This window comes from Meridianimaribacter sp. CL38 (assembly GCF_004328055.1).
GTDB classification, from domain to species: Bacteria; Bacteroidota; Bacteroidia; order Flavobacteriales; family Flavobacteriaceae; genus Gaetbulibacter_B; species Gaetbulibacter_B jejuensis.
Genome location: NZ_QKWS01000005.1, coordinates 57672 through 115342 on the forward strand (window position 1 = coordinate 57672; position 57671 = coordinate 115342).

The window sequence follows — 57671 nt, forward strand, 5'->3', positions numbered from 1 at the left end:
AGAAAGTGCTTCTATTTTTTGCGTGTTGATATTTACTTTATAGTTAGAACGAATGGTGTCGTTATTAGGATTCCAACTGAAATAAATGTCTTTGCTATCGTCTGACCAACTAATATTTGTTGGCAAATAACCTACAAAGTCTTCGCCTTGCATAATCTGGTCAATAGTAAGAGGAGAATTGTTGTTGGTTTGTGCTGTAGAAAAGGAAGAAACAAATAGAATAATTAGGGCAGAGAAAACGTGTTTCATTGTATTTTTTTAAAGTAATTTATCTATTCACATTTTAGACTTAATTCGTCAATTCGAGTAAATTTCAGGATTGAAATGAGTGAAATTTGTATCGAGAATAAGAAATAGTTCTCGATACTATTTTTCGTTTCTCAAAATCACTCGAACTGACAACCTTGTCTTTTTTTAATAAAAAATGCACAATAGATAGTATTGTGTTAATTTTGCGTCTAATTTAAAGGTTTTCTTTAGAAGCAAGAAATAAGATGAAAAAAGATATTGAAATCCCAGAGGTGGAAGGTGTTTATATAGCAGTAGTAAACGAGTTTAATGATGTTTACAAAACCCAAGACTGGAATGCATATATTATTAATGATAAAGACCAAGACCTAGATGTGGTTTTAATTGTTACTAATGGATATTCTGACCAAAAAATAACATCTACATTTAGAAAAAAGATAGATAAGCTACCTGCAAAAAGCTATGCTAAAATTGAATTATTACAAGAGGAACTTTTTGCGCTTAACAATCAGTTTAAAGTTACTTTTTTTGAAGGCAATACTATGTTTGAAAAAACCTATGTGTTTAGAAAAAACACTATTAATGAACGTGCCTTACAAGCTATTCCGTTAATGAAAGTAAAAGGGGTTTTAAAAAAATAAGCCTCGTTTTAAACAAGGCTTATTTTAAAAGGTAATTATGCAGCTTTAATATGCTGATTAATGGTGTTTACCCAAGTATTGGAAAATTGAATTTCTCCATCTAGCATAAAACCATCTTCATTATCAAAAACGGTTAGTTTTTGATGTTCTTTATTAGAGAGATTAAAACAAATATCAATAGTACTTATTGATTGTGTTTTGCTTTTTTCTTCATTAATATAACAATAGTTAGCTTGTTTTAAGTCTACAATTGTTGTTTCGTTGTTTTTAACAAATAATACCTTTCGGTTTGTTTTATCAATACCAATGGTATTTGTATTTAAAGTTTCAAATTCATCAATTTGAATGTTGTGTTCTAACGCAATAGTTTTAAATGTTGCTATTGTTTGCTTTTGCTTCTTTTTTCTAGAAAAGTATATAAACGCATAAGGCATACAACATAATAGAGCTATTGCAACTCCTATTATAGTGCTGTTTGTATTCATTGTTATTTTAAAATAAGTGTGTAATAAATTACTGCTGCTTAGCTTTAAAAGCTGGCAGTGTTTAAATTTTTAAATGCAGTAAAATGTGTTTACCAATGCGTATGGAAAGGGAAAATAATATCAATAGCTCTAAAGGGAACTATGGTTTTATTATAGTGTTTAAACTGAACAGTACTTGTTAAGGCATGGTGTAAACTAAACGCCTTGTTTTGAATATATGTAGAGTTTTTAAACCCTAAAGGTGAAGGTCCAGTTCTTGAGTCTGAAAGAAAAACAACATTGGTTTCAATGCTGCTTGCTAAAAGTGCAGGTTTTGAAGGCGAAGTAACTGTTTCTTTTTCAGCTTTAGAAAAAAGCAATACCGAATCGGTTATAGTTTTTTCAGGGACAGCAGTCGATGAAAAACTATAACTAAATAAGGAGCAAGCTAATAAAAGAAAAGATACTAACTTTTTCATGGCACAAATGTAACTTAAAGAATTGAGGTGTAAAGATTAAATACGTTAATATTAATCTAATTTTTCAGTCAATTTTTTAAATACTTTTTTAGGATTTTTACCTTCATATAGTATTTCGTAAACCGAGTTTACAATAGGTAAACGTGTTTTCTTTTTATTTTTTTCGTTCAATAAATGTGCACTTTTTGTGGCATAGTAACCTTCGGCAACCATGTTCATTTCCATTTGAGCCGATTTTACAGTGTAGCCTTTACCAATCATGTTACCAAACATTCGGTTTCTAGAAAATGTAGAATATCCTGTAACCAACAAATCTCCTAAATAGGCAGAGTTGTTGATGTTGCGTTTCATTTTGTGCATTTTTTTAATAAAACGCTTCATTTCTCTTATGGCATTACTCATCAATACACTTTGGAAATTATCACCATAACCTAAACCATGTGCTATACCAGCAGCAATAGCGTAAATGTTTTTAAGCATTACAGCATATTCGGTACCAATAACGTCATCGCTAATTTTGGTTTGTATGTAATCGCTAGAGAGCTTATCAGCAATGTCCTGTGCTTTTTTACTATCAGCACAAGAAATGGTTAGGTACGATAATCGTTCTAAAGCGACTTCTTCTGCATGACAAGGACCAGCAATTACAGCAATGTTTTCAAAAGGAATATGGTAAATATCATGAAAATGTTCACCTACCAATAAACCAGATTCAGGAATAATACCTTTTACAGCCGAAACAATGGTTTTTTTAGTAATATCTACAGTGAGTTTTTCTAATTCAGAATGCATAAAAGCCGAAGGCACTACAAAAATAAGTACATCAGCATAATTAGCCATTTCATTAATGTCGTTGCTTAGCTTTAATTGGTTTATATCAAACTCAACCGAACTTAAATAACTTGGGTTGTGTTCTTCTTTAAGCAAATGCTCTTTTATGTAAACACTACGCATGTACCATCCAACTTCATCAAGGTTTTCGCATAGCATTTTTACAATAGCAGTGGCCCAACTTCCTGAACCAAAAACAGCATATTTTAAAGGGGTATTCATATAATTATTTTCAAATTCTATATTCAAAAATACACAAAATATAAGTCTTTAAGGTTGACATTGTATAAAGCACAACTAATTTTTGGCACGCGTTTTGAAACCTTAAAATTATTAACCCTAAAATTGTTGGATTATGAAGACTATAAAATTATTCTTAACACTTGCTTTTACAGCAACTTTATTGACGTCTTGTTACAGAGAAGAAGTTATTGTTGATAACTATAATAATACACCAACAATTTCATTACATCAATTATTGAGCTCGTATGAATTGTGGTATGTAGATATTAACCAAACTATAGGTTATGGTGAAACACCATTTTTACAAATAGCATTTACAGTGTCGTTTAGAAATGGAGTAATGTATGCTAACAACAACCTAGTTGGTTTTGGTAACCAAGGTAACGGTTTTGGAATTCCAGTAGCAGATTATGATGCTTATAACATGATATTGGATGTGTACCACGATATTGATGGTTACGAAACTTTTGATGTATACCAAATAGATAATAATACCATTGAGCTTTACAATCCGTTTAATGATACTTCATATTTTTTACATGGTTACCAACGTAGCACGTTTGATTATGACTATGTGTTTTATGATAATATCCACTATTTCCTTCAAGAGTATGAAGCTTGGGAAAAGACCTATACAAGTCAACAAGGAATGCTAAATGAGTTTGATAATGAAAATTATCTTCAGTTTTTAGCTGGTGGAAATGATTCAGAGTTTAGAAGTTCTCAAGACGTAAATGTCTCAAACCCAAACAATATTTATTGGGATTATACAGGTGTTTATGGAGTAGGAGACATTTCAAATAACATGTATCTAAAAACATTAACATTAGATTATGATTATTTTGACAATGAATACTTTGAATTAAGCGTTTTAAATGATGCAACTATAGAGCTGTACCATCCATCCTCTGGAACAATTTATGAATTTACAGGTAATGGATACATACAATTTATGAGAGAAGCAAATGCAGAAGGAAGAATGGTTAAACAAACCAATGAAGCGAAAAAACGTAAACAAAAAACAGATAAAAAAGAGAACCCAAGAGAAAATACAAGGAGCTAAATTTTGGTTGGTTATTTAGTTTCCATAGCGCTCAACTAGATAGTTCTAGTTGAGCGTTTTCTTTTGGATTTTTATGTGACTTTAAGGTGATATTGTGTGTCATATATATGAAGATTTGTTTACATTTTAATTACTAACATTAATTGGATTTAAAACATATTTTTTTAAACTTTACAAGAAACAATAACTATTAACACTTAAACATTATAATTATGGGTTTATTTTCATTCATTAAAAATGCTGGAGCAAAAGTTTTTGGCATAGGAAAAACAGATGCAGAAGAAGCTGCTGAAGCGGCAGAGGCAGCAGCTGAGGCAAAACTAAAAGCAGAAACTGCAGCAGCAGGCAAGCTAGAAGAAACAATTTCTGATTTGCAATTAAAAGTAGAGAATTTAAAAGTACATATTAACGACGATTTAGCTACCATTTCAGGTATGGCTTATGACCAAGCAACAAAAGAAAAAGTAGTATTAGTTGTAGGTAATACTGAAGGTATTGCAACTGTTGATGACCAAATGACTGTTGAGCATGTAGAGCCAGAAGCTCAGTTTCATACAGTTGTAAGTGGAGACACTTTAGGTAAAATTGCTAAAAAATTCTATGGAAATGCTATGAAGTATCCTGTGATTTTTGAAGCTAATAAACCAATGCTTAAAGATCCTGATTTAATTTACCCAGGACAAGTATTGCGTATTCCGCATTTAGACTAAGCATAATACTCATACATAAAAAAAGCCAACGCAATTACGTTGGCTTTTTTTATACAGTATATTAAAGTATTATTTCAAAAGCGTTGTTAGTGCTTCAACATCATAAGGTTTTGCTGTAATGGTTTTGTTTTTATCCAAAACAAAATACGAAGGTGTTGACCCAACACCATAGGCATTAGAAATTGGGTTGTCCCATTTTCCTAAACCAAGCACATGGATAAAATCAGGATAATTAGCAATTTGTTTTTGCCAGTTCGTATTCTCATCTTCTAAACCAACAGCAATGACTTTGTAATCAGGTTTTGAAGCCATTAATTGTTTTAACTTAGGAAGTTCTTCCAAGCAATGACCACAAGTGCTGCTCCAAAAAACAACAATGTAATGCTCTGCATTATTTAAATCGTGTAATGAAGTGGTTGTAGTTGTTCCATTTTTAGAAATAGCGATATCGAAATTATGCGCTTTTTTCCCTATTGAATTATTTTTGTAAACACTAATGTATTCAGCGAGTTGGTCATTGTGAGTTGCTTTTGCCAAATCAAAAAGGTACTTGTCAGTAATTGCATTGGCAACATCGTCATTTTGTAAGGTTGAAAAACGATGCCAAATCAGCTCCAATAACGATACTTTTACAGTAGCATCAACGCCATTCATATACGACATTAAAGTGTCAATATCTTTTAAATGGGTTTCGTTGCTAGTACTTGCCGACATACCAAAAACATAAGCCAAAACTCTATCAGTTAAAAAATCAGAACTTTGCAACAACACACTTTTAAAATCTACATGTTTTAAATAAGATGCTTTAAGGTTTGCAGAGTAAGTAGAGATGTCTTCATACTCTGTTGGTACGTAAGGCCTATTAGCAACAATAAATACATTTGCCATTGTCCCTTTTGAGGCATCTTCAAAAGCAGTTTGAGTGTCTTTTAAGGTTTTAAAAATATCTTTAAACGCTTTTTTGTCGGTACTTTCTTGAGTGTAAAAATTGCTAATTGTCATGTTTACCAATTCCATACTTTTGGTATAGGACGACCACAATTTATTTTCGTTTGAAGCTGTAAACTCTAAGCCTTTGTCATCACTATAGGTAAATGAAATATCTTCTTTTCCGTTGTAGATAAAGTCAAAATTATTTTCTTCAGGAGGTAAAGCATACACTATTTTATAGATTCCAGGACCAGTAGTAGAATCAAAAGAAATGCTGAAATCACCTTTTTCATCAAGTTCAGCTCTATCTATATAGTTTGAGCCTGTTGGTGTAGAATGGTATAAAAAGGCATAAGTATAATCTGTTACTGGTTGAAAGTTTCCTTCAATTTTATGTTGTGAAACCATTAAAAAAGGACATAAAACTGCAAGTATAAATAGTTTTTTCATGTGTTTTTAGTTTTCAAAATAAGTACCAATTATCAAGCCAAAATAGGCTTTAAAGCAGCTAAAGCTTGATGAACTGATTTTATATTATCAAATGTAAGCAATAATCGTAAACCATTTCTGGTTTGCTTTTCTTTCATCTTACAGGCTTTTGGGTGTGTTTGTGCAAATTGTAACACTTTGGTAAATCCGCTACTTTGATAAAAACCACTTTGTTGATCGTTAATAAAATAACCTACAAGTTTACCGTGTTTCATCACCACTTTTTCTAAACCAATTTTTGTCGCAATCCATTTTATACGAACACTGTTTATTAAGTCGATAACTTGGGTTGGTAACTCACCAAAACGGTCTATAATTTCTGATTCAAATTTATCTAACTCAGCTTCGGTTTTAATATCGTTTAACTTGGTGTACAGGTTTAAACGTTCGGCAATGTTATTGACATAATCATCAGGGAACAAGAGTTCAAAATCACTATCAATAGTAATGTCTTTTACATAGTCTCGTTCTTTACCTTCGTCTTTGTATAAATCTTTAAACTCGTTTTCTTTTAATTCATCAATAGCTTCGTTTAATATTTTTTGATAGGTGTCAAAACCTATATCATTTATAAAACCACTTTGTTCACCACCTAATAAATCTCCAGCTCCTCTAATTTCGAGGTCTTTCATGGCAATATTAAATCCACTCCCTAATTCGGTAAACTGCTCTAAGGCAGTAATACGTTTTCTAGCATCATTAGTCATAGCCGAATATTCTGGAGTAATAAAATAGCAAAATGCTTTTTTGTTGCTTCGTCCTACACGACCACGCATTTGGTGTAAATCACTCAATCCAAAGTTATTGGCATTGTTTATAAAAATGGTGTTGGCGTTTGGTACATCTAATCCACTTTCAACAATGGTTGTACTTACAAGAACATCAAAATCGCCATTCATAAATCCTAACATAAGTTGCTCTAGTTTTTTACCATCCATTTGTCCATGACCAATACCAATTTTAGCATCAGGTACTAAACGCTGAATCATACCAGCCACTTCTTTAATGTTTTCAATACGATTATGAATGAAGAAAATTTGACCACCACGTTGTATTTCATAAGTTACAGCATCTCTTATGGTTTCTTCGTTAAACCTGATTACGTGACTTTCAATAGGATATCTGTTTGGTGGAGGAGTTGTAATAACCGATAAATCCCTTGCAGCCATTAAACTAAACTGAAGCGTTCTAGGTATAGGTGTTGCTGTGAGTGTGAGCACATCAACATTATCTTTAATGGTTTTTAATTTTTCTTTTACTGCAACACCAAATTTTTGTTCTTCATCAACAATAAGCAATCCTAAATCCTTAAAACTTACATTTTTATTAACCAATTGATGTGTGCCAATAATGATATCTACACCTCCTTTTGATAGGTTTTCTAAGGTTTCACGTTTTTCTTTTGCAGTTCTAAAGCGGTTGAGGTAATCAACAGTTACAGGAAAATCTTTTAAACGCTCTTTAAACGTTCTATAATGCTGATAAGCCAAAATAGTTGTTGGTACTAAAACCGCTACTTGCTTACCGTTGTCTACAGCTTTAAAAGCAGCTCTTATGGCAACTTCGGTTTTACCAAAACCTACATCACCACAAACCAATCTGTCCATAGGACGCTCGCTTTCCATATCTGCTTTTATATCAGCTGTTGCAGTACTTTGGTCTGGTGTGTCTTCATAAATAAACGATGCTTCTAGTTCGTGTTGCATATAGCTATCAGGATTGTATTGATAGCCTTTTTCTAGCTTTCGCTTAGCGTACAGGTTTATAAGGTTAAAAGCAATTTCTTTGACTTTAGACTTGGTCTTTTGTTTAAGGGTTTTCCATGCTTTGCTTCCTAGTTTGTATACTTTTGGAGGTTTCCCGTCTTTACCATTAAACTTGGTAATTTTATGTAGCGAATGAATGCTTAAATACAACACATCACGTTCGCCATAAATAAGCTTGATGGCTTCTTGTTTTTTTCCTTCGACATCAATTTTTTGTAACCCTCCAAATTTCCCAATACCATGATCAATATGGGTTACATAGTCGCCAATGTCTAAATTGGTCAGTTCTTTTAAGGTAATAGCTTGCTTTTTAGCATAACCATTTTTAAGATGAAACTTATGATAACGTTCAAAAATTTGATGGTCTGTATAGCAAGTTATTTTAGCATCATGGTCAACAAAACCTTGAAATAAAGACAGTACAATGGTTTGATAGTGTACTTCTTGTTCTATACTTCGACTGCGCTCAGCACTAGCATCTTCAAAAATATCATGAAAACGTTTGGCTTGTTGCTCACTTACGCATGCAATATAGTTGGTGTAACCTTTGTTATGATTTGAGTTTAAATCATCAATTAACAGATTAAATTGCTTATTAAATGATGGCTGAGGTGACGTGTTAAACGTAATAGCGCTATTACTTTCAGACGCATTACTAAAGAAAGCTTCTGAGCCAAATTCTATTAAAGTAAACTCTAATAATTGTTTTTTAAGCAATGCCGAATTGCAAAACAGCTCTTCAGGTTCAGCATGTTTAATATCTTTTGAAAGGTTTTGGAAAGCGTCTTCGGCTTTACTAAAAAAGTCATCAATTCTTGAAAACAGAAGGTTAGTGTTTTTAGCAAACACTACTGTTTTTTGAGCAATGTATTTAAAAAAACTTTGTCTAGTTTCTTCTAAAAATTTATTGGCAACATTGGGTATAATGTTGATTTTTTTAACCTGTTCGGTTGAGAGTTGAGTTTCTACATCAAAGGTTCTAATGCTGTCCACTTCATCACCAAAAAACTCAATACGATAAGGCTCATCGTGCGAAAATGAAAACACATCTACAATTCCACCACGTACCGAAAATTCTCCAGGTTCGGTTACAAAATCAACACGTTTAAATTTATATTCAAAAAGAACTTCGTTTACAAAATCGATAGACAAGTTATCATTAACCTTAATTTTTAAGGTGTTTTTTTCTAGCTCTCTTCGGGTAACTACTTTTTCAAATAAAGCATCAGGATAGGTCACAATAACTGCAGGTTTTTTTTGCGAGTTAATGCGGTTTAAAGCCTCTGCACGTAAAAGCACATTAGCATTATCGGTTTCTTCAATTTGATAAGGTCTTCTATAGCTTCCTGGATAAAACAAAACGTCTTTATCATTGAGCATCAATTCTAAATCGTTAAGGTAAAAGGCAGCTTCTTCCTTATCATTAAAAACCAGTAAAAAGGGTTTGTCTGCTTGTTTAAAAACTTCTGTAATTACAAAAGATAAAGAGGAACCAATAAGTCCTTTAAGGTGTGTTTTACTTTGGGATTGGGCAATAGCAATCTGCAGATTTTGCGTTTGCAAAGTCTGTGCATAGGTTTGCGAGAGGATGGATTTACTCAAGACAATGTATTTTGTGATGCAAATATAAAATTTTGTGACTTAGTTTATGTTTAAAAACTATTAATAAATAGTATATTTACTCTAAGTGTATTTTATTTAAAATTAAGGAAGAAGTCAACCTTTTTATTAGTCTTTTATGATTAAAAAAAGAAAAATAATATGTAGGTTTGCACGACTTTAAAAAACAAGAATATATGTCAATTTCAGATTTATTTGATAGTGGTTTTAGAAAACGTAATGAAGACCATTTTGCAGCCATAGTAAGAGTTGCAATGAGTGACGGAATTATCACTGATGGAGAACGTGCTTTTTTAGATAGATTAGCTAGAAATTTAGATATTAGTGATAGCGATTATAAGCAAATATTAAAAGACTATAAAACGCATCCTATTAACCCTCCAACATCTTACGATAGACGTTTAGAGCGTTTGTACGATTTGGCACGCATGGTATGGGTTGACCATATGGAAACTGAAGATCAGGTTATTATGCTTGAAAAACTTTGTGTTGGTCTTGGGTTTAGAGCAGACAATGCTAAGTATGTTACCGATAAAGCGTTAAGCTTAGTACATGAAGGTGTTGATATTGATACTTTTATGGATGAAATTAAAACAATGAATAGATAATATTCAGTACTTATAAAAAAAGAAAAGCGAACAATTTTGTTCGCTTTTTTTATGTTTAATTTTCAGCATTCCTCATAAATTCTTCGGCTTTTTCAACCATGTTTTTACTACCACATATAAACGGTACACGTTGGTGGAGTTCAGTTGGTTCAATGTCCATAATTCTATTAAAACCATCACTTGCTTTCCCGTTAGCTTGTTCAGCTAAAAAAGCCATTGGGTTACATTCATAGAGTAAGCGTAGTTTTCCGTTTGAGTTTTTAGAACTTTTAGGATACATGTAAATACCACCTTTAATCATGTTTCTATGAAAATCAGAAACTAAAGAACCAATATATCTACTAGTGTAAGGTCTGTCGCCTTCTTCCATTTGGCAGTATTTGATGTAGTTTTTAATGCCTTGAGGGAAGTGAATGTAATTTCCTTCGTTTACAGAGTAAATTCTACCATCAAGTGGAAATTGCATGTTTGGATGTGACAAATAAAATGTACCAATTGCTGGGTTTAAAGTAAAGCCATTAACGCCATCACCTGTAGTGTAAACCAACATGGTTGAGGTACCATAAACCACATATCCAGCTGCAACTTGCTGACTTCCTTTTTGAAGAAAATCGTCCATGGTTACAGGAGTTCCAACAGGAGTAATACGTCTGTAAACCGAAAAAATAGTACCTACAGAAACATTAACATCAATATTTGAAGAACCATCAAGAGGGTCGATTAAAACCACATACTTGTTTTGGTTGTTTTCATCCTGACTGTTTATAGACACATAGTCATCTTCCTCTTCACTGGCAATACCACAAACAATATTTCTATTGGTTAAGGTTTGGATAAATTTTTCATTGGCATACACATCTAGTTTTTGTTGATCTTCACCTTGAATATTTGTTTCGCCAGCAGCTCCAATAATATCAACCAAACCAGCCTTGTTTACTTCATGATTTACAACTTTAGCAGCTAATCTTATGGAGTTAATTAATCTTGAAAGTTCTCCTGAAGAGTATTTAAATGAAGCTTGGTTTTCAATAATAAACTCTCCTAAAGTTTGATTTTTTTGAGACATGAAGTGTGTGTTGATTGTTTGTACAAATATCTTATTTTTTACGATAACTACAACGTTTTCGTGTAAGTTTATATAATATAATCCTTAAGTTTAGGTTATCTTTGAGTATCAAAAATTAGGTTATGGAATTTACTATTCGATCTGCAAATAAAACTGATATGCCTCAAGTACTTGAGCTCATAAACGAATTAGCGGTTTATGAAAAAGAACCTGATGCTGTTGAAATAACGGTTAACGATCTTGAAAATTACGGCTTTGGCAACCAACCTGCATTTCATTGTTTTGTAGCTGAAGCAGAAAAAAATATTGCTGGTATAGCATTGGTGTACACTCGATTTTCAACATGGAAAGGTAAAGTTTTGCACCTTGAAGATTTAATAGTAAAGCAAGATAAAAGAGGTTATGGTTTAGGAGGAGCGTTGCTAGATGAAGTGGTTAAATATGGTCAAAAGTTAAATGTAAAACGTGTGAGTTGGGAGGTGCTAGATTGGAATGAGCCTGCAATTGATTTTTATGAAAAAAAAGGAGCGAATGTAATGAGAGATTGGGACGTAGTACATCTAGATGAACAAGCCATTAAAAATTATATTTCAAAACTATAGCATGCAGGTATTTAAGTTTGGAGGAGCATCAGTAAAAGATGCTGAAGGTGTTAAAAATCTAGTAAAAGTACTACAAAATGTAGGTTATAAAAATACGCTGGTAGTTATATCAGCAATGGGAAAAACCACTAATGCTTTAGAAGTAGTTATTGGAAATTACTTTAATAATCCTAGTGAGTTACAAAGTTCTATTCAAGATGTTCGAAAATTTCACAATGCTATACTTTTAGATTTGTTTGATAATGAACAGCATGTGGTTTTTAAAAAAGTAGCAAACCTATTTGATGAATTATCATTGTTTTTTGACAGAAATAAATCTCCAGACTACAACTTTGTGTACGACCAAACTATAGGTTATGGCGAGTTGGTTTCTACCACAATTGTTAGCGAATACTTAAATACTTCAGGGATTAAAAACACTTGGTTAGATGTTCGTGACTACATAAAAACGGATAACTATTATAGAAGAGCCAATGTTGATTGGGAAGCGACTCAAACCAATATTACAAAACAGTTTCAAAACAATGTCTTAAACATTACACAAGGATTTTTAGGTAGCGATGCCAACAATTTTACGACAACTTTAGGTCGAGAAGGAAGCGATTACACAGCAGCTATTTTTGCCTATTGTTTAAATGCCCAAAGTGTTACCATCTGGAAAGACGTATCAGGAGTTTTAAATGCTGATCCTCGTTATTTTGAAAATGCACAGCTACTCAATACCATTTCCTATAAAGAAGCTATTGAGCTAGCGTTTTATGGAGCTTCAGTAATTCATCCAAAAACCTTACAACCATTACAGCGAAAGGAAATTCCTTTACATGTAAAGTCGTTTTTAAATCCAAATAACAACGGAACCACAGTATGCAAAACCAGTGGTATTGAGCCTAATATTCCGTGTTTTATTGTTAAAAAAGGGCAAGTGCTCATTTCGTTATCATCATTAGATTTTTCTTATATCGTAGAAGAAAATATCAGTGATATATTCAATTTATTGCATCAGTACAAAATGAAAGTAGATGTCATACAAAACTCTGCTATTAGTTTTTCGGTGTGTGTAGATGATGGCTATCGCAACCTAGAAACCTTATTGCAGCATTTAAAAGCAAAATTTAAAGTTAATTGTACCGAAAACGTATCTTTATACACCATCAGGCATTATAATGAGGTTGCAATTAACCAATTGGAGCAAGATAAAGAGGTGTTATTAAAGCAATTAACACAAGAAACCGTTCAAATAGTTACTAAATAAACATTTTATTACATTTGTAAGTATGACCAAGCAACCAAAATCTGGATTAGTAACAGCTAAAGAAGTCGCTAAAGCCATACAAATGGATAAGTATGGATTTATAGGAACATTTGTAGGTTGGTTGCTAATGAAGACCTTAAAGATTTCCACACTCAATAAGATTTACAACCGAAACAAGCACCTTGAAAAACTTGAGTTTTTAGACGGTATTTTAGAAGAGTTTCAAATTAAGTTTGAAATCCCTGAAGAAGACTTAAAACGACTGCCTAAAGATGGAGCTTATATAACGGTTTCTAACCATCCGCTAGGTGGTATTGACGGCATTTTGTTGCTAAAATTAATGCTAGAACAACGTGAGGATTTTAAAATCATAGCCAATTTTTTATTACACAGAATTGAGCCTTTAAAACCTTATATTATGCCTGTAAATCCGTTTGAGGATAGAAAAGATGCCAAGTCTAGCATTACAGGATTTAAAAATGCTATTATGCATTTAAAGGATGGACATCCACTTGGTGTATTTCCTGCAGGAGAAGTATCTACTTACAGAGACGGAAAGTTAGTTGTAGATAGACCTTGGGAAGAAGCAGCAATGAAACTGATTCAAAAAGCTGAAGTGCCAATTGTACCTATATATTTTCACGCAAAAAACAGTCAGTTGTTTTACAAACTGTCTAAAATAAGCGACACCTTTAGAACTGCTAAGTTACCTTCTGAATTGTTAACCCAAAAGCGAAGAACAATTAAAGTAAGGATTGGTCGACCTATAACATTAAGCGATCAAAAAGAACATAAAACACTCGAAGAGTTTTCTGAATTTATACGAAGAAAAACCTATATGCTTTCTAATTCCTTTGATGAAAAAGGAAATTTATTAAGCAACATATCTTCAACGTTAAAAGTGCCAAAACCACCAAAACGCATTGTAACTCCTATTGCTTCGGAGGTGATGATAAAAGAGGTGGAAACCTTACGAGATAACGATTTAAGATTACTTCAAAGTAAAAATTACGAAGTGTTTTTGGCTCAAGCTAAAGATATCCCAAATATACTTAGAGAGATAGGTCGTTTACGTGAAATTACTTTTAGGGAAGTAGGAGAAGGTACTAATGAAGCTATTGATTTAGATACTTTTGACACTTATTACCACCACATGTTCTTATGGGACGATGAGGCAAAAGTCATTGCTGGAGCGTATCGTATGGGATTAGGCTCTAAAATTTATGAAAGCTATGGTATAGACGGATTTTACCTTCAAGATTTATTTAGATTTGAACCTGAACTTTATAAAATGATGAGCGAATCTATTGAAATGGGAAGAGCCTTCATTATTAAAGAATATCAACAAAAGCCAATGCCTCTGTTTTTACTTTGGAAAGGTATTGTACACACTACGTTAAGGCATCCTGAGCATAAGTATTTAATAGGAGGTGTTAGTATTAGTAATCAGTTTTCAAACTTCTCAAAGTCATTAATGATTGAGTTTATGAAATCGCATTATTACGATCCATATTTAGCGCAATACGTTCACCCTAAAAAAGAGTTTAAGGTAAAACTTAAAGATGCTGATAAGGATTTTGTGTTTGATGAAACCGAAGCCGATTTAAATAAATTTGATAAAATTATTGACGAGGTTGAACCAGGAGCTCTTAGGTTACCAGTGCTACTTAAAAAGTATATTAAACAAAACGCAAGGTTAATTGCTTTTAATGTGGATCCGTTGTTTAATAACTCGGTTGATGGCTTGATGTACATAAAAATTGCCGATTTACCTGAAAGCACAGTAAAACCTGTAATGGAAGAATTTCAGGCTGAATTAGAGCGTAAACTCACTGAAAACAATGGAGAAGCTTAAACACATTGTCTTAACAGGACTTTTGTTTTTAAGCTATTTTGCTGTTTGTTCCCAAACCATAAGCGGACTTGTTTTAGACCAAGCTACAAACCAACCTATAGAAAGTGCTGCTATATATTTTGACAACACTACAATTGGCACTTCTACTAATGATAAAGGTGAATTTAGTATTGAGTATCAAGAAGGAATTACCTCGCCTTTAGTTATTTCTTTTTTAGGTTATAAGAGAATGATTATAACCAATTATCAAGTTGGTAAGTTTTACAAAGTGTTGCTTCAAGAAGATATTGATGCTTTAGATGAGGTTGTGATTACTACAGATGATGGAATGCCAAAAGAACTAAAACTACAACAGTTTAGACAGCAATTTTTAGGGTTTTCTGATAATGCCAAATCGTGCACAATACTTAATGAAGAAGACCTTATTTTAAGATATAATAAGAAAACTCAAACCTTAAGCGCAAGTTCTAAAAAACCTATTTTAATTAAGAATGAAAAATTACAATATTTGGTGTCTTTTGAAATTAAGGATTTTGATATAAGTTATCATCATATCAACATTAAGCGAGACCGTTTTTTCATCAATTCAGTAATTTATACTGGTACATCTTTTTATAAAGAGTTGGAAGAATCCAATTCTAAAAAAACTACTAAATCTAGGAATAAAACTTATAAAGGTTCAGTGCTTCACTTTATGAGAGCGCTTTCTAAAAAACAACTTGAAGAAGAAGGTTATCAAATTTTTAGTGGTGGATTTAAAGTCAACCCTTATCGATACATCAATGTAAAACAAATAGATGGTAGCAAAGCTGTAGGAGTTAAACTATTGAATAAACTAAGCATTTTGTATGATAATGAACAGTCTGCAATGGAGTCGAGGGTTGACGAGTTTATTATAGACCAATATGGTAATCACTCTCCAATACATCAAGTGCTTTTTGGAGGTCATATGGGTAACCAACGTATTGGAGACTCTTTACCTTTCGATTTTATGTTATCTGAATAATTTTAATGCAAAAATTTGCTCACAAAACACATTTATCGTAATATTGCAATGAATAAATAAAACGATGGGTTTAACAAAGTCAGAAATATTTACAGATAAGCAGAACCAAATAGCACAATTAGCTAAGGCTTTTGGGCATCCTGCTCGTGTAGCTATTTTAGAATACCTATTTAAAACCAATAGCTGTGTTTGTGGTGACTTGGTAAACGAAATAGGTTTAGCGCAACCTACCATATCTCAACATTTAAAAGAACTAAAACAATTAGGTTTAATTAAAGGCACAATTGAAGGCACAAGTGTGTGTTACTGTATTGATACTAATAATTGGAGCCAAATGAAGCAATTACTTGCAGAGTTCTTAGATCAAGATATGGATGATGCATCTAATTGCTGCTAAAAAAATTTATCTCAATTAATCGTAATATCGCAATAAAACAATATTAAAATGAAACTTTCAGAATTAAAAACAAATTTAAAACCATTACAGCAGATTGCATTTCAACTGCCAAATGGTAGTTTAGTACCAAGTCATTTTCATGTGACTGAAGTAGGGCAAATTGATAAAAAATTTATCGATTGTGGAGGCACATTACGTAACGAGAGCGTTATAAGTTTACAGCTTTGGAGTGCAAATGATTATAATCACAGGCTGCATCCAGAAAAGTTAATCCATATTATAGAACTTTCTGAAGCTAAACTAGGCTTGGAAGATTTAGACATTGAAGTAGAATACCAAGGAGAGTCTATTCAAAAATATGGGTTACAGTTTGATGGTACCCACTTTTTATTAACCACAAAACAAACCGATTGTTTAGCAAAAGACAATTGTGGAATTCCTGTAAAAAAACCAAAACTAAAACTAGCCGATTTAAGTAACGAACCATGTTGCTCACCAGATGGTAATTGTTGCTAATACAATAATAACGTTTTAAAATTTAGTTATGTTTGAAAAACTAACCTCAGTAATTGAAAGTTTAACTACAAATTCAATTTCAGAAGACCGAAAAGAAACACTGCAACCACTTGTAGTGTTTATTCAAAGTAAAATTGATAATGGACAACCTGTTAATATTAATTTTATTTGTACCCATAATTCCCGAAGAAGTCATTTAGCACAAATTTGGTCGCAAGCTATAGCACAACATTTCAGTTTTCATACAGTAACATGCTATTCAGGAGGAACAGAAGTTACTGCATTGTTTCCTATGGTTGTAAACGTATTAGAGCAATCAGGTTTTGAAATTCAAAAATTATCTGAAGCAGAAAATCCTGTATATGCCATTAAATATGCTGAAAATGCGCAACCTATCATTGGCTTTTCTAAGCGTATGGATAATACTTTTAACCCAACTTCGGGTTTTGCAGCAATAATGACTTGCTCGCAAGCCGATGAAGGCTGTCCTTTTGTACCAGGAGCTGAGAAACGTATTCCTATTACTTTTGAAGATCCTAAAGCTTTTGATGGTACTCCAGAACAAGAAGCAAAATATAAAGAGCGTAGCTTGCAAATAGCAGCAGAGTTATTTTATGTGTTTTCTAATGTAAATCAATAATTATGAGTGCAAAAAAATCACTTAGCTTTTTAGATAAAAACTTGACCCTTTGGATTTTCTTAGCTATGGCATTAGGTGTTGCTTTAGGATACTTTGTGCCAACAATTCCTGAGCGTATAAATACTATGAGTAGTGGAGCTACTAACATTCCCATAGCTATTGGGTTGATTGTAATGATGTATCCTCCATTAGCAAAAGTTAACTATGCACTGTTACCAAAGGTGTTTAAAAATGTGAAGATTCTATCCATTTCTTTGGTACTCAATTGGATTATTGGTCCTGTATTAATGTTTGCCTTAGCCATTATCTTTTTACAAGACTATCCTGAATATATGGTTGGGTTAATACTAATTGGGCTAGCACGTTGTATTGCTATGGTTTTAGTTTGGAATGACCTTGCAGAAGGTAGTAGTGAGTATGGAGCAGGATTAGTAGCCTTAAATAGTATTTTTCAGGTGTTTGCCTATAGTTTTTATGCTTGGATATTTATAACTGTATTACCACCATATTTTGGATTTGAAGGAGCTATTGTAGACATATCAATAGCTACAATTGCTGAAAGTGTAGCAATTTATCTTGGTTTACCTTTTGTTTTAGGAATTTTAAGCAGATTAATTTTAGTAAAGTTCAAAGGAGAAGATTGGTATAACAATACATTTATCCCTAAAATTTCACCATTAACTTTAATCGCATTATTATTTACAATTATAGTCATGTTTTCTTTAAAAGGAGAACTGATTGTTGAAATTCCAATGGATGTTTTTATTATAGCTATTCCGTTGCTATTGTATTTTACTATAATGTTCATTATTGGCTTTTTTGTAACAAAAGCTATGGGAGCAGATTATAATAAAACCACAGCTGTGGCTTTTACAGCAGCAGGTAATAATTTTGAATTAGCAATTGCTGTTGCTATTGCAGTGTTTGGGTTAAATTCTGGTCAAGCATTTGCAGGTGTTATAGGTCCATTAGTTGAAGTTCCTGCATTAATACTATTAGTTAAAGTAGCCTTTTGGCTCAGAAAAAAATATTTTTAGAATAAAAAAGCCGCAAACAGTGTTTGCGGCTTTTTTGTTTTTTTAAGGTATGATTAAAACCAAGGTTTTTTACCCACTTGGTATGTGTTATAGAATTCTTCGTCAGATTTTGTAAGGTAAATAATACCTTCAATTAAACCTATAATTCCAGGAATCCAAACGATTAAAATACCAATACCTACACAAGATAGTATTGCTCCTAATAGCCAAACACCTAAAAGGATTCCTCCTTCTTTGTTGTAACCTAGAATAAATTTATGAACACCTAAGCCTCCAAAAATGATACCTAAAATACCAGCTAGTAGTTTTTTGTTATCTCCTGATGCTTTACCAAAAGCTTCTTTGGCTCCATCAGAAAATTCTTTTGCAGTTTCTTTTGCTTCGCTAGCAAATTCTTTTGCTTTTTCTTTAGCGTCATCAGCAATATCTTCTGCTTTGTCTGCTGCTTTTTTTGCACCATCTTTTGCGTCGTCTAACATATCGTTAAGGTCGTCGCTTAAATTTTTTTCATCTGACATTTGTAAATTTGTTTATATGGTTAGAAGTCTAAAGGTAACAAAAAAATATAATGGTTTACAAAAAAGCTTTATCAATAGGTTCCCAAAGTTCAATTTTGTTGCCATCGTTATCCATAATCCAACCAAATTTTCCGTAGCTGTATTCTTCCATTTCTCCAACAATGGTAACACCTTCGTCTTTTAATGTTTTTAGTAATTCTTCAAGATTTTCTACGCGATAATTAAACATGAAATCTTTTTTTGAAGGCTGATAATAGGCTGTGTCTTCAGCAAACGGACTCCATTGTGTTGAGCAATCGTTACCTTCTTTATCTTTCCACCAAAAGGTACAGCCATAATCATCGGTGTTAAACCCTAAATGCTTTTTGTACCAGTCTTTTGTTGCTTTTGGATCTTTTGTTTTAAAGAACAATCCGCCAATGCCTGTAACGCGTTTTTTCATTTTATTTCTTTTTAAGGTTGGTTTCGTATATGTCTATCCATTGATCTGGAGTTAGTTTTGTGCAGAGTTCAGCAATTAATTCCATTGGAATATCATTAATACGCTTAAAACGCACGCAACTTTTTCCCATATCTAGCTTGTACTTACTGTATTTTGGGTATTCATTTACAAACCAATCGTGTATTTCTGGTACAGCATAAATACCACTATGGTAAAGATTTATTGAATTTTTTTGTGAAGCAAAACTCATGAATGGTAATGGTTCTTCTGGTGTGCAATGATAACCATCAGGATATTTGCTATGTGGCACATAATAGCCTATCATACCATATTGAATACCTTCTTCAAAGCCTTTTGGTAAGTTGGCCTTAATGGTTTTGCGTAATGTTTTTAAAACATCTTGACGTTCTTCAGGAACTTGACTTATATAATCTTCGGGAGATGATGCTTTGTATTGCATAATAATTTATTTTTTTCGTTGTAAAATTAAAGCAGATATTAAAGATAGTACAAACCCAATTAACACAACGGTTACAAACATTAAGGCAGCCATAAATCCAGAGCCACCATAATCTTGCATTTGTTGTGTGAGTTCAGCTTTTTTAGCCTCTAGTTCTTCACCAGAGTAAGTGCTTTCATAAGTTTTTAAAGTGACTTCTAAATATTCTGAAGCAAAATCAGGATTAATTACGGTTGTATAAATGTAATCTACCATAGCAATTCCTAGTCCAGTTAAAGCTGAAATTAATAAGCCAATAACCAAAGCTTTTCCAAAACTTACAGCACCATTATTTACTTTGTCGCGATAGTGTTTTATCCCAAAAAATATAAATGATAATGATGCAATCATTGACGCATAACCAATAACTTCTTGAGCCGAATAGCTTAAGTTTTTACCAAAGGTTAATGCTAAAAAGAATAAAACAGCGGCAGTTATAAGTCCGTAGCCTCCATATTTTAGTACAGTTTTTTTCATGTTGTTAGTTAGTTTTAAGAGTTAAAAAAAGAGTTTAAATATGTTGATCAATTAATATGGTATTACCATCAGGATCGGTTACAACCAAACTTGCAGGTCCTGAAGTTGTTTCGTCTGCTTCACTTTGTAACGCTATGTTTTTACTTTTTAAATGCTGCTGAATTTGCCTAACATCAGTAAATGTATCTAATGTTTTTGCATTTTCGTCCCAACCAGGATTAAAGGTAAGTATGTTGTTTTCAAACATGCCTTGGAACAGTCCAACTAATGCATTTCCATTTTTCATAATGAGGTAGTTTTTTTCTAAATCACCAGCAAAAACGGTGAATCCTAAATTTTCATAAAATGCTTTTGAAACAGTAATGTCTTTTACGCTTAAACTAATTGAAAATGCGCCTAATTCCATAATTGTGTGGTATTGATTAATTATTGATACAAAACTATGAGAAGCCTTTAAAAATCTACTCATACTAAAGTACCAAACCGTTAGTACTTTGGTCTAAAATACATAATTTTATAGTATTTGAAGTTCTTTTGCAACTTGAAGTGCTTGCGTGCGTCTCTTGGCATTTAGTTTAACCAATAAGTTAGATACATGCGTTTTTATAGTGCTTTCTGATAGGAATAATGTCTCGGCAATTTCTTTGTTTGATAACCCTTGAGCAATATGTTGAAGCACTTCATATTCTCGCTCAGTAATATCTAGTTCCTTTATTTTATTGTGATCAATTTCGGTCGTATCAACAGTTTCTTTTTGAAGGCTTTTTTTGTTGAGGTAAATACCAACAATTAGGAAAACAATCGCAATAACAGCAATTACAATTTCTATGTTTACATTTCCAGATATGATAGCGTATTTGCTAACCTGAAAAAGTAGTAACAAGGCAAAAATTAAACCAGCAAAAACAGCTATTGTTTTCTTCATAGTTGAAAGTTAACAAAATCTAGCTTTAATTTTATCAACGATGGTTTGCGCTAGTTTTTCTTTGCTTTCAACTGTCCAACCAGCTACATGAGGTGTTAGTAATACATTTTCGGCTTGAATGATGTATTGAAATGCCTCTGGCATATCAGAAGAAAAAAGGCTTTCAAAAGAGGCTTTTTCATATTCTAAAACGTCTAATCCTGCACCTAAAATTTTACCACTTTTTAAAGCTGAAACCAAATCAGTAGTCACAACACTTTTTCCGCGTGCTGTATTAATGAGCCAAAACGGTTTTTGAAACCCGTTAATAAAATCAGCATTAACCATATTGAGCGTTAGTGGTGTTTGTGGTGTGTGTAAACTTAAAACATCTGCGTTTTTTTGTAAAGTTTCAAGCGATACTTGTTTGCAGTTATCGTCACCAACATTGGGTTTTATATCATAGCAAAGAACTTCAACATCAAACCCACGAAGTTTTTTAGCAAAGGCTTTTCCCATGTTGCCATAACCAATAAGCCCAACGGTTTTACCATCTAGCTCAATACCTCTGTTGGCTTCACGTAACCATTGACCATGTCGTACTTCGTTATCAGCTTTATTGAGCTTGTTGAATAAGGAAAGCAACATTCCTAAAGCGTGTTCGCCAACAGCATTGCGGTTACCTTCTGGTGCTGAAATTAAATAAATGCCTTTACTTTCGGCATAATCACAATCTATGTTTTCTAAACCAGCACCAACACGACCTATAAACTTTAAGTTTGTGGCAGCATCAAGAAACTGCTTGTCTATAGTAAAACGACTTCTAATTACAATACCATCATACTCATGAATTATTGCTTCAACATCAGTTTTTGATGAGTTGTAATCTTCATGATTTGTATAGCCTAATGTATTAAGTTGATTAATGAGAAGCTCGTGATTGGTATCTAGATGTAGGACTTTCATAAGTTAAATCCCTAAAATAAGTTTAGCTATGGTAAAGTAAATTAAGATTCCAAAAATATCATTGCTGGTAGTGATAAAAGGTCCTGTTGCAATAGCAGGATCAATACCACGTTTGTCAAGGAATAATGGTACAAAAGTTCCTATTAAACCAGCTACTATGATTACTACAACTAACGAAATTGAAATAGCAAAAGCAGTTGCGGCATCTTGTTGGGTTGCCCAAACAAAAAGAAATAAGAAAATAGCCAAAATAACTCCATTAAGAGCTGCTAAAAGCATTTCTTTCATTAAACGACTGTTAATACTTCCTTTTATATCATCATTTGCTAAACCTTGTACAATAATTGCACTAGATTGAACACCTACATTACCAGCCATTGCTGCAATAAGTGGTGTGAAAAAGAATAGGATTGCATATTTTGAAAACGCTTCGTGAAAACCTTCCATAATTAAAAAGGCTCCAACACCACCAACAAGACCTAAAAATAACCAAGGTATACGTGCTCTGGTAAGTTTCCAAACGCTATCATCAGAGTCTACATCTTGAGAGATACCTGCTGCTAACTGATAATCTTTATCGGCTTCTTCTTTTAAAACGTCAACAATATCATCAATAGTAATTCTACCTAAAAGTGTTTGGTTGTCATCTACAACAGGAATCGCTTCCAAATCGTATTTTGCCATAACTCTTGCCACATCTTCAACATCGTCTTGCACATGAACCCAATCCACACTGCTGTTAGAGATATCGGCTATTTTTTGATCACTTTTAGCAACAATTAAATCTTTAAGTGAAAGTCTGCCAATAAGCTTGTCTTGTTTGTTTACAACGTATATTGAGTGTACTCTTGTAACCTCTTTGGCTTGTCCACGAATGCGACGTAAACACCCAGCAACGGTCCAAGTTTCATACACTTTTACAAGCTCTTTTGCCATGAGTCCACCAGCTGTATCTTCGTCATAAGCTAAAAGTTCTTCAATTTCGGCTTTATGCTCTTGGTCTTCAATGTTTGAAATTACTTCGGCTTGACGTTCTTCAGGAAGTTCGGCAATAATATCTGCTGCATCATCAGTATCCAACTCTTCAATTTCGTCGGCAATTTCTTTAGCAGAAAGATTACGGAGTATTTTTTCTCGATTGTCTTCATCGAGTTCCATTAACACATCCGAAGTGGTTTCAGAATCAAGAAGTTTTATAACATAAGTCGCATCTTCTAGATCTAGTTCGTCTAAAACTTCGGCAATATCAGCATAGTGAAACTCACTAAAAAGCGTGTTGAGTTCCTTATCGTTTTTCTCTTCGATAAGAACTTCTACTTGCTCGATGAGTTCATCTGTTAGTTCAAATTGTATGTGCTCTTTTTCCTCTTGCATAAAATTTCTTGTCGTTGCACACTGTTGAAGTGACAAATTGTGTTATTCTTGAGTGTCGTTTTCAATTAATTGCGTGAGAGTTATAAATTCTTCAACGCTTAACTGCTCAGGACGTTTGCCAAATATAACATTTGCTTTTAAATTATCTGACAAATTGAATGTTTTTAAACTGTTACGAAGTGTTTTTCGACGTTGTTGAAATCCTTGTTTTACGACTTTGAAAAATAAGGTTTCGTCACATGGTAAGGTGTAGTTTTCTTTTCTTGTTAATAAAAGTACACCTGAATCTACTTTTGGTGGTGGATTAAACACCGAAGGTGGAACTGTAAATAAATATTCGGCATTGTAAAATGCTTGTGTTAAAACAGATAAAATACCGTATACTTTACTACCTTCTTTAGAGCAAATACGTTGCGCAACTTCTTTTTGAAACATCCCTGAAAATTCAGGGATTTGGTCGCGCATTTCTAAGGTTTTGAATACAATTTGCGATGAAATATTGTAAGGGTAATTACCTATGATAGCAAAAGGCTGCTCGCCAAAAACTTGTGTGATATCGAACTTTAAAAAGTCTTGTTCTATAACTCTATCAGCAAGATTTAGGTAATTGGCTTTAAGGTATTCAACCGATTCGGTATCAATTTCAATAACGTGGGTTGTGATGTCTTTTTTGAGCAAATATTTAGTGAGTACACCCATTCCTGGACCAATCTCCAAAACGTGTTTATAGCCTTTAAGCGATAAACTATCAGCTATTTTTTCAGCAATAGATTCGTCGGTTAAAAAATGTTGTCCTAAATGTTTTTTTGCTTTTACTGACATAGTATTAATTAAAGCTTACTGAAAATTCGTCGATTACTTCTAATTCGGTTCTAAACGCTAGCATTTTATCTGCAAATCGTTTAAGTCCATCTTGACGTAAAGCATCAGCATGATTGTTGTAATAGTCTTCTAAATCGGTTCTTGATTTTGCACGATATTGAATGGAGTAGGTTGTGCCTCCCATTTCTTCTTCAATAAGTACTTTGGTTAGTTTAGCTTCAGTAAAATGACCTGTTGCCAAAACCAATGCAATGTGGTTTTTTATCCAATTGAGCCACTCTTCATGTATGCTTTTGTCAATATTAACGGTTACGTTGTATATTATCATGGTTGTTATTTTAATGGATTCCGAACTGGTTACGGAAAGACAAAACTTGTATTATAGTGTTTTTGCAAATAACAGGAGTTCTTCATCATCTTCAAAAGGTTTTACTCTTTTTTCATAAGATAAGCCTAATTTTTCTAATAGTTTAATTGAGTTTGTATTAGTAGGCAATGTGATTGCTGTTATTTTTTTTAGTTTGAATTGGTCTTTGGCAAGTTTTATAATTTCAGAAGACGCTTCAAACCCATAACCTTTACCTTCATAATTAGGAAGTAGCGAAAAACCAATATCTACATATTCTAACTCATCGCGTTTTACCAAACCACAAGTACCAATTGATTTTAGACTTTCATCTTTTAGTTGAATTTTATAAAACCCAAATCCGTGAGTGTCGTAACTTTTTAAGGTTCTTTCTTTTAAATAGTCTTCAGCTTGAGCAACAGTTCTCACATTTCGGTCACCAATATATTTTAACCAATGAGGGGAATTCATGAGTTCTAGTATAAAAGGAGCATCTTCTAAAGTAATTTTGGAGAGTTGTAGTCGGTTGGTTTGAGCTATAATCATTCTGAGCAAAATTTTCCATTTATTACCTGAATATCATCATTTGCAGATAAAGTAGATTTAAAAAAGAAACACTTGCCTTTGATTTCTTTTAGTTCGGTTAAAATGCCACCATTTTCGTTAATGAATTTTTGGTAATCATTTAACGTCATTTTTTCTGTATCATAAAAACTTCTATATGAACAATCGTCAATCCATTCAATAATCACATATATTGTTTGTTCAAATTCAGGGTCTGTAACAATCTCAACTTGAGAATTTCCATTTCGTATTATTTTATAAGAAACTAATGTTTCAGAATCACTAGGAACAAAGAAAGTACCTTCTTTAAAATCTTTACAAGTTAAATTTTGACTAAAAGAATTAATACTTAAAAACACTATAAATAAGAAACCAATTTTTTTCATTTATAATTTCAATTTATAGTATCACCACGTAGCATCCTGAAGTTTTTCCTGGCTTCAACAAAATAAATACTGTCTTGATGATTGAATATGATTTTTTCGTAAAGTGCTTTAGCTTCTTCGGGTTCGCCTAAAATGTTATTGTAAAGTTCAGCTAAAAAATAGTAAGCATCGTCAATTAAAATACTGTCACTAAAGTCTGTTATAATTTTTTGATAGTTAACCGTTGCTTTTTCATACTGTTTCTTTTTTTCGAAAAGTTGTGCTTGCATTAACAAAGCTTGACCTTCAATACTTTCACCTTCATGCTCTGTAAGAATCTTGTCTAAAAGTGTTATGGCTTCATCAGTTTTATTTTGAAATGCCATAAGGTCTGCTTTTGCATAAAGCTTTAACGCTACGTGTAAAGAATCTTCATATTTATTGTCAGAAATAAGTAGTTTTAAATCTAAAGCATCATTAGCAATAAGCTGTGATGTTGATGATTTTAAAATTTTAAGTTGCGATTCAGCCCAATCAAAATCACCTTTATAATAACTAGTTTTGGCAACTTTAAAACGTGCATCTTGCGAAATTGTACTGTTTTTTAAATTGGCTTGTATTTGAGAATAATAAATAAGTGCTTCATTAAATTTTTCTTGATACACCAAAACATCACCAAGTTTTAGCTTTACAGTAGCCTTTTGAAAATCAGAAACATTAAGGTTTAATGTTTCTTTTAAAAACTTACTAGCATCTTCAGGTTTGTGTAAGTGAAACGCCAAAAAATCGCCATATGCAATTTGTAAAGAAAGGGTTTGCTCATACCTGCCATATTGATTAAAAAGCGCTAGATACTTATCGTTTATCGTATTAAAATCTTTTTTAGTAGCATTTATGGTTTCTATCTCCAATAAAAATTGATGTGCTCTTAAAAGACTAGAAATATCTTGTGAATTTTCTAATACAAAATTGAATATTTCGGTTGCAGTACTGTATTGTTTTTCATCTAGAGTTGTAAGTGCAAGTTCAATAATTCGGTCTAGACTTTCAGGGTTTCTTCTATAAAGGGCTTTCTCTTGAGTAAAGGATTTGTTATACTCTTTTTCTTGAACAAATAACCAGCTCAGTAACTCATACCAATACACATCAGGATTGGTTTGCAGCTTTTTAAGTAATAACCGTTTTAAGAAAATGTTGTTTTCGTTTTCGCTGTTTTCTGAAACAAAATCGCTAAAAGCGCGCTTTGAGTTATTTAAAAAGCTAGGGTTGGTTTCTATATAATCTATATAGTTAGAAAACATTTGCTCCACATTACCTTGCTCACCATAAATTCGTGCCAGTTGAATGTTATAGTTTTGTTTAGGATTAAGTTCAGCACCTTTTTTATAGGCAGAAATGGCATAATCTAAAAGGGAATGATTTTCAAATTGTCTAGCAATACTACTTGTATAAATAGGTTTTTCATCGATTTTTAAAAGCGCATCGTTATAATATTTTTTTGCAATTTCTATACTGTCTTGTAGTTGATAGTTGTAACCCAATTCAACCATAAGGGTTGGAAAAGTACTTTTCTCTAAACGTTGGAGCAATAGGTTTTGAACTTCGGTATAGCGTTCTAGCTGTTGTAATGTTTCAACTATTTTGTAAAGGTAAGTTGTACTTGGTTTTTCAGTGTATAATTTTTGGTATTCAATAAGGGCTTTTTCAAATTCACCACGTTTAAAATAATCACTTGCCAACTGCTCACTTTGGGCAAGCATTAAAGTGCTAAACAGTATTAGGGCAAAAGTTAATATCCTCTTCATAAAGCTAATTTAAATAAACAACCTAAATACAGGTTTTGGTGCGCTTATTTCGATTATTTAGTAAATATAACAAATGCTAGCTTTGGATATTGTAAATGTTTTGATAAAAAAAATGCCTAAACGCAAGTTTAGGCATTACCAACCAAAATAAATGTGCTATTAACCATTATTTTAAAAAAATGATTCAGTTATTCTGCTCTGGCATTTTTTATTGTTAACCAAAGGTATATTCTAAAAGAAAATTTTACTGACCATAACGACCAGTGAAACCAGTATTATAATGCGTTTGATATTTTTCATAAGTAGGTTAGCTTTTAATACTTTACTAACATCAAAAAATTTTATGAAAAAACAAAAGAAAACGCTAAAAATTCGTTAAACAACGTCTTTTTTTAGCGTTTTATCGAAATTTGTAGAAAAAATACTACAGATTTTAGATTTTATCAAATCCAGTATAAGGAACTAGAACATCAGGGATTTTTATACCATCTTCAGTTTGGTAATTTTCTAAAATTCCTGCAAGTACTCTTGGTAGTGCCAATGAGCTTCCGTTTAAGGTATGTGCTAATTCATTTTTACCTTCAGAATTTTTAAAACGCAATTTTAAGCGGTTTGCTTGAAAGGTTTCAAAATTTGATACTGAAGAAATCTCTAACCAACGGTCTTGAGCAGTTGAGAATACTTCAAAATCGTAGGTTAATGCTGATGTAAATCCTAAGTCACCACCACATAAACGTAAAATTCTGTAAGGTAATTTCAGTTCTTTTAAAATGGTTTTTACATGCTCTACCATTTCGTCTAGAGCTGTATAAGAACGCTCAGGATGTTCAACACGTAAAATTTCAACTTTATCAAATTGATGTAGTCGATTTAACCCTCTAACGTGTGCGCCATAACTTCCTGCTTCACGACGAAAGCAAGGTGTGTAGCCTGTAATACCTATTGGTAAATCGCTTTCGTTAAGTAAGGTATCTCTAAATAAATTGGTTCCAGGAACTTCAGCAGTTGGAATTAAATATAAGTTGTCACCAGTAACGTGGTACATTTGACCTTCTTTATCTGGCAATTGTCCTGTTCCAAAACCAGAGGCTTCATTAACCAAATGTGGTAACTGGAACTCCGTATAACCTGCTTCGGTATTTTTATCTAAAAAGTAAGCAATAAGGGCACGTTGTAATCTTGCACCTTTGCCTTTATACACAGGAAATCCTGCTCCTGTAATTTTATTACCCAATTCAAAATCGATAATATCATACTTTTTAGCTAATTCCCAATGTGGTAATGCACCATCAACTAATTTTGGAATGTCACCTTCTCTATACACTTCTTCGTTATCCTCATCGGTATTTCCTTTAGGAACACTTTGGTGAGGTACGTTTGGAAGTTGGTATAAAAGCGCGTTTAGTGCATCAGCTTTATCATTAAGCTCTTGCTCTAATTGTTTAGTATCTTCTTTAAGTTGAGTTGTTTTTTCTTTTAAAGCATTGGCTTCTTGTGCTTTTCCAGCTTTAAACAAGTTCCCTATTTCTTTGGAGATACTATTAGATTCAGCTTTTAAGTTATCTAAAGTTGCTTGAAGATTTCTTCGGTCTTCATCTAAAGTAATAACATCGTTTATAGATTGTCCAGCATCAATATTACGTTTTGCTAAACGCTCAATAACCAACTCTTTGTTTTCTCTAATAAAAGGGACTTGTAACATAGTGTGAAAAATTTAAGCGACAAATTTAATGAATTGCCAAAACATTTAATTGAGTTTTGAAGGTAAAATCCACGAGCTGTGTTTAAAAACATCCCATTTTACATTGGCAAGGTCAATATTAGGATCTATAAGCTGTTGTCTTGGTCTTCCATTTACGCTTATGCTACAGTTTACAAAGACTTGCACGTCAAATCCTTTTTTTGCAAAATCTTGTTTTAAATGTTGTGCAAATTGCCAGATGACATCTGGTTTGGTGGTTGCACCTCGTTGTTGTTTTCGGGTTAAATAGTCGTTTAATTTAACAGGTAATACATTGTTAGTGTTTTTGTCAATGACTTTATAAGTGCAAAACCCACTTTTTGAGCGCAGCATCATTCGCCATGACAGTCTGTGACCTTCTTCGGTCCAAAGCACATTATCTTGAATAAAATGATGACGAATAGGTAATAGTACTTGAATAATAAAATACACTGAAAATAACCCTACATAAAATTGATTTCCTTTAGGGATGATAACTTCAGCTTCATTATAAAACGGTTTCTTTTTTAAGAATATATTTTGAATGGTTTTAGGCTCAAAAAAGAATAAAATAAAGGCTAAAGATAAATATGGAAATATACCTACATGAAAAATGAATGAATTGAACAGATGAAAGAAAATAGAAATGATAAACGCAAATTTTCTTGTTCTTTTCCATAGTAACAACGGAATGATAAGTCCGTCAAACAAAATGCCTCCATAAGCCAGCATATAGTGTAACCACTTGTATTGTAAAATATCACCAACTAAAACAAAATGTTGTTTGGCTTTCATCATGAGTTCAATAGTAGTGGTGTTTAACCAATCAGGATATATCTTGGCAATTGAGGCGTATGTGTATACAATAAAGAGCTGAATAACAAATACATATTTGCACCACTGTGGCATTGAGCCTCTTTTTAATTTTGGGGTTTGTTTGGCATCAACCGAAAGGTAAGTGTGCGCAGGTTGAAACACCATTATGGCACTCAATAACATTAATAAGTAGTAGTGATTGTTATAAGACGATTTTTGCATAAAGTAAGTGGCAGACCACATGATGGTAAATGCAAACATGCTCCATCTGTATTTATAACCTATCATTACAAAAAGGCCAAATATTCCCATAATAGCATAATAGAGATACATCCAGTTTCCTGGTAAAGGCTGTAACCATTCAAACCCTATAAATGTAAAAGTGAATTCGGGTTCAATAAGCGTTCGTTTTACCCAACCAGTAAAGATGGCTCCAACACTTTCTAAGAAAATAAGTAGTCCAAAAATAATTCGGAATATAATTAATGCACTGTTGTCAATATGTTTAAATAAAAACCTGTTCATCTAGTTAAATAAAGTTAATGCTTTTTCTTTGTCTTTGTTGAGTTGTTCTTTAAGTAATTCAACCGAATCAAATTTTTGCTCGTCTCTAAGTCTGTCAATTAATTCCACTTGTATTGAAGTGTCATAAATATCTTCATTAAAATTGAAAAAGTGTACTTCAATAGATTGCGTTTTTCCATTAACAGTAGGATTGGTTCCAATATTCATCATCCCATAAACTGTAGTGTTGTTAATATTAGATTGCACTACATAAGCACCATTTTTTGGGATGAGTTTATAATCTTCAGGTATTTTAACATTAGCAGTAGGAAATCCTATTTTACTACCAATTTGTTTTCCTTTTACAACGTTACCTGATAAAAAGTAATTGTAACCTAAATACGTATTTGCGGTTTTAACATCACCATTATTTAAGGCATTTCTAATTTTAGTTGAACTAATAGCAACATCTTCAATGTCTTTAACAGAAATTTCTTCTACTTCAAAATCAAATTGAGCACCATAACCTTTTAGGTCTTCAATGTTTGCGCTTCTATTTCTTCCAAACCTATGGTCGTAACCAATGATAACGTGTTTAACGTTTAATTCATCAACTAAAATATGCTTTACATAATCGTTAGCTGATAGTCTAGAAAAATCTTGAGTAAACTTTTTTATAATAAGATTATCAATACCAATTTGAGACAAAATAGTTTTGCGCTCATCAATAGTATTCAACAATTTAATATCAGCATGAGTTTGCAATACCATTCTAGGATGCGGAAAGAATGTTAGCAATGAAGATTCTAGGTTTTTTTCTTTTGCAACAGTTATTAACCTATTAATTATTTTTTGATGTCCTAAATGGACACCATCAAAAGTACCAATAGTAAGTACTGATGGCGCTTTAGAATAGGAAGTTAGGGAATTATATATTTTCAAAAGATTTTTTTGTAAAAATAGCTAATAAGCATTGAAATAAAAAGGAAGGCTTAAAAGGTAATAACTTCACAAATATTAGAGTTTATTTATGTTAAAAAATCACATTTTGTTAAAGAAAACTTAATATAACAATTGATTTTGATTAAATTTGGAGGATGTTTATAGATATTATCCTTTTTTAATTAATACAATTTATATGAAAATGAACTTTACTATTAAATCCCTTTTTGCAATGCTTATGCTAATATGCGTTGCTAATAGCTACTCTCAACAAAGGACTTGTGGAGTGGATGAGTATATGGAAGAAATGCTCAAAAACCCTGAGTTAGCTAAAAAATATGAAGAAAATCAAAAGAAATTTCAAGCAGAGCTTGCTAGAAGAGCTAATGGAGACTATAGTGCTAGAGGAGCTTCAATAGTTATACCTGTAGCTGTTCACTTTCCAACAGGAAATGAGGCAGATAGAGACTGTCTTGTTGCATTGGCTCAAAGTCAGGTAGATGTTTTAAATGCTGACTATACAGCAATGAATGCTGACATTTCTAATTGGACTGCAGCAAGTCCGTTTTATCCAGGATTACAACCTGGAGTGGCAAATATTTCTTTTTGTTTAGCAGTTTCCGATCACCCTGTTGGAGTTGACCCAGAATTACTTGAAGGAGAGCCAGCTGTTACTATTGGTTATAACTTTGCAAATGGTTCTGGATTTCCAGAGTTAGACTCTAATTGGGCTGGATATATGAATTTTCTGATCAAACCATTAGATGGTACAACTCTTGGGTATTCACCATTAGGAGGTAGTATTGAAAATGGAGGAGCTGTTGTAATGAATCTTAGTACTTTTGGAACTGGATCTGGTTGTCCTGGTTCTGGAATTGTACCTGGAGCACCTTTTAATCTTGGTAGAACAGTGACGCATGAGTTAGGGCATTTTTATAATCTAAATCATACATTTGCGGACTTTACATGTACAGGTGATGATGGGCTTGCCGATACGCCAAATATTGACACAGAATCTTATAACTGTCCACCAGCTGGATCAGTGAATGCTTGTACACCAGGTCAATATTCATTAACGATGAATTATATGGATTATGTTAACGATGCTTGTATGTATATGTTTACACCAGATCAAATGAATGTTGTTGATGCATATGTTTCAAGTGTTTTAGCATCTCAAATAAAACCAGGAGTTTGTGAGCCAGCTACACCAGGTTTTAATTTAGCAACAACAGATAATGAAATATTCAGTTGTCCAAATACAGACACAGAAGCTGTATTTACGTTTAATTATTCAACAATTTTAGATTTTAATGAGACTACAACTTTTTCTGCTTCTGGCGTTCCTGCTGGAGCAAGTGTAGCCTTTAGTCCAACGTCATTAAATAGTAATGGAAGTTTTACTATGACTATTGGTAACTTAGGAATGACTGCTCAAGGAGATTATACAATAACTGTTACGGGAACTTCTAGTTCAGTAACTAAGAGTTTTGACGTTGTTTTAAATAATAATTGTACAGAAATACAGTGTAATACATATGAGTCAGCTCCAAACTTGAATTTAACAATAACAGATGGTGCTGGTGGTTCGGCTGGTCAACCAATTTTAGAGCATGTAATTAATATTCCTGATTCAGGATTAATAGAAAGTATGACAGTGAATGTTAATGTTTCTCATACTTATGTTTCTGATGTAAGAGCTGTTTTACTTCACCCTAATCAAACAGATTTTATCTATCTATGGAATTTAAACTGTGGTAATAACGATGACTTTGATGTGACTTTTGACGATGAAGCTAGTGCTATTACTTGTGGTTCTCCTACTGTAGGAACTTTTCAGCCTGCTCAAGCATTAAGTGCTTTTTCTGGGTTAGAATCTCAAGGAGATTGGACATTGATTATGTTAGACTATTTTGCAGGAGATGAGGGCACATTAAATAATTGGTCAATTGAAATTTGTTCAGAACAACAACTTAGCGTAGATGAGTTTTCAGCTAATGAGTTCTCAATTTTCCCTAATCCAAACAATGGTGAGTTTACTATCAAATTAAACTCAAACTCAGGAAACAACATCGCTGTTGATGTTTTTGATATTAGAGGAAGAAAAATATTTAACAACTCTTATTCTAGAAATAATTCAGATTTCTCTCAATCTATTAAGCTTAATAGTGTAGAGGCAGGTATGTACTTAGTAACCGTAAGTGATGGAGCTAAGAAAATAACTAAAAAGATTATTGTAGAATAATAATTTTTAAAATTTATAAAAAGAGAGACACTAACGTCTCTCTTTTTGTTTAATACCTTTACGTAAATAAAAATTTTTTCAATATTATGAGAATTAAATTACTTTCCATCAAAGCCCTTTTCTTCTTATTGTTACCATTAATGTTGTCTGCTCAAAATAACGAGTGGCAGCGATTAAAAGAAGTTAGAAAAGTAGAAGACGTCAGTCTCGAAAATTTAGACAAAGATAATTTTAGCATTTTTCAGCTAGATATAGAATCTTTAAAATCAAAACTTGTTGATGCACCATTAAGAAGTGAATACAGTGGGACATCAAACACAGTGGTTTATTTTCCTGATGTTTTAGGTAATTTGCAACAATTTAGAATTGTTGAAACAGCAATCTTTTCTTCACAAGATAATGCTGGTCTTCATAAAAATATAAAAACTTATTTGGGTTCTAGGCTTGATAATTCAGGAACTCGAATTCGTTTTAGTGTTACACCTTTAGGCTTTAATGCAATGGTTTCTGAACCAGGAAAGGAAACTTACTTTATTCAACCAGTAACTAAGGTTTCTAACGGACAATACCTTGTATATAACAGAAGTGCAAGAAATGAAACAACTGTTAATAATGCATTTGAATGTTTAACAGAAGACCTTCATTTATCTTCTAGAGAGACTATGAATACATTGTTAGCAAGAGATGCTAATGACCAGTTATTAAGAACTTTTAGAATAGCTGTTTCAGTTACTCAAGAGTATACTAGCTTTTGGGATGATGGAAATGACGCCAATGGTATTGATAGAGAAGATGCATTAGCTCAAATGGTATCAACTTTAAATAGAACTAATGAAGTGTTTGAAGTAGATATGGCTATTACATTTCTATTGGTTGATACTGTAGATGATCCTGCATTAGATCTTATTTATTCACCTACTTTCCCTGACCCTTATGGTAGTGACTTAAATGGAGGTTTACAAACAAATTTAACAGCAACAGTTGGTGAGTCTGATTATGATATAGGTCACTTATTAGATTATGGTGGAAATAATGGTAATGCAGGTTGTATTGGCTGTGTTTGTGAAAGTGGAAAAGGTAGTGGGTTTTCTTCGCATTCGTTTTTAGATAATGATGGAGGTCCATACATGTCTGATTTTTTTGACATTGACTATGTACCACATGAAATTGGTCATCAAATGGGAGCTAACCATACTTTTTCTTATGGATCTGAAGGTACAGGAGTAAATGCCGAACCAGGAAGTGGTACAACAATTATGGGTTACGCTGGTATAACAGGAGCTAATGATGTTCAGGATCATAGCGACCCTTACTTCCATTATTTTTCAATTAATCAAATTTTGACTAATGTTTCGTCTGCTCCAAATAATTGTGCAGTAACAACAAACATTACTAATAATCCACCTGTAGCTAATGCAGGAACTAATTATACAATTCCTCAAGGAACAGCATTTATTTTAAAAGGAAGTGCTACTGACCCTGATGGAGGAGATATATTAACCTATACTTGGGAGCAAATTGATAATGGTGTAACCACATCAAGCAATTTTGGACCTACTAAAACTACTGGAGCACTTTGGAGATCAAGACCTCCTAGTACATCTCCTAATCGTTATATGCCAATTCTTCAAAGAGTTTTAGACGGAGAACTTACCGAGAGCAACCCTGTTGAATCTATAGATAATACAACTTGGGAAACTGTTTCTACTGTAGGAAGAAACTTAAACTTTGCTTTAACTGTTAGAGACCGACAAGAAACTGGAGGAGTTGGGCAGACACCTCAAACAAGTTACGATACCATGACAGTTACAGTTGATGGAAGTTCAGGGCCTTTTACAGTTACATCTCAAGATTCAAATGTTACTTGGGATGCTGGTTCAACTCAAACTGTTACCTGGAATGTTGCAGGAACTGATGCAGGTTCTGTAAATACACCAACAGTAAATATTTTATTATCTGTTGATGGTGGGCAAACGTTTCCTTATACTTTAGCTTCTGATGTGCCAAATGATGGATCACATGATATTACTGTTCCTTTAACAGGAGGAGATACTTCAACTGCAAGAGTAATTGTTGAAGGAAACAATAATATATTTTATGCAGTAAACTCATCAGAGTTTAGTATTCAGGAGTCAGAGTTTGTTATAACGGTTGATGAGGTTTCGTTAGATGTTTGCCAACCGAATGATGCAGTATATTCTTTTACTTACAATACATTTTTAGGGTTTAGTGATACAACAAACTTTAGTGTTACAGGGCTACCTGCTGGTGCAAGTGCAACGATAAACCCAACTTCAGCTATTGCTGACGGAACCACAGGTACAATTACTATTAGTGGTACAGGGTCTCTTGCAACAGGAAATTATCCTTTTACACTTGAAGGAGTTTCAGGAGCTATAACTCAAACTGTAAATTTAGAAATGAATGTCTATAGTGCTACAGTAGCGCCTGCAATACTTACATCACCTTCTGATGGTGCAACAGGTGTAAGTTTAGAAGCAGATTTGATGTGGAATGGAAGTGACAATGCACAAGAATATTTTGTTGAGGTTTCTACCGAAGCAAATTTTGCATCAATAACTGAAAGTGCTACAGTACAAGGCACATCTTATACAGTAAGTAATCTGTCAACTAACACACTGTATTATTGGAGAGTTACAGCATCTAATTTATGTGGAACAGCAAATTCATCGGCTGTGTTTAGTTTTACAACTGCTAATATTGAATGTAACTTTTATAGTGCAACCGATTTACCTATAGATATTCTTGAAACAGGTAATGGAACGGATAATTACACATCAATCATTAACGTAGCAAACGACGCTCCAATTACTGATGTTAACGTAACCATCAATATTCAACACGACTGGAATAATGATTTAGATATATTTTTAATAAGCCCATCAGGAACAACTGTTGAACTTTCAACAGATAATGGTGCAGATGGAGATAATGATTATGTTGATACAGTTTTTGATCAAGAAGCATCTACACCAATAACAAGTGGAACATCACCATTTACTGGAACGTTTATTCCAGAGGGAGATTTATCTACACTTTATGGTGAAATGTCTGGAGGAGATTGGACCTTATCAGTAGATGATGATTTTGGTCTTTTTGATGGAGGTCAAATTACTGAGTTTACTCTAGAGCTTTGTACAGAAGGCTCGTTATCAATTGATGAGTTTACTACAAGTGAATTTACAATTTTCCCTAATCCTAATCAAGGAGAGTTTACAGTGAAGTTAAATTCAAATTCAGGAAGAGATATTACAATTGGTGTTTATGATGTTAGAGGTAGAAGAATTTTTAATAACTCTTATGTTAACGCTTCTGATTTTACACAAACTATTAGGTTAAATAGTGTAGAAGCAGGTATGTATTTAGTTACCGTAAGTGATGGTGTAAATAAAACCACTAAAAAGATTATTGTAGAGTAGTCGTTTTTTAGTTTGAAATAAAAAAAAGAGGAGCTGTAAGCTCCTCTTTTTATTTTCCGTTAAAAGTATTCATAGTATTGTTTACACCTGCTGTAGCAAATGATTTTATAATCTCAACCGATTTTTCTAAGCGTTCTTTTAGTTGAGTCGATTCTTCTTCTGTCCATTCTCCTAAAACATAATCTACTTGCTTGCCTTTGCTAAAACTATCGCTTATTCCAAATCTAAACCTGTTGTATTTGGTGGTTTGTAATTTGTTTTGAGTGTCCTTTAATCCGTTATGGCCACCATCACTACCTTTTGTTTTAAGACGTAGTGTTCCAAAAGGAAGGTTTAAATCATCAGTAATAACTAATAAATTTTCAAGAGGAATTTTTTCCTTGGTCATCCAGTATAGTATGGCTTTTCCGCTTAAATTCATGTAGGTATTAGGCTTTAATAATAGTAACTGTCTGCCCTTAATTTTATAAGTGCATAAATCACCTAATTTTTGAGTTTCAAAAGTAAGCGACTCGTTTTCCGCTAAAAAATCTAAAATCTTAAACCCAATGTTATGGCGTGTGTTTTCATACTCGCTACCAATATTTCCTAATCCAACTATTAAAAATTTCTTCATTACTTGTTCTTCTTCGTTAAAGGAAGTTTGTTTTTTCTTAAATATGTTAAACAGAAATTTACACATTTTTATCAATTTCTGTAAAAGTAAAAAAGCATCCTGAGTTATCAGAATGCTTTTTATAATTTAAACTATTAAGTTTTTTAAGCTTCAGCAGGAGCTTCTCCTTCTGCTGCTGGTGCTTCAGCTCCTTCTTCTAGTTCATCTTCGTCTTCATCATCAGTCATAACTGATGCTCTTGCACGTTTAACTTGACAAACAACAGTGTTGTCTGGGTGCATGATTGTAAAGTCATCACTAGCTAATGCAGTTACATATAATTTACCACCAATCTTTAAAGGTGTAATATCAGCCTCTAAAAAGTCTGGTAAATTTGCTGGTAAAGCTTTTACTTTTAACTTACGATTATTCTTTCTAAGAACACCACCATTTAATACACCTCTAGAAGTTCCTATAATGTGAACAGGAATTTCCATAGTAATTGGCTTGTCTGGGAATAACTGGTAAAAATCTATGTGTAAGATTTTATCTGTTACTGGGTGAAACTGGATGTCTTGTAATACAGCATCGAAAGTGTCACCATTGTCTAAAGCAATCACAACTGTATGCGCGTTAGGCGTATAAACCAGTTTTGAGAATGCTAATTCATCTGCAGAGAAATGCACTGGTTTATCTCCTCCGTATAATACGCAAGGAACCTGACCAGCATTACGTAAGGCTTTTGTTGCTTTTTTGCCCACGCTTTCTCTTTGAGATCCGTTGATTGTAATTGATTTCATAATTGTTTATTTATATTACTTATTTGTGTTATGGAAACTTCGTTGATTAAAAATCAACTTGTTTTCATTATTTATATAATTATTAAAAATTACATTACAAATTTTGAACTAATTGATTTGTTGTAATGTACATTTTGCATTACATCAGCAAAAAGTTCAGCACAGCTTAAAATTCTAACTTTTTCACAAGCTTGTTTAGAAGGGATTGAATCGGTAACAATTAATTCTTCTAACTTAGAATTTTCTATTTTTTCATAAGCACTTCCAGATAGAATTGGGTGTGTACAAATAGCTCTTACACTTTTTGCGCCTCTTTCCATCATCAAGTCAGCTGCTTTTGTTAGCGTTCCTGCTGTATCTACCATATCGTCTACAAGAACAACATTTTTACCAGTAACGTCTCCAATTAATTCCATGTGCGAAATGACATTGGCCTTAGCACGTTGTTTGTAACAGATAACCACATCACTTTCTAAAGCTTTAGAATAAGCATAAGCTCTTTTTGAACCTCCCATGTCAGGAGATGCAATGGTTAGGTTATCTAGATTTAAGCTTTTTAGATATGGTAAAAATATTGTAGATGCAAATAAATGATCTACAGGTTTTTCAAAGAATCCTTGGATTTGATCAGCATGCAAGTCCATAGTAATAATACGTGTTGCACCAGCAGCTTCTAACATTTTTGCTACTAATTTTGCAGCAATAGGAACTCTAGGTTTGTCTTTTCTGTCTTGTCTTGCCCAACCAAAGTAAGGTAAAACAGCAGTAATGTGTCTTGCAGATGCACGTTTTGCTGCATCTATCATTAACAACATTTCCATTAAATTTTCAGGACCAGGATGTGTAGATCCGATAATGAAAATTCGGGTTCCTCTTATTGATTCTTCGTATGATGGTTGAAACTCACCATCGCTGTAAGTTGATGTAATAACATTACCTAATTTCACTCCAAAATTAGCTGCAATTTTCTCAGCAAGTTCTTTACTTTGAGTACATCCAAAAATCTTTGCTTCTGTGCTTACATTTGGCATTTGTAAAATATTGTTTTGTAACGTATTAAATCGCCTTTGTTAAATGAGGTGCAAATTTAGGAATTTATTTGAACTGAAAAAGCATAAAACCCACTATTTTTGATTGTTGGTATAGAATTATTTTATAGTTTTGCAATCCAAATTTGCTCAAGTGGCGGAATTGGTAGACGCGCTGGATTCAAAATCCAGTTTCTTCGGAAGTGTGGGTTCGATTCCCACCTTGAGTACTTTTAAAACCTCAACTATTTAATTATGAATATGTTGAGGTTTTTTGTTTTCATTATTTGTACGATTGACTTCGTTTTTCACCAAAATCCTTATAAAATCCTGCTGCTTTTTCAAGCTTTAGTTTCATTCTATCTCTAAGACGTTTGGGTTTAATAACTTCAATAGAATCACCAAACCCTAAAATTAAGCGTTCAAGTTCAAAGTTAATCTGAACAAAAATATTAAAAATGACACCATCTTCTGTTTTCTTTATTATTCTTTGGGAACGATGGAAGGGTTTCGTGATTACATAAGGTGCATTTTTTTTATCAACCCAAAGTTGGATACGTTCTGCTCTATTATTAGAAACTGTTACACCAATAACATCTCTATAATATTCATCTCCATTGAAATTATTATTTTTATATGTAATAGAAGTGTCGTAATCAATACATAAAATTCTATCTAAAGCAAAAGTAACTATAGGTTTTTTAGCCTCTTTCCCAGGTCTTCCTATTAAAAACCAACGGTTGTTAAACTCCTTTAATATGTAGGGGTGAAAAATGACTTCAGAAGCTTCCCTTGCCTTGAATGACTGATATTTTATTTTCAAAACCATTCTCTTAATAATAGACTGATACAAAACATCCAAATGTTCTAAACCTTTTAACTTTTCATTTTTATCCAAATGAATGATGGCTGATTGGTCTGTCTTTTCCGTATATACTTTGTCTTCTAATCGTTGAATGATACCTCCTAATTCAGAAAATAAAGAGAAATCTTTAAACTGTTTTAGCATTTCTACAGTTTCAGAAAGCACATTCATGTCATTCTCATTCAAAGGAATATTAGTTATAGAGTAGTCCTCATCTTCGTATTTGTAAAACTTCTTGTTATAAACAACTATAGGTGCATTGTAACCTAATTTATCGCTACGCATCATTTGAATATCTAACTGAATTGTTCGTTTGCTAACATTTATTGCTCTTCCTTCATATTCATATAATGCATCAGAACAGGCGTTTATTAAATTATCTAGAGTCCATTGCCTAAAATTGTTTTGAAGACATTTGTCAATAGTCTTATAGCGTATTAGAGCATTTTTGTTTAAAGCCACAGAGGAAATTTTAATGAAAAATAAGAAATAAATTTATCTACGCAAAAAGATTGCGCATATAGATAAAATATTTGTATCGGAATCATGAATAAGTCTTTTGAAAGACTTTAAAGTAGTGCTCCGTTAGACAGGGAAGCTAACGGAGCTTAAAATTAATTTAAGATGAAAAACACAAACAAGATAACAGGATACGATTTAATTAACTTAGGATTTAGGTCAGGAAAATGGTTTAAAGAAGCTTTAGACCATATTAACGAAAATGAATTGGAAGGTGATGCTTTAAGTAACTACCTAGAGCAATTTAAATCCCCTGACCCTATTGCATTGCATGTAGAAAGCATTCCATTTTCAATTAACATTAAAGCTGAAAATGAATTAGAAGTAACTAATGTGAATTCTGTTGTTGAAACTATGGAAGAGCTTATGAAAACGCCTACTCTGGTTGATGGAGCAATTATGCCAGATGCTTGCCCAACAGGACCAAAAGGGACAATTCCAGTGGGTGGTGTTGTGGTAGCAAAAAACGCTATTCATCCGGGAATGCATAGCGCAGATATTTGTTGTTCGGTGATGTTGACAGATTTTGGAAAAGCAGACCCAAAAGATGTTTTAGATGCAGCTCATAGTATAACTCATTTTGGTGCAGGTGGACGTTCTAGAGAAAGCCAGTTTAGATTTCCTATGGATTTGTTAGCTGAGATAGAAGCGAACTATTTTTTAAATGACCAAAAATGTATTTCATCTGCAAGGTCTCATTTAGGAACACAAGGTGATGGAAATCACTTTTTATTCGTTGGTAAATCTAAAAAGACAGGTAACACTATGATGGTAACGCATCATGGTAGTAGAGGATTTGGAGCTAACTTATATTCCAAAGGGATGAAAGTTGCTGAGAAATTCAGAAGAGAATTGTCTCCAGACACCTTAAAACAAAATGCATGGATTCCTTTTGAAACAGAAGAAGGAAAACAATACTGGGAAGCTTTGCAGATTATTAGAAAATGGACAAAGAAAAACCACGTGGTTTTGCACGATGCTACTTTAGAAAAATTAGGAATTGATAAAGAAAACAGGTTTTGGAATGAGCATAATTTTGTGTTCAAAGATGGTGATTTGTTTTACCATGCTAAAGGTGCAACGCCTTTAGATAAAAAGTTTATGCCAGATATTACAGGACCAAGATTGATTCCGTTAAATATGTCTGAACCTGTTTTGATTGTTGAAGGAGAAACAACAAACTCTAATTTAGGTTTTGCACCACACGGAGCAGGTAGAAATGTGAGTAGAACACAACATAGAAAGAGTAAAACAGGAACGTTTCAAGAGATATTTAATGAAGAAACGCAAGGATTGGACGTTAGGTTTTTCTCTGAAGAAATTGATATTACAGAATTACCAAGTGCCTATAAAAATGCAGAAACCGTAAGGAATCAAATGGATGAATTTGGTTTAGGAAAAGTAATAGATGAAGTGATGCCTTATGGATGTATCATGGCAGGTGATTGGAAGAAAAATGCGCCTTGGAAAAAAAGAAGAAATAAAAAAAGATGACAAATAATATTATTCATACAATCATTAATCAATTGAAAGAAGGAAATTCTAAAGAGAAAGCTTATTTAGGCTTTTTTCAATATGGAAGAGATATAGATGAAAGTTGTATAAAAGCAAATAAAGAGGGGTTATTGCTCTATGCGTCCTATCTTCTTGAAGCCGGATTAGAGATAAACAAAAGAAGTTTTGATAAAAACAAAATTGAAACATTTGCACTATCTCCAGATTTTATTTCAGAAAATACGGATTTTGATTTCCATTATATAGAGCTATTGAATAAACCTAGATTAGAAATTGAATCTATTTCAGAGTATAAAGAGAGTTGGAAAGATAAATTAGTTGGGTATGTTATAGGAGGGTTCTTGATTTCTTTAATCGTATTAATAATCATTGGTTTTATAACCATTTTAAAATGGATTTTTTAGAAAAGCTTTAACAGAAATGTTGAAGCTTTTTTGTATTACAACTTTTTTATAACATGAGTTACAATTCCCCAAATTTGAAAATCGTTATCATTGGTTACTAATAATGGCTCGTAAGCAGGGTTTTCTGGTTGAAGGTAAACCCCTTCTTTAGTCACTCTCAAACGTTTTACAGTAAATTCGCCATCAATAAAACATACTGCAATTTTATTGTGTTGCGGTTCTAAACTTTTGTCTACAACCAGTAAATCACCATCATCCAATCCTGCACCAATCATGGATTGACCACTTACTCTAGCATAAAATGTAGCTTCTTTGTTTTTAACTAAAGTCTTGTCTAAACTTATTTTAAATTCTTTAAAATCATCAGCAGGTGATGGAAATCCAGCAGAAATACCTGTTTGCGCAAGCACAACTTCTAAATCGTGAGAATCATCAGGAGAGTAGAACTCTAATGCGTTTTTTGGTGTTAAGAATTTTAATGACATTTTACAGTAAGTATTTCGTTAATATTTGTGGTGTATCTTGGAGATAATCGTTCTTGACGCATTTTCCAGGTGCGTTTTAAATCTTGATTACCTATTTTTATTTTGTAGGTTTCATATTTTTGGTTTAATACATCAATAGAGTGCATTAATGAAGAATGTTTTGGGTTTTCATGAATAAATAAATCTAGTTGATGATTGTCAGTTGGTACCAAGCCAGTAACAATAACGCCAGCGCGCTTGTACTTAATTCCAGATTTATAAATTTCAGAAACTGCTTTTACAGCACATTGGCTAATAGTTAACGAGGAATCGGTTGGGTAGGGTAAAGCAACCATTTTGCTCGCTTTATGTTGTGGTAGTTCTTTTTTGTGTCTGTCGCTACTAAGCAATACTATTATTGCATGACAACGCGATTTTTGCTTTCGGAGTTTTTCAGCACAACTAGTAGCAAATGTAGAAATACGCTCTTTTATGTTTTCTAGGTCTGAATAGGTGTATTCAAAACTTCGGGTTGTAGCAATAGAGCGTTTAGGTTCTTTGTATTCTAAAGGTATTTTAGAGATGCCTTCTAAATCTTTTTTTAATCGCCATTCAGTAATTGAAAAATTAGATTTAACCCATTCATCTGAAAGTTGAGTGAAATCAAAAGCGGTATGACATTCCTTCGCTTTTAATCGTTTTTGTAGCCTGTAACCAATTCCCCAAACATCTTCAATTTTTAGCCATTTTAAGGCTTTAATGCGTTTTTCTTCAGAGTCAATAACATAAACGCCTTTGGTTTGCTTAGGAAATTTTCGTGCTATTTTATTGGCTACTTTAGAAAGTGCTTTTGTAGGTGCAATACCAACACAGGTAGGAATTCCTGTCCATTTTAATATGCGCAGCCTAATGTCATTTCCGTAGGAATTAAAGTTATAGTTTTCAAACCCTTTAAATTGCAAAAAAGCTTCGTCTATACTATACACTTCTACATCTGGAGTAAATTGTTCTAATATCTTCATAACACGACTACTCATGTCGCCATACAATGGATAGTTTGAAGAAAATACATGAATATTGTTTGCCTTAAAAAACGCATCATATTTAAACGCAGGAGCTCCCATGGGTAAACCCAACGCTTTGGCTTCATCACTACGCGATATTACACAGCCATCATTGTTTGATAATATTGCAACAGGCTTATGGTTTAATTGAGGTTGGAATACGCGTTCGCAAGAGGCATAAAAATTATTACAATCTACAAGTGCAAACATGTGTATAAAATTAATGCAAATGGCTTTATAATTATAATTTTTTGTGGGTCAGTTATGTTAAAATTTGTTTTGCAAATACGTTATTAATTGTAACTTTGAATTAACCCAAATACAATAAACGATGCTTGACGATTTTTTGTCCAACTTACAACATGGAATTTACCATATCCTAAACGTAAATGCCTACGAACACATTGTTTTTTTAATTGTGTTAGCAGTGCCTTATTTGTTTAAGGACTGGAAACGTATACTACTTTTAATAACAGTTTTTACTTTAGGTCATACCGTTTCTTTGCTGTTGGCTACTTACAATGTAATTAGCGTTAACAGTAGTTTGGTTGGTTTTTTAATACCACTTATAATACTTGTTGTAGCGCTTTATAATGTATTTACAGCAGGTAAAAAAGCGCATAACGAAAAGGTTGGTATACTATTTTTGTCAACGTTATTTTTTGGTTTAATACATGGCTTAGGTTATGTAGGTACTTTTGAGTCTCTTATAAAAGCATCAGATAATAAATTACTTTCAGCATTAGAGATTTCGTTAGGTATAGAAGTAGGGCAAATTATAGTTGCTTTTATTGTTGTGTTTTTAGGATTCTTATGTCAAACCATTTTTAGGTTTTCTAAACGCGACTGGGTTATGGTTGTTTCTGCTATAGTTGTTGGGTTACTTATACCAATGCTTATTCGAAGCAATATATTTTCGTAGAAATTATATTTTTTTTGATAAAATTTTAACGCATAATTATTATAAATTAAACTGCGAAGCACTTATATTCGTTAAATGTTTGATTTTAAACGCACAATTCAAATTAATTAATGCCAAAAGAAAAACAATTAAGATACGATAAAGCTTATCTTAGAATAGCAAAAGAATGGGGAAAACTGTCACATTGCAAGCGTAAACAAGTAGGCGCTTTAATAGTAAAGGACAGAATGATAATTTCTGATGGTTATAATGGCACACCAACTGGTTTTGAAAATTACTGTGAGGATGATGAAGGCTACACAAAATGGTATGTATTACATGCCGAAGCTAATGCTATTTTAAAAGTAGCAGCATCAACACAGTCTTGCAAAGGAGCAACACTTTACATTACGTTGTCACCATGCAAAGAGTGTAGTAAACTTATTCATCAAGCAGGTATTGTTAGAGTAGTGTATAGTGCTGCATATAAAGATGATTCAGGTTTAAAGTTTTTAGAAAAAGCAGGAATTGAATTACAATTAATAGAAGATGTAAAAGCATAATGTCATTTCAAAAAAAATACATACCATTTATTATAGGTGTTGCTGTTGCAGCAGGTGTTTTTATTGGAGGCAAATTAAACTTTACAGATACTTCAGATAGATTATTTACATCAAACAGTAAAAAAGACAAACTCAATAGGTTAATAGATTATATTGATTATGAGTATGTTGATGAGGTAAATACCGATAGTATTGTTGATGTAACTGTAAATGGGATTTTAGACAATCTCGATCCACATTCTACTTATATTCCAAAAAGCGAATTACAACGTGTTACCGAAAACATGAAAGGTGATTTTATTGGTATAGGCGTGAGTTTTTATACTTATAAAGACACTGTTACAGTAATAAGACCAACCGAAGGAGGTCCAAGTGAAAAAGCAGGAATAAAAGGTGGTGACCGAATTATTATGGCTGATGGCGATTCTATTTTTGGAAGAGAATGGAGTAATGAAGCTATTATTGAAAAACTTAAAGGCGAGAAAAACACCAAAGTTCATTTAAAAGTTTTAAGAAAAGGAGAGGACGAACTTCTAGATTTTACTGTAAAACGAACTGATATTCCTATTAAAAGTGTTGATGCTGCTTATATGCTTACCAACAAATTGGGTTATATAAAAATCAATCGTTTTGCAGAGTCTACCTATAAAGAATTTAAAAAAGCATTAGATAAACTACAAAATCAAGGAGCAACCCAATTGGCATTAGATTTAAGAGATAATCCAGGAGGTTTTCTTGGAGTTGCTGAACAAATTATAGATGAGTTTTTAGAAGACGATAAACTGATTTTATTTACTAAAAACAAATCGGGAAAAATTGAGAAAAGCTACGCTACGCGAAGAGGCGATTTTGAAGAAGGCGAAGTCTATATTCTTATTAATGAAAACTCAGCCTCAGCAAGCGAAATAGTTGCAGGTGCTTTACAAGATAATGACAAAGGAACCATTGTTGGTCGTCGTTCTTATGGAAAAGGGCTGGTGCAACGCGAAATGGCTTTAGGAGATGGTAGTGCTGTGCGTTTAACGGTTTCAAGATATTACACACCTACAGGACGCTCCATACAAAGACCATATCATAATGGTAATAGTGACGATTACTATAACGATTATTACAAGCGTTTAAGTAGTGGTGAGCTGAGTGAACAAGAAAATATAAAAGTTGCCGATTCTTTAAAATTTACAACACCTAACGGAAAAGTGGTATATGGTGGAGGTGGTATTATTCCTGATATTTTTGTGCCACTAGATACTAGTATTCAAAACGAAACTTTAAACTACATAAGACGTAGAGGTTACATAAGTAATTTTGTGTTTGAAGAATTAGATAGAGATCGAAGTGTTTATGAAAACGTAACTAAAGACGATTTTATAAAGAATTTTGAAGTAAGCGATGACATTGTTATAAAGTTTCAGGATTATCTAAACCTAAAAGAGCGTACTAAAATCACATTTGTAGCGTATCATGATGCTATGAAGCAACTTATAAAAGCAGACTTAGCAGACCAATTATATGGTGGTAATGCCAGTGAGCAAATTATAAATGAAAAAGATGAAATGATTTTAGAAGTGATTAAACTTAGTGAAGATGAAAACTTCTAAACCTTATCATGCACATGGCTTTGTTTGCCATTATTCCATAACGTAAGAATATCAGTCGCTACTTGTGCACCACTACCTGATGCTATGGCGAATTGACTTCTCCAACCAGCTAATGTGCCAGCAACATATAAACCTTCTTCTATTAAATGATCATCGTTTTTAAGCCAAATACGGTCTTTTTCTATAGCAGCTCTTGGGTGAGGTTCTACATAACTTTCCAACCCTTTAATAGATAAAAGATTAGTGTAGCCAACAGCTACAACTATAGTTTTAGATTGGTAACTACTTTTATTGGTAGTAACAGTAAAATAGTTGTCAGTTTTAGAAATCTCCAAAACTTTTTCGTTTTCTATCTGTTCAACATGAGGATAACGAGATGCTAAATGCAATTTGCCATTTTCTAAAATAGCTTCTCCTGTAGTGCCTTCGGCTAAACCAAGTACATTATAAAATAAAGCGTTTTGTAAATGAGACGCTTTTTGATGCACAATAATACCTATTTTTTTGTCTTCAGCGTAGGGCTTTAATTTAGCAGAACCTAACACTAATGCACAAGACATACCTGCTGCTCCACCTCCAATAATTAAAGTGTCAAACATTACTTATTCTCTTTAGTTTTTTTCTCAATTAATTTTGAGGTTCTCAATATTTGTAACAAAACAATTGCGCAAAGTGAGGTTAAAATAGTGATAAGTGCAATAACACTTTGTCCTTCAAAAGGAGCATTAACATCTACTTGAGTGATATTAAAAATTATTAATGCAATAGCAATAACAGTTACTATTATGGTGAAAATTTTCATTTAATATAAGTTTTAAACAACTTCAAACAGCGCTTTAATGTTGTGAGCAAACAGTTTTACAGCGATTGCTAATAATACAACACCAAATACCTTACGGATAATATTAATTCCGTTTTGGCCAATTAAACGCTCAATTTTAGAAGAGGTTTTTAATACTATAAATATAATAATTACATTTAGTACTACAGCAATTATAATATTTTCAATTCTATATTCAGCACGCAAAGAAAGCAGTGTGGTTAAACTTCCTGGTCCTGCAATTAGCGGAAACGCCAAAGGGAACACCGAAGCTGTCATAGCAGTGTTTTCATCTTCTTTGTATAAAGTGATACCCAAAATCATTTCTAAGGCAATAAAGAATAAAATAAAGGCACCAGCTACTGCAAATGAGTTAACACCAACGCCAATTAATGACAGAATTGTTTTTCCTAAAAACAAAAACATAATCATTATAATACCAGCAATTATTGAAGCCTTTTCACTTTGAATATGACCTACTTTTTTACGTAAGTCGATAATGATAGGAATATTACCAATAATATCTATTACAGCAAATAACACCATAAAAGCCGTAAATATTTCTTTAACATCGAATTGCATCAGAATAGGGTTTTAAATTTTTTGCAAATTTCGGTAATTATAAATGAAATATGCTATTAAATAACAGTAAAGTTTATTTGCTTTTTTTATGCTGAATATAACCTATATTTGCTGCATGTTTCAGTTAGGAAAAACCATAGTTTCAGAAGATATTATAGAAAATGACTTTGTTTGTAACCTTTCGGCATGCAAAGGTGCATGTTGTATTGATGGTGATGCAGGAGCTCCATTGGAGGAAGATGAGACAAAAATTCTAGAAGATATTTATCCTAAAGTAAAGCCTTTTTTAAGAAAAGAAGGGATTGCGTCAATAGAAGAACAAGGTACTTTTATTACCACAGAAGATGGTGAGTTTGAAACGCCTTTAATTGATGGCGCTGATTGTGCTTATGTTATTTTTGATAAAAAAGGAACTGCACTTTGTGCTATTGAAGAAGCTTACAACCAAGGAGAAGTCAACTGGAAAAAACCAGTATCTTGTCATTTATATCCTATTAGAGTTAAGGACTACAGCGAGTTTTCAGCAGTTAATTATAATAGATGGCACATTTGTGATGATGCGTGTACGTTGGGAAAAGAACTTCAGGTTCCTATATATAAATTCGTAAAAGAAGCACTAATACGAAAGTTTGGAGAAGATTGGTATATGGAGCTCGAAAAAGTAGCTCAAAAACAAGACCGATAGTTTTAAGCAGTTCTTAAAGTTTGGGATTGTATAGGAATATCAATAATAACTTTTGTACCAACAGGTTTTTGTTGGTTGTCATAAAGATCATCAATCTTTAATTTGTACTGACTGGTATATCCTTTTGAAAAGTTTGATAATCGTGCTTTTGTTATAGCAATACCTACCGATTTCCGTTTTAATAGTTTACTCTTATTAATTTTTTCAGATTCTTTTCTACCTATTCCATTATCAGAAATAGTAACAGTAACATAATCATTAGAAGATTTTGTAACATGAAGGTCAATTTTTTTATTGTCCTTTTTGGTAGATAACCCATGCCAAAGTGCATTTTCTAAAAAAGGTTGAAAAATCATTGAAGGCACTTTTACACTTGCGGTATTTATCGTGTCGTCAATATGAATTTTAAAATTGATTTCGTTAGAAAAACGAATGTTTTCAATATTCATGTAAAGCCTCATAGTGTCCAACTCGTCTTCTAAAGAAATTTCCTTTTCAGTTGAAGCAATGAGTATTTTTCTAATAAGCTTTGAGAATTTGTTTAGGTAATAAACAGCGTTTTCTTTTTCGTTGTTTATAATATAGAGCTTTATTGAGTTTAGGGAATTAAAGATAAAATGAGGGTTCATTTGACTCCTTAACATATCTTGCTCTAAGGTTAAAATTTGTTTTTCTTGCTCTAGTTGTCGTTGTCTGTTAAGTGTAATTATAACTCCAGCAACAAGTATTAGGCCTACTAGTGTGTACCAAAATATTTTTTTGTTTTTCTCAAGCTTGGATTTTACCATTTCATTTTCGCTAGCAAGCGCACGAATTTGATTGTTTTTTATTTCGTTTTCATACTGAACAATAATATCATTAACATACTGTAGGTTTCTTTCGTTTGAGATGGTTTCTTCAAGCTCTATAGAGGTTTTGTAATGCTGCATAGCAGTTTTATAGTCTCCTTTTTTGGTGTATAAATCAGATAAATGTTCATTGGCTTCAACTACTGCAGATTTTAATCCGTAAGTTTCTCCAACTTTTAATGCTTTTTTTAAGTTGTCTTCAGCTTCAGTATCTAAATTTAACTCTATTTGAGCCCAACCTAAGTTGGTGTAAGACGAAGCAATATAAAATTGGTCTCCAACCTGAAGTGCTTTTTTCAGAGCATCTTCAAGTATGGTTTTAGCATCGTTATATTTACCTTGTTTGATGTAGATTTTCCCTATACTATTAAAGCAAATTACGCGTCCTATTTCGGAGTCTATTTCGTTATTATACTGTAATGAAGTTTGGTAATCTTTTAAAGCGTCTTCTAAGTTGCCCTTGGCTTCTTTAGCATATCCAATGTTTTGATAGTTTATGGCTAGTCCTAACTTATTATTAGCTTCGGTTTCAAAAACTAGAGATTTACTAAATTGAGCAATTGCCAAATCGTATTGCTTTAACGCTAAATAAATATTACCCATACTATTTTGTGATACAGCAATACTGTGTTTCATTTCTTGTGTTGGGTTTTTGAACGAGTTTGCAATATCCAACGCTTTTTTATGATAATCTAAAGCGGGTTTTACTAAGTCCATCCTACGATACACAACACCTAGCATGTTTAGATTAATAACTTCTAGTTCTTGATTTTTTGCTTCTACAGCAATTTCTTTTGATTTTAAATGAGTTTCTATTGCTTTATCATATAGCGAGACATTTCGGTATATAGTTCCTAGTGCATTTAGTCCATAGCTTTCACCTTCAAGATATTCAAGTTTTTTAGACTTAGAGACTAGCTCTTTCATATTAATGCTGTCGTACTTGGTTCTATAAAATATAGAGTCTAAAACAGTGTAAGAGTTAGGTTTTGTGTCTAAAACATTTTCAAGTAAGACTTTAAAGTCTGTGCTTTTATTGTTTTGAGCGCTTATACTTAAAATACCTATGCAATTAACGCATAGTAACAAGAAAATGACTAGAGCTTTTTTACTGTAAGTTGTATTTGCCAATAAATTGTGCATGCTATAATTTTTCTAAAAAATCAGATTTACGTTGTCTGGCTACAGGTATTTTGTGGTTAGATTGCATAACAACATAGCCTTCATTTTTTATAAACTCTTTTATCTTATTAAGGTTAATAATAAAAGAGTTGTGTATTCTAAAAAAGTAATGTTCTGGTAAAATTTCGTTGACTTCTTTTAGTTTTTTTGTAGCTACAATTTTTTGTCCGTCAGCTAAAAATATAGTGCTATAATTTCCGTCAGATTCAACAAATAAAATATCATCAAGAGTAACGAATATGAGTTTTCCATCGGTATTAATGGTAATCTTTTTTTGGTCAAATTTAGCATTAAAGTTTATGAGAGCCTTTTCGATTTTTGATGAATTTAAAAGTCTGGAATTAAACTTTTTGATTTTTTTTATTGTGTCTTGAAGATCATCAGAGTCTATAGGTTTTAAAAGATAATCTATAGCTTCGTGTTTTAAAGCTTTAATGGCATATTCATTATATGCTGTAGTGATTACAACAGCAAAATCCTTGTGTTGTAACTTATCTAAAAATTGAAATCCATCCATTGCTGGCATTTGAATGTCCAAAAACAGACAATCAGGAGTATTGTATTCTAAGTATTCTAGGGCAACTTCAGGGTCAGAGAATGTTTTTGTAATTTCTATCTCATTACTAAAATTAGTTAATTCCCAAGATAAACTTTGAATAGCTTTTGGCTCATCATCAACTATTACAGCTTTTATCATAATATCAAATATAACAATATATTATCTGCGACTTTAAATATATGTGTAGTTTGACAGTGTTTTTGTGTAATATGTTAAATATTAACGTTAAATAATGCGTTTTTGACAAAAAAAATCAAATTCCTACTTACCAACTATACAATTTTCATAACCATTTATACAAACCTAATTTACAAACCAATTTAATTTATAGATATTTGATGTAACAAATTTTATAGAAACCTAACCATAATATAAAGTGATCGTGGGGATTCACTTATCTGATTAAATGCTATTAATCAACAAATAAAAGTCAGGTTTATTCCTGACTTTTATATTTTCCACAGGGTTTAAGGTGACTATCCTTTTAATTTAAATAAAAAGTTTTAGTTAGTTTAGTTAATTATTGGGGAAAAAGAGAGCTTGTCTAGGCTCTCTTTTTTGTTTTGTAAGTTTTCTCGTATTATTTTTGGTTAAATCGCAATATGCACATAGCTCAAAAAACAAATCATACCTATGGAAATTACTGAAGACTTACTAGCAAGCAAAGGCAAGCGTTTTGTTAACCATCTTATAGATTTAGTGCCACAATATGCAGTTATATATGGGCTGTCTTATGGATTTTACTATTTAGGGGAGTTCACAGGAAATTATGCATTGAGTGATTGGTTTAATGGAATGTCTACAGTAATGGACTACGTTTTTACTTATTTACTATTACTTATCTATTACACCTTAATGGAAGGGTATACCGAAAGAACATTAGGTAAATATGTAACAAGAACAAAAGTCATTAAAATTGACGCTGAGCCTATAACGTTAAAAGATGCTTTTATAAGAAGCCTGTGCAGATTAATTCCTTTTGATATGTTATCCTTTTTAGGAACAAATGGTAAAGGATGGCACGATTCTATCTCAAAAACTTATGTTGTTGACATTGATAAATTTGAATCTAAAAAGCAAACCGAAATTAACCTTGAAGCTATTGGTAATACTCTAATCGAGTAAACTACTACTCTTCTTCAGACGATTTAGATTTGTTTTTGTCTACAGCTATAGTTGCAGGTACAACGGTATCGTCATAAGCCTGATAATACTCTTCTAGTAAATTCATAGTAGCTGTAAGCAAATCTTTAGTTTCTAATAGAATGCTGAAATAAAGTGTCGTGTTTTTAGGACTCGATTCTTCAGTTCGAGTACGTTCCACTTGCTTTTGAATTTTTTGTGTAAGCGTATCAAAAATCACTTTTTTATTGTTAAGCACTTTGCCAATTTCTTCAAAAGTTTCGGAGTCAAATGAAGTTTTTGTATCATCAAATAAACGTTGAATTAGGTCATCAACCTCTTTAAGTTCCTTTATTTGGCTAAACTTAAGCTTTTTGTGATTGTTGTTAATGTGTTTGTGGCTTACCTTAGAAATGTATTCTAAAGATTGCGCCATATCTTGCAAGTAACTTAAAATATTGATGTAAAAATTACTCGCATTAACACTTGGGTCTTCAAGATTTTTAATAAAATAGAAGATGTTATCTCTTAAATCTTCAATCTCAGAAGATAGTTTTTCAATATTCTTTTTATTCTTTTTAAGTGCGTTTAAGTTTTGAGTAGCTAAACCATTAATTGCACCAGAATATATTTTATTTCCTCTTTTAATAACGTTTGAAATGTTACCAGCACTTTCAACGATAACGCCTTGTAACGAGCTACTTTCAGCTTTATTTAAACTATCAGTTTCTTTAATTGATAAAGATTTTTTTCTGTGGTTTAAATAGTTTTTTACAAGAAGAATTATGGCAATAGTTAATAATGCAGATAGCGCATAACCTTTTCCGTAAAATAATATAACAGCCATAATAGCAGCAGCAGTAAAAGCGCACAAAGCAGTTAAGAACCAACCACCAATAACATTTAAAACTCCAGCAACTCTGTAAACTGCACTTTCACTTCCCCAAGCTCTATCAGCTAATGATGTACCCATTGCAACCATAAATGTTACATAAGTAGTTGATAAAGGTAATTTCATAGATGTTGCTATAGAAATAAGTACACTAGCAACCATAAGGTTTACTGATGCTCTTACAAGGTCAAAAGCTGGTGCATCTTCTTTAGATGAGGTATAAGAAAGTACAGGTTTAACAAACTGTTTTTCAATTTTTTCTTTAGCAGAAGCAGAAAGAAGACTATTGAAGCTACTAGATATAGCAATACTTCCTCTAACGATACTACGCGATAAAAAGTTTGGTTCAAAACGCTCTTTTACATCATCTTGACGAGATAAATCTACTGATGTTTTTACAACAGCCTTTGCCTTACTAGAAAACCATAAGGTAAGCACCATTACTAATCCAGCAATAAGTAAAAGGTAAGGTTCCGTTTTAACCTTTTCAGCTAAAGAACCCATACTGAATTCAGTAGGCAAAATACCACTAGCAGACCATTTATTGAAAGAGTCAAAAGCAGCAATAGGAACACCAATAAAGTTTACAAGGTCGTTACCTGCAAAAGCCATAGCTAACGCAAAAGTTCCTATGATGATAATCATTTTGTAAATATTGGTTTTAAATACAGAGATAACAACCATTGATATTAAAGACCAAGCAATAAGGTTGATGCCTAAAAAAGCAAGAGTGTTTTCTTGTACTAAGTCTAAAAAGTTACCACTCATAAATGTTGCACTTTTTAAACCTTTTATTATTATGAAATAAAGTATTGAAGTTACTGCAAACCCACTAAATACAGCTCCATACCAACTTGGTTTAGATTCGAATTTAAACGATAATAAAATTCTTGATATGAACTGAATTAGTGCACCAACACTAAATGCTATAACTACTGAGAGTAGAATACCTAATATGATTTCAATAGCTTTCTCGTTATTGATATATGTCCCAAGATCTAGAATGCTTTGAGTGTCATCAGCATTTATTTTAAGTAAAGCCACACAAACCGAAGCTCCTAATAATTCAAATACAATAGATACAGTAGTTGAAGTAGGTAACCCAAGTGTATTAAAGAAATCTAGCAAAAGAATATCTGTAATCATTACAGCCATAAAAATGACCATGATTTCATCAAACATAAATTGCCCAGGATTAAAGATACCCTTTCTTGCAACTTCCATCATTCCGCTAGATGATAACGCTCCAAGAGCAACACCAAGACTAGCGACTATCATTATAGTTTTAAACGTAATTGCTTTAGAACCTATAGCAGAGTTTAAAAAGTTAACAGCATCATTACTAACACCAACTACAAGGTCAGCTATTGCTAAAAAAGCTAAAGCGACCAACATGTAGATATAAATATTTTCCATTAAGAAAGAGTCAAAATTTAATTAGCAAATTTCTTGTTTTAAATTGAACGAAATGTTACCAAAATGTTATGTTCTTTTTAACTAACATATATTATAGAAGTAGGTTAGCTATTGTTTTTATTATGAAATGTGAACTTCCAATGTTAAATTTTTAATTTTTTAAAAAATTAAATAATTGTAAATCAGTACATTATGATTCCAATGTTAATTTAATGTTATGTAAGTGTTACCAAAATGTTTTAAAATTGTAAATATATCTTTATATTTGTTACATAATCATTAATTAAAACCCAAAGTAACATGAAAAATATAGTATTAGTTGTATTGATGTTGGTGTCTAGTTTAAGTTTTGCTCAGGTAGATGCTAAGGTAGAAAAAAAAGGAGATTTAACTATGGTTACTTATTATCATGATAATGGTAATGTTGAACAAGAAGGAACTTTTAATGCTAAGGGTGAATTGCATGGTGTTTGGACAAGTTACGATTTAAAAGGTAATAAAGTTGCTGTTGGTAATTATAACAATGGTCAAAAGTCTGGTAAATGGTTTTTTTGGGTAGATGATACACTAAAAGAAGTAGACTACAAAGACTCTAAAATTGCTAGTGTACAAGAGTGGAAACAATCTACTGATGTAGCTATAAGAAATTAAGTTTATCCTTATTAAATTAAACCAAAAAGGCACTCTGAAAAGAGTGCCTTTTTTTATTTTATAAAACTAATTTGATTAAAATTTAAAGCTATAACCTAAAGAAAACTCAATTCCTGGATCTCTTAATGAGAATATTTGATCATCTGCTCTAAAAGATTCTGATAAGCTTTCTTTCTTATCGTTTAATAGGTTGCTTATTTTTAATTCTATAGAAGAGTTTTTGGTCTCTCCAAAAGCTTTGTTTAATGTAAAGTTTAAACTGTTAAAAGGCTGTGTGTAAACATCAGGAACAATTCCTGTTCCAACAACCTCAAGTGTTTTACCTTGTACATTATAAAATAATCCCGTTTGTAAACCAATGTCTTCGTTGTTATAGTCTAAACCAATATTTAATAAAAATGGTGATTGTCCTTGTAGGTCACGCTCTCTATCTATTGATTCTCCTTCTCTTGCAGCAAGTACTCTACGGTTATATTCTTGCTGAGACATTTCAAGTTTTGAACTTATTACAGATACGTTAGCATTGAATTTAAGGTCATTTAAACTTTCTAAAATAAAGCCTAATCGTTGTCTAAATTCAAACTCACCACCTATTACAGTAGCGTTACCTAAATTAGCAGGTGTTAATTGGTTTGCTGCTGATTCGAAAAATGTAATTTCGATAGGGTCTTTAAAGTCTTTATAAAAACCACTTATTGCAAACATTTGACCTGAATCGCCATAACGCTCATACCTTAAATCAAAGTTGTTGATGTAAGAAGGAACTAAGTCTAAATCACCAATAAACAGTCTGTTAGTAATTGGGTCATAGATTTGTGAGTTCGATTGTTCCTTAAATGATGGTCTAGCTGTAGTACGATAGTAAGAAGCTCTTAAATTTACATTGTCATTTAAAGAATAAATTAAGTTTGCTGATGGGAAAAAGTCAAACTTATCTTGAACTTCTTCTCTTTCATAAACAATGTCTTCTTGAGTATCTGCACCAGTATAATAAGCTTTAAAATACTCAGTTCTTAAACCTAAAACGGTCTTGAATTTCTCAGTAATGTTAAACTCATTAGAAATGTAAGTTGAAGCAATGTTATGTTCACCTTCATAAGCGTTATCTGGATTAAACGTATCACCAAAGGTAATATGAGTTCCGCTATCAGAGTCAGGTGTCCAAATGTTTTGTGTAGCTAATAAGTTATCTACATTTCCGTTTTCAATAAATGAATCGTCTCCAGTTATTTGAAAAGTGAATGCATCAATACTAAAATCTCTAAACTTATATACATAGCTACCACCAAACTTTAATTGCGCAGGACTATTAAAAAGGTTGTATTTTTTCTTTAAGTCAATTTTACCAACCCAGTTTTCTTCTTGAAGCCATCTCCAAATTCTTA

At 32.5% G+C, this 57671-nt stretch carries 58 protein-coding genes and 1 tRNA gene (2 of these 59 cut by a window edge); 23 read left to right on the forward strand and 36 right to left on the reverse strand.

Annotation, left to right across the window (positions count from 1 at the left end):
* Positions 1 to 249: the 5' end (the start) of an alpha/beta fold hydrolase gene (locus tag DMZ43_RS12415; RefSeq protein ID WP_131508691.1), read on the reverse strand. 2115 nt of this gene lie to the left of the window's left edge; only the first 249 of its 2364 coding nucleotides appear in the window; it begins with the start codon at positions 247 to 249; the stop codon falls past the left edge of the window.
* Between the two features lie 245 nt (positions 250 to 494).
* Here DMZ43_RS12415 and DMZ43_RS12420 point away from each other — a divergent pair, with 245 nt between their 5' ends.
* Positions 495 to 890, forward strand: a complete 396-nt coding sequence (locus DMZ43_RS12420) for a hypothetical protein (RefSeq protein ID WP_129760847.1) — start codon at positions 495 to 497, stop codon at positions 888 to 890.
* A 35-nt stretch (positions 891 to 925) separates the two neighbouring features.
* On the opposite strand, the gene DMZ43_RS12425 is transcribed toward DMZ43_RS12420, so the two are convergent.
* The 3 genes from DMZ43_RS12425 to DMZ43_RS12435 form a co-directional block, all read right to left on the reverse strand.
* On the reverse strand, positions 926 to 1375 hold the full coding sequence (locus DMZ43_RS12425) for a hypothetical protein (protein ID WP_131508693.1): 450 nt from the start codon (positions 1373 to 1375) through the stop codon (positions 926 to 928).
* An 89-nt stretch (positions 1376 to 1464) separates the two neighbouring features.
* Entirely contained in the window at positions 1465 to 1833 is a 369-nt protein-coding gene (locus tag DMZ43_RS12430; RefSeq protein WP_131508695.1) for a hypothetical protein, read from the reverse strand.
* A 51-nt stretch (positions 1834 to 1884) separates the two neighbouring features.
* Positions 1885 to 2886, reverse strand: coding sequence for an NAD(P)H-dependent glycerol-3-phosphate dehydrogenase (locus tag DMZ43_RS12435; protein ID WP_129760850.1), 1002 nt, complete (start codon positions 2884 to 2886; stop codon positions 1885 to 1887).
* Positions 2887 to 3019: 133 nt separating this feature from the next.
* Between DMZ43_RS12435 and DMZ43_RS12440 the strand changes: the two genes are divergently transcribed.
* Both DMZ43_RS12440 and lysM read left to right on the forward strand, forming a co-directional pair.
* On the forward strand, positions 3020 to 3970 hold the full coding sequence (locus DMZ43_RS12440; RefSeq protein WP_131508697.1) for a nicotinic acid mononucleotide adenyltransferase: 951 nt from the start codon (positions 3020 to 3022) through the stop codon (positions 3968 to 3970).
* 212 nt (positions 3971 to 4182) lie between these two features.
* Positions 4183 to 4680, forward strand: coding sequence for a peptidoglycan-binding protein LysM (lysM, locus tag DMZ43_RS12445; RefSeq protein WP_129760852.1), 498 nt, complete (start codon positions 4183 to 4185; stop codon positions 4678 to 4680).
* Positions 4681 to 4749: 69 nt separating this feature from the next.
* Here the strand turns inward: lysM and DMZ43_RS12450 are convergent, their stop codons facing one another.
* Entirely contained in the window at positions 4750 to 6060 is a 1311-nt protein-coding gene (locus DMZ43_RS12450) for a TlpA disulfide reductase family protein (RefSeq protein ID WP_131508699.1), read from the reverse strand.
* A 32-nt stretch (positions 6061 to 6092) separates the two neighbouring features.
* On the reverse strand, positions 6093 to 9467 hold the full coding sequence (gene mfd / locus DMZ43_RS12455; RefSeq protein WP_131508701.1) for a transcription-repair coupling factor: 3375 nt from the start codon (positions 9465 to 9467) through the stop codon (positions 6093 to 6095).
* A gap of 194 nt (positions 9468 to 9661) precedes the next feature.
* Here mfd and DMZ43_RS12460 point away from each other — a divergent pair, with 194 nt between their 5' ends.
* On the forward strand, positions 9662 to 10093 hold the full coding sequence (locus DMZ43_RS12460; protein ID WP_129760855.1) for a TerB family tellurite resistance protein: 432 nt from the start codon (positions 9662 to 9664) through the stop codon (positions 10091 to 10093).
* Between the two features lie 55 nt (positions 10094 to 10148).
* Here DMZ43_RS12460 and fbp read toward each other — a convergent pair whose 3' ends face one another.
* On the reverse strand, positions 10149 to 11159 hold the full coding sequence (fbp, locus tag DMZ43_RS12465; protein WP_131508703.1) for a class 1 fructose-bisphosphatase: 1011 nt from the start codon (positions 11157 to 11159) through the stop codon (positions 10149 to 10151).
* 122 nt (positions 11160 to 11281) lie between these two features.
* Between fbp and DMZ43_RS12470 the strand changes: the two genes are divergently transcribed.
* From DMZ43_RS12470 to arsB, 8 genes are all read left to right on the forward strand, one after another.
* Positions 11282 to 11761: a GNAT family N-acetyltransferase gene (locus DMZ43_RS12470; protein WP_131508705.1), complete on the forward strand. Its 480-nt coding sequence runs from the start codon at positions 11282 to 11284 to the stop codon at positions 11759 to 11761.
* Position 11762: 1 nt separating this feature from the next.
* Positions 11763 to 13013, forward strand: coding sequence for an aspartate kinase (locus DMZ43_RS12475; RefSeq protein WP_131508707.1), 1251 nt, complete (start codon positions 11763 to 11765; stop codon positions 13011 to 13013).
* Positions 13014 to 13035: 22 nt separating this feature from the next.
* A complete protein-coding gene (locus DMZ43_RS12480) occupies positions 13036 to 14868 on the forward strand; it encodes a lysophospholipid acyltransferase family protein (protein WP_131508709.1) in 1833 nt (610 codons plus the stop codon).
* Positions 14855 to 15874, forward strand: coding sequence for a carboxypeptidase-like regulatory domain-containing protein (locus tag DMZ43_RS12485; protein WP_131508711.1), 1020 nt, complete (start codon positions 14855 to 14857; stop codon positions 15872 to 15874). The genes DMZ43_RS12480 and DMZ43_RS12485 overlap by 14 nt, the downstream gene beginning before the upstream one ends.
* Before the next feature lie 64 nt (positions 15875 to 15938).
* On the forward strand, positions 15939 to 16271 hold the full coding sequence (locus DMZ43_RS12490) for a helix-turn-helix transcriptional regulator (protein WP_129760861.1): 333 nt from the start codon (positions 15939 to 15941) through the stop codon (positions 16269 to 16271).
* Between the two features lie 48 nt (positions 16272 to 16319).
* Positions 16320 to 16787 carry a DUF6428 family protein gene (locus tag DMZ43_RS12495; RefSeq protein WP_131508713.1) on the forward strand — a complete coding sequence of 156 codons (468 nt, stop codon included), beginning with the start codon at positions 16320 to 16322 and terminating at the stop codon, positions 16785 to 16787.
* Between the two features lie 28 nt (positions 16788 to 16815).
* A complete protein-coding gene (locus DMZ43_RS12500) occupies positions 16816 to 17427 on the forward strand; it encodes a protein-tyrosine-phosphatase (protein WP_131508715.1) in 612 nt (203 codons plus the stop codon).
* A 2-nt stretch (positions 17428 to 17429) separates the two neighbouring features.
* Positions 17430 to 18464, forward strand: coding sequence for an ACR3 family arsenite efflux transporter (gene arsB / locus DMZ43_RS12505; RefSeq protein ID WP_131508717.1), 1035 nt, complete (start codon positions 17430 to 17432; stop codon positions 18462 to 18464).
* A 53-nt stretch (positions 18465 to 18517) separates the two neighbouring features.
* Here the strand turns inward: arsB and DMZ43_RS12510 are convergent, their stop codons facing one another.
* The 16 genes from DMZ43_RS12510 to DMZ43_RS12585 all read right to left on the reverse strand — a co-directional run bounded on the left by DMZ43_RS12510 (position 18518) and on the right by DMZ43_RS12585 (position 31528).
* A complete protein-coding gene (locus tag DMZ43_RS12510; protein ID WP_129760865.1) occupies positions 18518 to 18982 on the reverse strand; it encodes a TM2 domain-containing protein in 465 nt (154 codons plus the stop codon).
* 55 nt (positions 18983 to 19037) lie between these two features.
* The gene (locus DMZ43_RS12515; RefSeq protein WP_131508719.1) at positions 19038 to 19424 is read right to left on the reverse strand and encodes a VOC family protein; all 387 of its coding nucleotides are present in this window, start codon (positions 19422 to 19424) and stop codon (positions 19038 to 19040) included.
* A gap of 1 nt (position 19425) precedes the next feature.
* Positions 19426 to 19884: a DUF1801 domain-containing protein gene (locus DMZ43_RS12520; RefSeq protein WP_131508720.1), complete on the reverse strand. Its 459-nt coding sequence runs from the start codon at positions 19882 to 19884 to the stop codon at positions 19426 to 19428.
* Positions 19885 to 19890: 6 nt separating this feature from the next.
* Complete coding sequence (locus DMZ43_RS12525) at positions 19891 to 20400, reverse strand: DUF4199 domain-containing protein (protein WP_131508722.1); 510 nt, start codon at positions 20398 to 20400, stop codon at positions 19891 to 19893.
* A 34-nt stretch (positions 20401 to 20434) separates the two neighbouring features.
* Positions 20435 to 20806, reverse strand: coding sequence for a VOC family protein (locus tag DMZ43_RS12530; protein ID WP_131508840.1), 372 nt, complete (start codon positions 20804 to 20806; stop codon positions 20435 to 20437).
* A gap of 108 nt (positions 20807 to 20914) precedes the next feature.
* Positions 20915 to 21325 (reverse strand): response regulator transcription factor, encoded by a 411-nt coding sequence (locus DMZ43_RS15120; protein WP_129760868.1) that lies wholly within the window; start codon positions 21323 to 21325, stop codon positions 20915 to 20917.
* 9 nt (positions 21326 to 21334) lie between these two features.
* The gene (locus DMZ43_RS12540) at positions 21335 to 22270 is read right to left on the reverse strand and encodes a 2-hydroxyacid dehydrogenase (protein WP_131508724.1); all 936 of its coding nucleotides are present in this window, start codon (positions 22268 to 22270) and stop codon (positions 21335 to 21337) included.
* Between the two features lie 3 nt (positions 22271 to 22273).
* Positions 22274 to 23644 (reverse strand): magnesium transporter, encoded by a 1371-nt coding sequence (mgtE, locus tag DMZ43_RS12545; protein ID WP_187347865.1) that lies wholly within the window; start codon positions 23642 to 23644, stop codon positions 22274 to 22276.
* A 42-nt stretch (positions 23645 to 23686) separates the two neighbouring features.
* Positions 23687 to 24466, reverse strand: a complete 780-nt coding sequence (gene rsmA / locus DMZ43_RS12550) for a 16S rRNA (adenine(1518)-N(6)/adenine(1519)-N(6))-dimethyltransferase RsmA (protein ID WP_131508727.1) — start codon at positions 24464 to 24466, stop codon at positions 23687 to 23689.
* Between the two features lie 4 nt (positions 24467 to 24470).
* A complete protein-coding gene (locus DMZ43_RS12555; protein WP_131508728.1) occupies positions 24471 to 24794 on the reverse strand; it encodes a DUF4286 family protein in 324 nt (107 codons plus the stop codon).
* 51 nt (positions 24795 to 24845) lie between these two features.
* A complete protein-coding gene (locus DMZ43_RS12560; protein WP_131508730.1) occupies positions 24846 to 25358 on the reverse strand; it encodes a GNAT family N-acetyltransferase in 513 nt (170 codons plus the stop codon).
* Positions 25355 to 25762: a hypothetical protein gene (locus DMZ43_RS12565; RefSeq protein ID WP_131508732.1), complete on the reverse strand. Its 408-nt coding sequence runs from the start codon at positions 25760 to 25762 to the stop codon at positions 25355 to 25357. Before DMZ43_RS12565 ends, DMZ43_RS12560 begins: the two co-directional genes overlap by 4 nt.
* An 8-nt stretch (positions 25763 to 25770) precedes the next feature.
* Positions 25771 to 27546 carry a tetratricopeptide repeat protein gene (locus tag DMZ43_RS12570; protein ID WP_131508734.1) on the reverse strand — a complete coding sequence of 592 codons (1776 nt, stop codon included), beginning with the start codon at positions 27544 to 27546 and terminating at the stop codon, positions 25771 to 25773.
* Between the two features lie 433 nt (positions 27547 to 27979).
* A complete protein-coding gene (serS, locus tag DMZ43_RS12575; RefSeq protein ID WP_131508736.1) occupies positions 27980 to 29248 on the reverse strand; it encodes a serine--tRNA ligase in 1269 nt (422 codons plus the stop codon).
* Between the two features lie 45 nt (positions 29249 to 29293).
* A complete protein-coding gene (locus tag DMZ43_RS12580; RefSeq protein ID WP_131508738.1) occupies positions 29294 to 30607 on the reverse strand; it encodes an HTTM domain-containing protein in 1314 nt (437 codons plus the stop codon).
* On the reverse strand, positions 30608 to 31528 hold the full coding sequence (locus DMZ43_RS12585) for a bifunctional riboflavin kinase/FAD synthetase (RefSeq protein WP_131508740.1): 921 nt from the start codon (positions 31526 to 31528) through the stop codon (positions 30608 to 30610).
* A gap of 202 nt (positions 31529 to 31730) precedes the next feature.
* Between DMZ43_RS12585 and DMZ43_RS12590 the strand changes: the two genes are divergently transcribed.
* Entirely contained in the window at positions 31731 to 33773 is a 2043-nt protein-coding gene (locus DMZ43_RS12590) for a T9SS type A sorting domain-containing protein (protein ID WP_161566755.1), read from the forward strand.
* An 86-nt stretch (positions 33774 to 33859) separates the two neighbouring features.
* Entirely contained in the window at positions 33860 to 37213 is a 3354-nt protein-coding gene (locus DMZ43_RS12595) for a reprolysin-like metallopeptidase (protein WP_131508744.1), read from the forward strand.
* 49 nt (positions 37214 to 37262) lie between these two features.
* Here the strand turns inward: DMZ43_RS12595 and pth are convergent, their stop codons facing one another.
* From pth to DMZ43_RS12610, 3 genes are all read right to left on the reverse strand, one after another.
* Complete coding sequence (gene pth, locus DMZ43_RS12600) at positions 37263 to 37895, reverse strand: aminoacyl-tRNA hydrolase (RefSeq protein WP_131508746.1); 633 nt, start codon at positions 37893 to 37895, stop codon at positions 37263 to 37265.
* 77 nt (positions 37896 to 37972) lie between these two features.
* Positions 37973 to 38608 carry a 50S ribosomal protein L25/general stress protein Ctc gene (locus DMZ43_RS12605; RefSeq protein WP_131508748.1) on the reverse strand — a complete coding sequence of 212 codons (636 nt, stop codon included), beginning with the start codon at positions 38606 to 38608 and terminating at the stop codon, positions 37973 to 37975.
* An 89-nt stretch (positions 38609 to 38697) separates the two neighbouring features.
* The gene (locus DMZ43_RS12610) at positions 38698 to 39639 is read right to left on the reverse strand and encodes a ribose-phosphate pyrophosphokinase (RefSeq protein ID WP_129760882.1); all 942 of its coding nucleotides are present in this window, start codon (positions 39637 to 39639) and stop codon (positions 38698 to 38700) included.
* A gap of 145 nt (positions 39640 to 39784) precedes the next feature.
* Between DMZ43_RS12610 and DMZ43_RS12615 the strand changes: the two genes are divergently transcribed.
* Positions 39785 to 39866, forward strand: a tRNA-Leu gene (locus DMZ43_RS12615).
* A 53-nt stretch (positions 39867 to 39919) separates the two neighbouring features.
* Here DMZ43_RS12615 and DMZ43_RS12620 read toward each other — a convergent pair.
* Positions 39920 to 40963, reverse strand: a complete 1044-nt coding sequence (locus tag DMZ43_RS12620) for a YafY family protein (protein ID WP_131508750.1) — start codon at positions 40961 to 40963, stop codon at positions 39920 to 39922.
* 162 nt (positions 40964 to 41125) lie between these two features.
* On the opposite strand from DMZ43_RS12620, the gene DMZ43_RS12625 reads away from it, so the two are divergent.
* Both DMZ43_RS12625 and DMZ43_RS12630 read left to right on the forward strand, forming a co-directional pair.
* Positions 41126 to 42514: an RtcB family protein gene (locus tag DMZ43_RS12625; RefSeq protein ID WP_131508752.1), complete on the forward strand. Its 1389-nt coding sequence runs from the start codon at positions 41126 to 41128 to the stop codon at positions 42512 to 42514.
* Positions 42511 to 42939, forward strand: a complete 429-nt coding sequence (locus DMZ43_RS12630; RefSeq protein ID WP_131508753.1) for a hypothetical protein — start codon at positions 42511 to 42513, stop codon at positions 42937 to 42939. The genes DMZ43_RS12625 and DMZ43_RS12630 overlap by 4 nt, the downstream gene beginning before the upstream one ends.
* Positions 42940 to 42974: 35 nt before the next feature.
* Here DMZ43_RS12630 and DMZ43_RS12635 read toward each other — a convergent pair whose 3' ends face one another.
* Together DMZ43_RS12635 and DMZ43_RS12640 are read right to left on the reverse strand one after the other, a co-directional pair.
* Positions 42975 to 43424 (reverse strand): LexA family transcriptional regulator, encoded by a 450-nt coding sequence (locus DMZ43_RS12635; protein ID WP_131508755.1) that lies wholly within the window; start codon positions 43422 to 43424, stop codon positions 42975 to 42977.
* Complete coding sequence (locus DMZ43_RS12640; RefSeq protein ID WP_131508757.1) at positions 43415 to 44677, reverse strand: Y-family DNA polymerase; 1263 nt, start codon at positions 44675 to 44677, stop codon at positions 43415 to 43417. Before DMZ43_RS12640 ends, DMZ43_RS12635 begins: the two co-directional genes overlap by 10 nt.
* A 121-nt stretch (positions 44678 to 44798) precedes the next feature.
* On the opposite strand from DMZ43_RS12640, the gene DMZ43_RS12645 reads away from it, so the two are divergent.
* The 3 genes from DMZ43_RS12645 to DMZ43_RS12655 all read left to right on the forward strand — a co-directional run bounded on the left by DMZ43_RS12645 (position 44799) and on the right by DMZ43_RS12655 (position 47529).
* The gene (locus DMZ43_RS12645; protein ID WP_129760885.1) at positions 44799 to 45389 is read left to right on the forward strand and encodes a HupE/UreJ family protein; all 591 of its coding nucleotides are present in this window, start codon (positions 44799 to 44801) and stop codon (positions 45387 to 45389) included.
* A 110-nt stretch (positions 45390 to 45499) separates the two neighbouring features.
* Complete coding sequence (locus DMZ43_RS12650; RefSeq protein WP_129760886.1) at positions 45500 to 45931, forward strand: dCMP deaminase family protein; 432 nt, start codon at positions 45500 to 45502, stop codon at positions 45929 to 45931.
* Entirely contained in the window at positions 45931 to 47529 is a 1599-nt protein-coding gene (locus tag DMZ43_RS12655) for a S41 family peptidase (protein WP_131508758.1), read from the forward strand. Before DMZ43_RS12650 ends, DMZ43_RS12655 begins: the two co-directional genes overlap by 1 nt.
* Here the strand turns inward: DMZ43_RS12655 and DMZ43_RS12660 are convergent.
* From DMZ43_RS12660 to DMZ43_RS12670, 3 genes are read right to left on the reverse strand one after another with little or no spacing between them, the layout of a single operon-like run.
* On the reverse strand, positions 47526 to 48128 hold the full coding sequence (locus DMZ43_RS12660; RefSeq protein ID WP_131508759.1) for an NAD(P)-binding domain-containing protein: 603 nt from the start codon (positions 48126 to 48128) through the stop codon (positions 47526 to 47528). The two genes, DMZ43_RS12655 and DMZ43_RS12660, sit on opposite strands and share 4 nt — an antisense overlap.
* Positions 48128 to 48331, reverse strand: a complete 204-nt coding sequence (locus DMZ43_RS12665; protein ID WP_131508760.1) for a hypothetical protein — start codon at positions 48329 to 48331, stop codon at positions 48128 to 48130. Before DMZ43_RS12665 ends, DMZ43_RS12660 begins: the two co-directional genes overlap by 1 nt.
* Before the next feature lie 12 nt (positions 48332 to 48343).
* Positions 48344 to 48931, reverse strand: a complete 588-nt coding sequence (locus DMZ43_RS12670; protein ID WP_129760890.1) for a MarC family protein — start codon at positions 48929 to 48931, stop codon at positions 48344 to 48346.
* Positions 48932 to 49046: 115 nt separating this feature from the next.
* Between DMZ43_RS12670 and DMZ43_RS12675 the strand changes: the two genes are divergently transcribed.
* Positions 49047 to 49616 carry a DUF3109 family protein gene (locus tag DMZ43_RS12675; protein WP_131508842.1) on the forward strand — a complete coding sequence of 190 codons (570 nt, stop codon included), beginning with the start codon at positions 49047 to 49049 and terminating at the stop codon, positions 49614 to 49616.
* A 2-nt stretch (positions 49617 to 49618) separates the two neighbouring features.
* Here DMZ43_RS12675 and DMZ43_RS12680 read toward each other — a convergent pair whose 3' ends face one another.
* Both DMZ43_RS12680 and DMZ43_RS12685 read right to left on the reverse strand, forming a co-directional pair.
* Positions 49619 to 51607 carry a tetratricopeptide repeat protein gene (locus tag DMZ43_RS12680; protein ID WP_131508761.1) on the reverse strand — a complete coding sequence of 663 codons (1989 nt, stop codon included), beginning with the start codon at positions 51605 to 51607 and terminating at the stop codon, positions 49619 to 49621.
* 1 nt (position 51608) lies between these two features.
* Complete coding sequence (locus tag DMZ43_RS12685) at positions 51609 to 52343, reverse strand: LytTR family DNA-binding domain-containing protein (RefSeq protein WP_131508762.1); 735 nt, start codon at positions 52341 to 52343, stop codon at positions 51609 to 51611.
* A gap of 495 nt (positions 52344 to 52838) precedes the next feature.
* On the opposite strand from DMZ43_RS12685, the gene DMZ43_RS12690 reads away from it, so the two are divergent.
* Positions 52839 to 53330: an RDD family protein gene (locus DMZ43_RS12690; protein ID WP_131508763.1), complete on the forward strand. Its 492-nt coding sequence runs from the start codon at positions 52839 to 52841 to the stop codon at positions 53328 to 53330.
* 4 nt (positions 53331 to 53334) lie between these two features.
* Here DMZ43_RS12690 and DMZ43_RS12695 read toward each other — a convergent pair whose 3' ends face one another.
* The gene (locus DMZ43_RS12695; protein WP_131508764.1) at positions 53335 to 55635 is read right to left on the reverse strand and encodes an inorganic phosphate transporter; all 2301 of its coding nucleotides are present in this window, start codon (positions 55633 to 55635) and stop codon (positions 53335 to 53337) included.
* A 300-nt stretch (positions 55636 to 55935) separates the two neighbouring features.
* Here DMZ43_RS12695 and DMZ43_RS12700 point away from each other — a divergent pair, with 300 nt between their 5' ends.
* Positions 55936 to 56286 carry a toxin-antitoxin system YwqK family antitoxin gene (locus DMZ43_RS12700; RefSeq protein ID WP_131508765.1) on the forward strand — a complete coding sequence of 117 codons (351 nt, stop codon included), beginning with the start codon at positions 55936 to 55938 and terminating at the stop codon, positions 56284 to 56286.
* A gap of 75 nt (positions 56287 to 56361) precedes the next feature.
* Here the strand turns inward: DMZ43_RS12700 and DMZ43_RS12705 are convergent, their stop codons facing one another.
* Positions 56362 to 57671, reverse strand: the end of a protein-coding gene (locus DMZ43_RS12705; protein WP_131508766.1) for a TonB-dependent receptor. It continues 1528 nt past the right edge of the window; the window shows 1310 of its 2838 coding nt (coding positions 1529-2838); the start codon falls outside the window, past its right edge — the gene reads right to left on this strand; its stop codon occupies positions 56362 to 56364.

What these genes read in the sequence shown, in the direction of transcription:
- DMZ43_RS12420 (WP_129760847.1), top strand. Translation starts at nt 495, where the DNA reads ATGAAAAAAGATATTGAAATCCCAGAGGTGGAAGGTGTTTATATAGCA.
- DMZ43_RS12425 (WP_131508693.1), bottom strand. Translation starts at nt 1,375, where the DNA reads ATGAATACAAACAGCACTATAATAGGAGTTGCAATAGCTCTATTATGT.
- DMZ43_RS12430 (WP_131508695.1), bottom strand. Translation starts at nt 1,833, where the DNA reads ATGAAAAAGTTAGTATCTTTTCTTTTATTAGCTTGCTCCTTATTTAGT.
- DMZ43_RS12435 (WP_129760850.1), bottom strand. Translation starts at nt 2,886, where the DNA reads ATGAATACCCCTTTAAAATATGCTGTTTTTGGTTCAGGAAGTTGGGCC.
- DMZ43_RS12440 (WP_131508697.1), top strand. Translation starts at nt 3,020, where the DNA reads ATGAAGACTATAAAATTATTCTTAACACTTGCTTTTACAGCAACTTTA.
- lysM (WP_129760852.1), top strand. Translation starts at nt 4,183, where the DNA reads ATGGGTTTATTTTCATTCATTAAAAATGCTGGAGCAAAAGTTTTTGGC.
- DMZ43_RS12450 (WP_131508699.1), bottom strand. Translation starts at nt 6,060, where the DNA reads ATGAAAAAACTATTTATACTTGCAGTTTTATGTCCTTTTTTAATGGTT.
- DMZ43_RS12460 (WP_129760855.1), top strand. Translation starts at nt 9,662, where the DNA reads ATGTCAATTTCAGATTTATTTGATAGTGGTTTTAGAAAACGTAATGAA.
- fbp (WP_131508703.1), bottom strand. Translation starts at nt 11,159, where the DNA reads ATGTCTCAAAAAAATCAAACTTTAGGAGAGTTTATTATTGAAAACCAA.
- DMZ43_RS12470 (WP_131508705.1), top strand. Translation starts at nt 11,282, where the DNA reads ATGGAATTTACTATTCGATCTGCAAATAAAACTGATATGCCTCAAGTA.
- DMZ43_RS12475 (WP_131508707.1), top strand. Translation starts at nt 11,763, where the DNA reads ATGCAGGTATTTAAGTTTGGAGGAGCATCAGTAAAAGATGCTGAAGGT.
- DMZ43_RS12480 (WP_131508709.1), top strand. Translation starts at nt 13,036, where the DNA reads ATGACCAAGCAACCAAAATCTGGATTAGTAACAGCTAAAGAAGTCGCT.
- DMZ43_RS12485 (WP_131508711.1), top strand. Translation starts at nt 14,855, where the DNA reads ATGGAGAAGCTTAAACACATTGTCTTAACAGGACTTTTGTTTTTAAGC.
- DMZ43_RS12490 (WP_129760861.1), top strand. Translation starts at nt 15,939, where the DNA reads ATGGGTTTAACAAAGTCAGAAATATTTACAGATAAGCAGAACCAAATA.
- DMZ43_RS12495 (WP_131508713.1), top strand. Translation starts at nt 16,320, where the DNA reads ATGAAACTTTCAGAATTAAAAACAAATTTAAAACCATTACAGCAGATT.
- DMZ43_RS12500 (WP_131508715.1), top strand. Translation starts at nt 16,816, where the DNA reads ATGTTTGAAAAACTAACCTCAGTAATTGAAAGTTTAACTACAAATTCA.
- arsB (WP_131508717.1), top strand. Translation starts at nt 17,430, where the DNA reads ATGAGTGCAAAAAAATCACTTAGCTTTTTAGATAAAAACTTGACCCTT.
- DMZ43_RS12510 (WP_129760865.1), bottom strand. Translation starts at nt 18,982, where the DNA reads ATGTCAGATGAAAAAAATTTAAGCGACGACCTTAACGATATGTTAGAC.
- DMZ43_RS12515 (WP_131508719.1), bottom strand. Translation starts at nt 19,424, where the DNA reads ATGAAAAAACGCGTTACAGGCATTGGCGGATTGTTCTTTAAAACAAAA.
- DMZ43_RS12520 (WP_131508720.1), bottom strand. Translation starts at nt 19,884, where the DNA reads ATGCAATACAAAGCATCATCTCCCGAAGATTATATAAGTCAAGTTCCT.
- DMZ43_RS12525 (WP_131508722.1), bottom strand. Translation starts at nt 20,400, where the DNA reads ATGAAAAAAACTGTACTAAAATATGGAGGCTACGGACTTATAACTGCC.
- DMZ43_RS12530 (WP_131508840.1), bottom strand. Translation starts at nt 20,806, where the DNA reads ATGGAATTAGGCGCATTTTCAATTAGTTTAAGCGTAAAAGACATTACT.
- DMZ43_RS15120 (WP_129760868.1), bottom strand. Translation starts at nt 21,325, where the DNA reads ATGAAGAAAACAATAGCTGTTTTTGCTGGTTTAATTTTTGCCTTGTTA.
- DMZ43_RS12540 (WP_131508724.1), bottom strand. Translation starts at nt 22,270, where the DNA reads ATGAAAGTCCTACATCTAGATACCAATCACGAGCTTCTCATTAATCAA.
- mgtE (WP_187347865.1), bottom strand. Translation starts at nt 23,644, where the DNA reads ATGCAAGAGGAAAAAGAGCACATACAATTTGAACTAACAGATGAACTC.
- rsmA (WP_131508727.1), bottom strand. Translation starts at nt 24,466, where the DNA reads ATGTCAGTAAAAGCAAAAAAACATTTAGGACAACATTTTTTAACCGAC.
- DMZ43_RS12555 (WP_131508728.1), bottom strand. Translation starts at nt 24,794, where the DNA reads ATGATAATATACAACGTAACCGTTAATATTGACAAAAGCATACATGAA.
- DMZ43_RS12560 (WP_131508730.1), bottom strand. Translation starts at nt 25,358, where the DNA reads ATGATTATAGCTCAAACCAACCGACTACAACTCTCCAAAATTACTTTA.
- DMZ43_RS12565 (WP_131508732.1), bottom strand. Translation starts at nt 25,762, where the DNA reads ATGAAAAAAATTGGTTTCTTATTTATAGTGTTTTTAAGTATTAATTCT.
- DMZ43_RS12570 (WP_131508734.1), bottom strand. Translation starts at nt 27,546, where the DNA reads ATGAAGAGGATATTAACTTTTGCCCTAATACTGTTTAGCACTTTAATG.
- serS (WP_131508736.1), bottom strand. Translation starts at nt 29,248, where the DNA reads ATGTTACAAGTCCCTTTTATTAGAGAAAACAAAGAGTTGGTTATTGAG.
- DMZ43_RS12580 (WP_131508738.1), bottom strand. Translation starts at nt 30,607, where the DNA reads ATGAACAGGTTTTTATTTAAACATATTGACAACAGTGCATTAATTATA.
- DMZ43_RS12590 (WP_161566755.1), top strand. Translation starts at nt 31,731, where the DNA reads ATGAACTTTACTATTAAATCCCTTTTTGCAATGCTTATGCTAATATGC.
- DMZ43_RS12595 (WP_131508744.1), top strand. Translation starts at nt 33,860, where the DNA reads ATGAGAATTAAATTACTTTCCATCAAAGCCCTTTTCTTCTTATTGTTA.
- pth (WP_131508746.1), bottom strand. Translation starts at nt 37,895, where the DNA reads ATGTGTAAATTTCTGTTTAACATATTTAAGAAAAAACAAACTTCCTTT.
- DMZ43_RS12605 (WP_131508748.1), bottom strand. Translation starts at nt 38,608, where the DNA reads ATGAAATCAATTACAATCAACGGATCTCAAAGAGAAAGCGTGGGCAAA.
- DMZ43_RS12610 (WP_129760882.1), bottom strand. Translation starts at nt 39,639, where the DNA reads ATGCCAAATGTAAGCACAGAAGCAAAGATTTTTGGATGTACTCAAAGT.
- DMZ43_RS12625 (WP_131508752.1), top strand. Translation starts at nt 41,126, where the DNA reads ATGAAAAACACAAACAAGATAACAGGATACGATTTAATTAACTTAGGA.
- DMZ43_RS12630 (WP_131508753.1), top strand. Translation starts at nt 42,511, where the DNA reads ATGACAAATAATATTATTCATACAATCATTAATCAATTGAAAGAAGGA.
- DMZ43_RS12635 (WP_131508755.1), bottom strand. Translation starts at nt 43,424, where the DNA reads ATGTCATTAAAATTCTTAACACCAAAAAACGCATTAGAGTTCTACTCT.
- DMZ43_RS12640 (WP_131508757.1), bottom strand. Translation starts at nt 44,677, where the DNA reads ATGTTTGCACTTGTAGATTGTAATAATTTTTATGCCTCTTGCGAACGC.
- DMZ43_RS12645 (WP_129760885.1), top strand. Translation starts at nt 44,799, where the DNA reads ATGCTTGACGATTTTTTGTCCAACTTACAACATGGAATTTACCATATC.
- DMZ43_RS12650 (WP_129760886.1), top strand. Translation starts at nt 45,500, where the DNA reads ATGCCAAAAGAAAAACAATTAAGATACGATAAAGCTTATCTTAGAATA.
- DMZ43_RS12655 (WP_131508758.1), top strand. Translation starts at nt 45,931, where the DNA reads ATGTCATTTCAAAAAAAATACATACCATTTATTATAGGTGTTGCTGTT.
- DMZ43_RS12660 (WP_131508759.1), bottom strand. Translation starts at nt 48,128, where the DNA reads ATGTTTGACACTTTAATTATTGGAGGTGGAGCAGCAGGTATGTCTTGT.
- DMZ43_RS12665 (WP_131508760.1), bottom strand. Translation starts at nt 48,331, where the DNA reads ATGAAAATTTTCACCATAATAGTAACTGTTATTGCTATTGCATTAATA.
- DMZ43_RS12670 (WP_129760890.1), bottom strand. Translation starts at nt 48,931, where the DNA reads ATGCAATTCGATGTTAAAGAAATATTTACGGCTTTTATGGTGTTATTT.
- DMZ43_RS12675 (WP_131508842.1), top strand. Translation starts at nt 49,047, where the DNA reads ATGTTTCAGTTAGGAAAAACCATAGTTTCAGAAGATATTATAGAAAAT.
- DMZ43_RS12680 (WP_131508761.1), bottom strand. Translation starts at nt 51,607, where the DNA reads ATGCACAATTTATTGGCAAATACAACTTACAGTAAAAAAGCTCTAGTC.
- DMZ43_RS12685 (WP_131508762.1), bottom strand. Translation starts at nt 52,343, where the DNA reads ATGATAAAAGCTGTAATAGTTGATGATGAGCCAAAAGCTATTCAAAGT.
- DMZ43_RS12690 (WP_131508763.1), top strand. Translation starts at nt 52,839, where the DNA reads ATGGAAATTACTGAAGACTTACTAGCAAGCAAAGGCAAGCGTTTTGTT.
- DMZ43_RS12695 (WP_131508764.1), bottom strand. Translation starts at nt 55,635, where the DNA reads ATGGAAAATATTTATATCTACATGTTGGTCGCTTTAGCTTTTTTAGCA.
- DMZ43_RS12700 (WP_131508765.1), top strand. Translation starts at nt 55,936, where the DNA reads ATGAAAAATATAGTATTAGTTGTATTGATGTTGGTGTCTAGTTTAAGT.